We start from the raw sequence: 54,594 nt of genomic DNA, 5'->3' as shown, positions 1-54,594 counted from the left end.
AGGGCAACCGGAAAGGAAAGCTCATGTCCACCGACCAACCCTTTCGCAGCGGCGCGATCGAAGGCCCCCGCCTGCCCAGGCCCGATTTCCCCGCGCAGGAACAGCCCTTCCCCGGCCTGGCCTGCCGCATGGATCCCCTGCCCGACCATGGCGAAACCAGCTATCGCGGCAGCGGCCGCCTGGCGGGCAAGCGGGCGCTGATCACCGGCGGCGACAGCGGCATCGGCGCCGCCGCCGCCATCGCCTATGCCCGCGAGGGGGCCGATGTCGCGATCAACTATCTGCCCGCCGAACAGGAGGATGCCGACAAGGTCATCGCCCTGATCAAGGCCGAGGGCCGCAAGGCCATCGCCATCCCCGGCGACCTGCGGGACGAGGGTTTCTGCAAGTCTCTGGTCGAAAAGGCCGTCCAGGGGTTGGGCGGGCTCGACATCCTGGTCAACAATGCGGGCCGCCAGCAGTTCTGCGAAAAGCTGGAGGATCTGACGACCGAGGCTTTCGACGCGACCATGAAGACGAATGTCTATGCGCCGTTCTGGGTCACCCGTGCCGCCCTGCCGCATCTGAAACCGGGCGCGTCGATCATCATCACCTCCTCGGTGCAGGCCTTCTCGCCCTCCGACATCCTGTTCGACTATGCGCAGTCCAAGGCCGCGAATGTGGCCTTCGCGCAATCCCTGGCCAAGCAGCTTGCCGGGCGCGGCATCCGCGTGAACGCCGTCTGCCCCGGCCCCTACTGGACCGCGCTGCAGATCTCGGGCGGGCAGCCGACCGAAAAGGCGGAGGAGCATGGCAAGAAGCAGCCGCTGGGCCGCCCCGGCCAGCCGGTCGAGCTTGCGCCAATCTATGTGCTGCTGGCGTCTGACGAGGCGAGCTATATCACCGGGGAATATTTCGGATCGGTCGGCGGCGCGGGGCTGTAGGCGGAGGAAAAAGATTCTTGCCTCCGGCGGGGATATTTTAACGAAGCTGAAAGGGTTTCGAGTCCATCTTCAAGGTACGGTACAGGCGGGGACGCCGATGACCGTCGAAGGTGAAAGCCCGCTGTCTCGCCGCATCATGCCGGCTTGGCAGCGGGCCGCTCTTCATCTTCGCTTCAAATATCCTGGGGAGGCCGTCACTTGTGACGGACGGGGCGAAGCCCCTGAACGAAAAGGCGTCGAAGGGCGCCAGCCCTTCGTCAGTTGAACCTGTTGTCGCGCGGGAAGCCGCGCGGGGCCATGCGTCCGGCGCTGGACCGCTTGCCCAGCCATTCGGTCAGGTCGGGCTCGGTCCGGGTGCGCCCGCCGCTTTCCTGCCAGCGCAGACCGTCCGCCAGGGTGATGAAGGCCGCGTCCGACAGCGTGTCGCCCGCTACCAGCCCGCCGCCGCTGCCGTATTTCTGCAGCTTGACGCCCTTGCCGCGCGCCATCTCGGGCAGTTCGGACAGGGGGAAGACCAGCATCTTGCGGTTCGTGCCGACCACCGCGACATGATCGCCGCTGACCGGACGGCAGAGCAGCGCCTCGCCGTTCAGCACCTGCTTGCCGGTCTTGGTCTGCGCCAGGATGTCGCCCGCCGCCACGATGAAGCCGTCCCCTGCCTTCGAGGCGACCAGGTATTTCCGGTCCGCCTGCCAGGGGAACATGGCGATCACCTCGGCTTCGTTCGGCAGGTCGATCATCAGGCGCAAGGGCTCTCCCATGCCGCGCCCGCCGGGCAGGTTGTTGGCGGACAGGGTGTAGAAGCGGCCGTTGCTGGCAAAGATCATCAGCTTGTCGGTGGTTTCCGCATGGACGGCAAGGCCGGGGCCGTCGCCGTCCTTGAACTTGACCTCGGCGTCCAGCGGCTGATGGCCCTTCATGCTGCGGATCCAGCCCATCTTCGACAGGATCACGGTCAGCGGCTCGCGCTCGATCATCGATTCCAGGTCGATAGGCGCGATCTCCTGCGCCTCGGCGATCTGGGTGCGGCGCTGGCCCTCGGGGCGCGATTTGCCGAAGAGGTTGCGCACCTCCTTCAACTGGTTGCCGATCTGCGCCCATTGCGCGCGCTCGTCGGCCAGCATTCTCTCCAGCCCCTGGCGTTCCTCCAGCAGGGCATCGCGTTCGGCGCGAAGCTCGATCTCCTCCAGCTTGCGCAGGGCGCGTAGGCGCATGTTCAGGATCGCCTCGACCTGGACCTCGGTCAGGGCGAATTCGGCCATCATCAGGGCCTTCGGCTCATCCTCGTGGCGGATGATCTCGATCACACGGTCGAGGTTCAGATAGGCGATCAGATAGCCTTCCAGCACCTCCAGCCGGGCGGCGATCTTGTCCAGCCGGTAATTCGCGCGCCGCACCAGCACCTCGCGGCGGTGGTCCAGGAAGGCGCGCAGCACCTCCTTGAGCGAGCAGACCTTGGGCACGCGCCCGTCGATCAGCACGTTCATGTTCATGCTGAAGCGAACCTCAAGGTCGCTGACCCGGAACAGCGCGGCCATCAGCTGTTCGGGATCGACCGTGCGGGCCTTGGGCTCCAGCACGATGCGGATGTCCTCGGCGGATTCGTCGCGGACATCGGCCAGGATCGGGATGCGCTTGGTCTGGATCAGTTCGGCCAAGCGTTCGATCAGCTTGGATTTCTGGACCTGGTAGGGGATCTCGGTCACGACGATCTGCCACAACCCCCGGCCCAGATCCTCCTGCATCCAGCGGGCGCGCACGCGGAAGGCGCCCCGGCCCGTGCGGTAGATTTCGGCAATCGTGTCGCGGTTCTCGATGATGACGCCGCCGGTCGGGAAGTCCGGCCCCTGCAGGATATTCGCCAGCGTGTCGTCGCGCGCGTCCGGCGTCTTGATCAGGTGCAGGCAGGCGTCGATGACTTCGTGCAGGTTGTGCGGCGGGATGTTCGTGGCCATGCCGACCGCGATGCCCGACGCGCCATTCGCCAGCAGGTTCGGGAAGGCCGAGGGCAGCACCACGGGTTCCTGCAGGGTGCCGTCATAGTTCGGGCGGAAATCGACCGCATCCTCGGCCAACCCGTCCATCAGGCTTTCGGATGCCGCGGCCAGCCGCGCCTCGGTGTACCGGGCCGCAGCCGGGTTGTCGCCGTCGATATTGCCGAAGTTCCCCTGCCCGTCCACCAGCGGATAGCGCATGGCGAAATCCTGGGCCAGCCGCGCCATGGCGTCATAGATCGCGGCGTCGCCATGGGGGTGATAGTTGCCCATCACGTCGCCGGTGATCTTGGCCGACTTGCGGAAGGCCCCGTTCGGCGCCAGCCGCAATTCGCGCATCGCATAGAGGATGCGGCGGTGGACCGGCTTCAGCCCGTCGCGCGCATCGGGCAGCGCCCGGTGCATGATCGTGGAGAGCGCATAGGTCAGATACCGCTCGCCGATGGCGCGGCTGAGGGGTTCGGACTGGGTGTTGTCGTCGGGCTCGGCGGGGGGATCGGTGGGAAGGCTGGACATGCGGCATCAGATAGGGCGCGGCGTGCGCCTGGTCCAGCGTGAATTCGCGGAACGCCCGCGTGGTTCTTGGCGTTGCGGGGCAACATGGGTTAACAAGTTCCCCCAAGGGACGGGCGAGGGATATCGTGATGATCAGACTGGGCGCGCTGATGCTGGCGACCCTGGCGGGGCTGTTCCTGGTCCTGTCGGTCTGGGGCGACGGCAACCTGCGCGCCGAGCGCCGCCCCGCGCCCCCGCCGAAGCCCGCCGCGCAGGAGGAAGGCACGGTACCCCCTCCCGCCATTCCACAGCCCCAAGCCGCCCCCGCCGTGGTCCGGGCCGAAGCCCAGACGCCCCAGCAGGTGCAGCGCTTTCCGGGGCCGGTGCTGCAACCCTCGCCCGAACATGCGGGCAAAACCCCTGCCGCCGCGCCCCTGCCGGAGGGGCCGGTCCTGTATGTCACCGGCGACCGGGTGAACATGCGGGCCGGGCCCTCGACCGGCGACCGCGTCGTCACAGCATTGGGACGCGGCGCGGCGGTCCAGCCGGTGGGCCCGACGGATGCCGACTGGGTGAACATCCGCGACGGCAATGGCCGCACGGGCTATGTCGCGGGCCGCTTCCTGTCGGCGTCGGCGCCTTGATGGGACGCGTCCTGATCACCGGCTGTTCGTCCGGCATCGGCCTTGATGCCGCGCGGCGGATGCAGGCGCTTGGCTGGCAGGTGGTCGCCACCTGCCGCAAGGACGCCGACATCGCCGCCCGCCGGGCCGAGGGAATGGAGTGCCGCCATCTGGAACTGTCCGACGAGGTCAGCGTGGCCCGGCTGGCGGATCGGGTGCTGGCGGGCGGGCGGCTGGACGCGCTTGTCAACAACGCGGCCTTCGCCCTGCCCGGCGCGGTCGAGGACATGCCGCGCGGCGCGCTCCGCGCGATCTTCGAGGCCAACCTGTTCGGCACCCATGACCTGACCGTTCGCCTGATCCCGCATTTCCGGGAACGCGGCGGGCGGATCGTCAATATCAGCTCGGTCCTGGGGCTGATCGGCATCCGCTGGCGCGGCCCCTATGTCGCGACCAAGTTCGCGCTGGAGGGGCTGACCGACGTGCTGCGGCTGGAAATGGCGGGCACCCCCGTCAAGGTCATCCTGATCGAGCCCGGCCCTATCGCCAGCCGCATCCGCGCCAACGCGATCCCGCATTTCGAACGGTGGGTGGACTGGCGGAACAGCGCGCGGGCCGAGGAATACCGGGCCAGCCTGCTGAAGCGGCTTTACGAGCCTGCGGCGAAGAAGGACCGCTTCGAGCTGCCGCCATCCGCCGTCAGCGACCGGATCGTCCATGCGCTGACGGCGGCAAGGCCCCGGCCCCGCTATTACGTCACGACCCCCACATGGATGTCCGGCACGGCGCGGCGCATCCTGCCCACGCGCGCACTGGACTGGTTCGCCCGCCAGGGCTAGGGTCCGGCAGCGAAAGGCGGTGGCTATGATGGACGGACCTCTGTTCTATGTGATCGCGCTGGCGATGCTGGCGGTGCTGGCCATCCTGGCGACGGGCGTCGGCGGCTTTGCCAGGGGCGGCGACTGGAACCGCAGGCACGGCAACCGGATGATGCGCTGGCGGATCATCGCGCAGGCCGTGGCCGTCGCGCTGATCATGCTGTTCGTCTGGCTGGGGGGGCGCTGATGGTCGTCCTGAACCGCATCTATACCCGCACCGGCGACAAGGGCGACACCGCCCTGTCGGATGGCAGCCGCGTCGCCAAGCACGACCCTCGGGTCGAGGCCTATGGCACGGTGGACGAATTGAACGCGACCCTGGGCCTTTGCCGCCTGCACGCGTCGGGCGAAATGGCCGACCGGATCGCGGTGATCCAGAACGACCTGTTCGACCTGGGCGCCGACCTGGCCCGCCCGAACATGGCCGCCGATGATGCGGCAGGCTATCCGGTCCTGCGCATGATCGACGCGCAGGTCACGCGCCTGGAGCAGGAGATCGACGCGATGAACGCGGATCTGAACCCCCTGCGCAGCTTCATCCTGCCGGGCGGATCCGTCCTGGCCGCGCATCTGCACCTGTCGCGCACCGTCGCGCGCCGGGCGGAACGCCGCGCGACCGATCTTGCCACCGGCGGCGACGTGAACGGGGCGGCGGTCCGCTATCTCAACCGCCTGTCGGACTGGCTGTTCGTCGCAGCCCGTGTCGCCAACAACGGTGGGGCCGACGACATCCTGTGGGTTCCGGGGGCCGGCCGCTAGGGATGGCCCGGTCGCGCGCCCGATGCTGGCGCAAACGCAGCGTCGGGGGACGCTTTTGTATTGTGCATGGCGCTGGCCTGCCGGTAACACTGCCCCCGACACATGGATAAGGGGGAGCATAGCCCATGAAGATCCTGGTGCCCGTGAAGCGGGTGATTGACTACAACGTGAAGGCCCGGGTGCGTGCGGATGGCAGCGGTGTCGATCTGGCGAATGTGAAGATGTCGATGAACCCCTTTGACGAGATCGCGGTGGAGGAGGCGATCCGTCTGAAGGAGAAGGGCGCGGCCGAGGAGGTCGTGGTGGTATCCATCGGCGTGCGTCAGGCGCAGGAGACGCTGAGGACGGCGCTGGCGATGGGGGCTGACCGGGCGATCCTGGTGGTGGCGGCCGAGGACGTGTCCACCGACATCGAGCCCTTGGCGGTGGCCAAGATCCTGAAAGCCGTGGTCGATGCGGAGCAGCCCCGGCTGGTGATCGCGGGCAAGCAGGCCATCGACAACGACATGAACGCGACCGGCCAGATGCTGGCGGCGCTCTTGGGCTGGGGCCAGGCGACCTTCGCCTCCAAGCTGGAGATCGCGGGCGACGCGGCCAAGGTCACGCGCGAGGTGGATGGCGGGTTGCAGACCATCGAGGTGCGCTTGCCGGCGATCGTCACCGCTGATCTGCGGCTGAACGAGCCGCGCTATGCAAGCCTGCCCAACATCATGAAGGCCAAGAAGAAGCCGCTCGAGGAGAAGACGGCGGCTGATTACGGCGTGGACGTGTCTCCGCGCCTGGAGGTGGTCTCGACCCGCGAGCCCGAGGGGCGTCAGGCGGGCATCAAGGTCGGCTCGGTGGACGAGCTGGTGGGCAAGCTCAAGGAAGCGGGGGTGATCTGATGGCGGTTCTTCTTCTGGGGGAAGTGACGAACGGGGTGCTGAACCGCGACGCCACCGCCAAGGCGGTCGGCGCGGTGGCCTCGCTGGGCGAGGTGACGGTGCTCTGCGCGGGCGCCCATGCCCGCGATGCGGCGGCGGAGGCCGCGACCATCGTCGGCGTGGCGAAGGTCTTGGTGGCCGAGGATGCGCGTTACGGCCACCGCCTGGCCGAGCCGACGGCGGCGCTGCTGGCGTCGCTTGCGGCTGACTACGAGCACATCGCGGCCCCCGCCACCACGGATGCCAAGAACGTCATGCCGCGGGTGGCGGCGCTGCTCGACGTGATGGTGATCCCCGAGGTGTCGAAGGTGGTGGACGCATCCAACTTCGAGCGTCCGGTCTATGCCGGCAACGCCATCCAGACGGTGCGCTCGCGGGATACGAAGAAGGTGCTGACCATCCGCACCGCCAGCTTCGAGGCGGCGGGCGCGGGCAACGGCGCGCCCGTGTCGGACGCCACGCTGGCCGCCGATCCCGGCCTGTCGTCCTGGGTGGGCGACGAGGTCGCGGCCTCGGACCGGCCCGAGCTCACCTCGGCGGGACGCGTGGTCTCGGGCGGGCGCGGCGTGGGCTCCAAGGAGCAGTTCGCGATCATCGAGGCGCTCGCCGACAAGCTCGGCGCCGCCGTTGGCGCAAGCCGCGCGGCCGTGGACAGCGGCTACGCGCCGAACGACTGGCAGGTGGGCCAGACCGGCAAGGTGGTCGCCCCCGAGCTTTATGTCGCGGTGGGCATCTCGGGCGCCATCCAGCACCTCGCCGGCATGAAGGACTCAAAGGTCATCGTCGCCATCAACAAGGACGAGGAAGCCCCCATCTTCCAGATCGCCGACTACGGACTGGTCGGAGACCTGTTCACCGTGGTGCCGGAACTGACCGACAAGCTCTGAGCCGGGCCTGGCCCAGATCCACGGCCTGCAACCGCCCCCATACGGGGGCGGTTTTGCATTGCAGCACCGCCGCCCCCGCCCTATCGTCCCGCCAACAGACAGAGAGGCAGCGATGGCGGTTCAAACGGTTGGGATCATTGGCGCAGGACAGATGGGCAACGGCATCGCCCATGTCTTTGCCTTGGCCGGATACGATGTCCTGCTGACCGACATCAGCCAGGACGCCCTGGACAAGGCGCTGGCGCTGATCGACCGGAACCTGGAACGCCAGGTCAGCCGCGAGAAGATCACCGCCGAGGACAAGAAATCCGCCATGGGCCGGATCCGCACCACCCTGCGGCTGGCCGACCTGGGCCAGACCGACCTGGTGATCGAGGCCGCGACCGAGCGCGAAACCGTCAAGCAGGCGATCTTCGAGGATCTGGTGCCGCACCTGAAGCCGCACACGATCCTGACCTCGAACACATCGTCGATCTCGATCACGCGGCTGGCCTCGCGCACCGACCGCCCCGAGAAGTTCATGGGCTTCCATTTCATGAACCCCGTGCCGGTCATGCAGCTGGTCGAACTGATCCGCGGCATCGCCACCGACCAGGCGACCTATGACACGCTGCACGAGGTCGTGGAACGCCTGGGCAAGACCTCGGCCAGTGCCGAGGATTTCCCGGCCTTCATCGTCAACCGCATCCTGATGCCGATGATCAACGAGGCGGTCTATACGCTGTACGAGGGCGTGGGCAACGTGAAGTCCATCGACCAGTCCATGAAGCTGGGCGCCAACTGGCCGATGGGCCCGCTGGAGCTTGCCGATTTCATCGGCCTGGACACCTGTCTGGCGATCATGAACGTGCTGCATGACGGGTTGGCCGACACGAAATACCGCCCCTGCCCGCTGCTGACGAAATATGTCGAGGCAGGCTGGCTGGGCCGCAAGACCGGCCGGGGCTTTTACGACTATCGCGAAGAGGTGCCGGTTCCGACACGCTAACGGCTGGGGCAGGTCGCTTTCAGGCGCGACCGCGACGGAAATCCGTCGTTGATTCAGCCGACAACCAGTAACCCACAGGAGGTTCACCATGAAGGCCCTGACCATGACGGCCGCGATGCTGCTGGCGGCAACGGCCCTGCCCGCTCTCGCGGATGACGCGGGCACCTGCGGCACGGTGCGATACTCCGATCCGGGCTGGAGCGACATCACGGCGACCAATGGCGTGGCGGCGGTCGTGCTGGAGGCGCTTGGCTATACGCCCGACATCGCGACCCTTTCGGTGCCGGTCGGATACGAGGCGCTGAAGAACGGCCAGACCGACGTCTTCCTGGGCAACTGGATGCCCGCGCAGCAGAAGTTCCGCGATGACCTGGACGCTGCGGGCACCATCGACGTGTTGGTGCAGAACCTGGAAGGCGCCAAGTTCACGCTGGCCGTCAACAAGGCGGGCGCGGAGGCGGGCGTCAAGGATTTCGCGGATCTGGACGCGCAGAAGGATGCCTTCGGCGGCAAGATCTATGGGATCGAGCCGGGCGCGCCCGCAAACCAGTCGATCCAGGCGATGATCGACGCGGATGAGTTCGGCCTGGGCGACTGGGAACTGGTCGAATCCGGCGAACAGGCGATGCTGGCGCAGGTCAGCCGCAGCGGCGACACGCCCGTGGTCTTCCTGGCCTGGGCGCCCCATCCGATGAACGAGGCCATCGACATCACCTATCTGTCGGGCGGCGACAAGCAGTTCGGGCCGAACTATGGCGGCGCGACCGTTCACACGCTGGCACGCAAGGAATGGGTCGCGGCCTGCCCGAACGCGGCCAAGCTGTTCAGCCAGATGGTCTTCGACGTGCCGATGGAGAACGTGCTGATGGGCAAGATCCTGGATGACGGCATGGATGGCAAGGCAGCCGCGAAGGAATGGCTGGCTGAAAACCCCGATGCCGCCGCCAAATGGCTGGACGGCGTGACCACGCTGGACGGCAAGCCGGGCGCGGACGCGCTGAAGGCAGCGGTGGCCGGATAAGACCTTGCAGCCGAACATCCTGATCCTGATGGCCGACCAACTGTCGGGGGTGCTTTTCCCCGACGGCCCGGCCCCCTTCCTGCACGCCCCGAACCTGCGTCGCCTGGCCGAACGGTCCACGCGCTTCGCCAACACCTATACCGGCAGCCCGCTTTGCGCGCCCGCGCGCGCGAGCTTCATGTCGGGGCAGTTGCCGCGCCGCACGCGCGTCTATGACAACGCGGCGGAATTCGCGTCCGACATCCCGACCTATGCCCATCACCTGCGCCGGGCGGGATACCAGACCTGCCTGTCGGGCAAGATGCATTTCGTGGGCCCCGACCAGCTTCACGGCTTCGAGGAGCGGCTGACCACCGACATCTATCCCGCCGATTTCGGCTGGACGCCCGATTACCGGCGCCCTGGCGAGCGGATCGACTGGTGGTATCACAACCTGGGCAGCGTGACCGGCGCGGGCGTGGCCGAGATCACCAACCAGTACGAATATGACGACGAGGTCGCCTATCACGCCTGCCGCAAGCTTTACGACCTGTCGCGCGGCAAGGACGACCGGCCCTGGTGCCTGACGGTCAGCTTCACGCATCCGCACGACCCCTTCGTCGCACGACGCAAGTACTGGGATCTGTATGAAGGCATCCCGGAGCTGGAGCCGCCCGCGGCCATTCCCTATGGCGACATGGATCCGCATTCGCGGCGGCTGATGGATGCCTGCGACTGGCGGGCCTTCGACATCACCGACGATCATGTCCGCCGCGCCCGGCAGGGCTATTTCGCCAACATCACCTATGTGGACGAGAAGATCGGCGAGATCCTAGACGTGCTGGAGCGTACCCGGCAGGAGGCGATCATCCTGTTCCTGTCCGACCATGGCGAGATGCTGGGCGAACGCGGCATGTGGTTCAAGATGAGCTTCTTCGAGGGCTCGGCCCGCGTGCCGCTGATGATTGCCGCGCCCGGTATGGAACCGGGGCGCGTGGATCAGCCGGTCAGCACCATCGACGTGCTGCCGACGCTCTGCGACTTGGCGGGGCTGCCGATGGACGGGATCGCGCCCTGGACGGATGGCAAGTCGCTGGCAGCGGGCGAGGCGCGCGGCCCGGTGCCCATGGAATACGCGGCCGAGGGCAGCGTGGCGCCGATGGTCGCGGTCCGCGACGGCCGGTGGAAATATGTCGCCTGCAATGCCGACCCGGACATGCTGTTCGACCTGGAGGCCGATCCCGGCGAAAGGGTGAACCTGGCTGGCGATCCCGATCATGCGGTGACGCTGGGCCATCTGCGCGCGCTGGCGATGCGGCAATGGGATCTGGACGCCTATGACGCCGAGGTGCGCCAGTCGCAGGCCCGGCGCTGGATCGTCTATGAAGCCCTGCGCAACGGGGCCTATTACCCTTGGGACCACCAGCCGCTGCAACTGGCCTCGGAACGCTACATGCGCAACCACATGGACCTGAACGTGCTGGAGGAAAACCAGCGCTTTCCACGGGGCGAATAAGGAAAGGGCCGGTCATGCCGGCCCTTTTTCGTCACGCGCCCGGATAGGCGTCGGGTTTTTCGTTGCGGCTTTGCATGAACTGGTCGAACTCGGCCTTGTCCTTGGCCTCGCGCAGCTTCTGCAGGAAGTCCACGAATTCGCGATGCTCGTCCTCCAGCCGCTTCAGCGTTTCCTCGCGATAGGCGTCGAAGGCGCTGTTTCCGGTGCTGGGGGCGTAATAGCGGGCGTGGCGATGGTGCCGGTGGCTGCAACTGAACATGCGCTTGCTCCAGATCATGTAGGCCAGAAGGGCGAGGCCAAGGGGCCAGAAGACGACAAAGCCAAGGACCATCGCGGCGATCCAGGCCAGCTTGCCGCGTTCGTCCAGCCAGTCGCGGGCGCGGATCAGCGGGCCTTGGACGCGCGAGGCCATCGGATAGGCGGGCATTCGATAGGATGCGCTGTGCATCTGAAGGGAACCTCCATGTTAATGTTAATCACATTAACATAGATGGGGGATGCCGGTCGGCCGTCAAGCGGGTGGTCAAAAATTATTCGCCGATCAGGCCAAGCCCGCGCAGATAGATGATCGCCCCGCTTTCCAGCATCTCGGCCGGGCCGACCGGGCTGCGGGTGCCGGGCCTGCCGCGAGAGAACAGCTCGACCACGCCATGGCTCAGCGCCCAGATGTGGTTGGCGACCATGCGGGCGGGCGGGCGGTGGTCGGGGGGAAGGCGGAGGGCCATGATCTCGGCCGCCTCGATCAGCACCCGTTGCGCGCGTTCGGACGCTGCCGACAGGTCGGCATTGCCCGCGATGGACAGGCCGGATTCGAACATCGCCATGTAATGGCCGGGCCGTTCGGCGGCGAAATCCAGATAAGCCTGGCCCATCCGCATGAAGGCCGTCAGCGGACGCGGCTGGCCGCCGTCGAAGGCGCGTTCAAGGCGTTCGGCGAAATCCTCGAAGCCCTGCCGGGCGACCTCCTCCAGCAGGTCGTCGCGGCCCTTGAAATGGCGATAGGGGGCGGCGGGGGACACGCCCGCCCGGCGCGCGGCCTCGGTCAGGGTGAAAGCCAAGGGGCCGGTTTCCTGGATCAGCGCGGCGGTCGCATCCACCAGGGCCTGGCGCAGGTTGCCGTGGTGATAGGTCTTGCGGCCGGGCACCTACATGCCTTCGCCGAAATAATCCCCCACCAACGCCTCCAGCGCATCGGCCAGGGCGGCGGCCTCGGGCCCGGTGGTCGTCACGGTGATCTGGCTGCCGCGCGGCGCGGTCAGCATCAGAAGGCCCATGATGGAATCGCCCGACACGGACATGCCGTCCTTTTCGACCTGCACCTGCGCGTCGAAGCGTTCCACCAGATCGACGAACTTGGCGCTGGCACGGGCATGGAGGCCCTTTTCGTTGATGATGGCCAGGCGCCGCGTGATGGGCCCCGTCATCAGAAGCGCGATCCCGTGTTCAGCGCCGCTTCGATCGGGACATTGTAGGAGTTGATGTATTTCCGCCCGGCTTCCTTGGCGAAGGCCACGGCATCGGGCACCGGCAGATGACGCGACTTGGCCAGCTTGACCAGCATGGGCAGGTTCGCCCCGTAAAGGATGGACCGGTTGCGCATCGCGCAGGCCGGCAGCGACAGATTCGAGGGCGATCCCCCGAACAGGTCGGTCACCACCACCACCCCGTTGCCGTCATCCACCGAATTGGCCGCAGCCTGGATTTCGGCCATCTTGGCAGCGCGGTCGTGATCGTCCTCGATCGCGACGGCTGCAATGCCGCTTTGCGGACCCACCACATGCTCGACCGCCAAAAGATACTCTCGGGCCAGGCCGCCATGCGCCACGATCACGATTCCAATCAACGCGTTCCACCACGTTCAACAGCGCGCAACCGGCCCCCATCCGGGCTGACGCTGCCGGCGTCCCCCGCGGATGACGGCGCCGGACTGCGACGCTCGAGTTCCCTGTGCCTTATTGACACCGGCCAGCCTGCCTTCGCAAGCGCAAGACCCACCTTTTCAGCCAAAGTGACGGAACGATGTTGTCCGCCGGTGCAGCCGAAACCGACCGCGAGATGGGATTTCCCCTCCTCGACATAGGCCGGAAGCAGAAAAAGAATCATGTCGCACACGCGATCCAGGAAATCCGCGAAGCGCGAATCACCCGCCACATGGTCCTGGACCGCCGCGTCGCGTCCGGTCAGGGGACGCAGGGACGGCTCCCAATGCGGATTGGTCAGAAAGCGGCAGTCGAACATCATGTCGATGCCGCGCGGCACGCCCCGCTTGTAGCTGAAGGAATGCAGCGAGACGCTGAGCCTGCCGTTCGGGCGAATGTCGAACCACCGCGTCAGTTCGGCCTTGAGGTCATGGGGCGACAGTTCGGACGTATCGACCAGCACGTCCGCCCGCGCGCGGATCGGCGACAGCAGGTCCAGTTCCGCCGTGACACCGGCGGCAGGGGCGCTGTCGGGCGCCAGGGGATGGCGGCGGCGGGTTTCGTTGTACCGCCGCTCCAGCACCTCGGGGGCGCAGTCCAGGAACAGCACCTCGGGGGCATAGCGGGGGTCGCGGGTCAGCTTGTCGATCAACTCGATCACGTTGCTGGCGGAAAAGTCGCGGTTGCGCACGTCCAGGCCCAGCGCCAGCGGCACGGGGCGCGCGGGGCCGTCCAGAAGGCGGGGGATCAGCGACAAGGGCAGGTTGTCGATCGCCTCGAAGCCCAGATCCTCCAGCACGTCGATGGCGGTGGACCGCCCGGCGCCGGAAGGGCCGGTGACCAGAACCAGCCGCTGGACCCCTTCGTCGGGGGCGGTGTCAACGGCTCCTGCCATGGTGGGATCGTCGGCCAAATCGACCATCTTTCCTGCCTGTAAGGGGCTTCGCAGCCCTTGTCACGCGACCCGGCCGCCCAGCAAAAGCTGCCGCAGCGCAGCATAAAGATGCGGTCGATAGGGCCCCGTGACAAGAGGCAAGGCCACCCCCAGCACATCATGGCTGCGCGACTGTGGCAGGCGGTCCCCAGATCCGCCCCCCAGATCGACGACCTGCGTCAGCCTGACCGGGCCGGAGGGGTCCGCCGACAGGATACCGATGCCCCGCGCCTCGATCCGGCCCAGCAGCGCGGGCGGGCAACTGGCGATGATCGCGTCCCCCTCCCGGCGCAGGTCGGTGCGGTCATCCGCCACCAGCAAGGCCCCCGCCGCCATCAGTTGAAGCGCCAGGGACGACTTGCCCGAACCGGAGGGCCCCAGGATCAGCAGCCCGGCATCCCGCAGCGCAATCGTGGTGGCATGAAGCTGCATTGCGAATCACCTTTCTTCCGAATTGCCGGCCATTCTTGCCGATGCGGGGGTCAGGAAAGGACAGCCAAGGCGACCTGATGGCGATAACATTTGCTGTTTCCGCTAACTGTTCGCGCCATCTTCTTTTTTGCCCTTCGGGCCATGCTATAGCCGCCGCATACTGCTTCACGAAAGTGTCGCAGCCAATCGATTGAGGAGTATCGAGACCATGGCCAGCCGCGTAAACCCGAACTGCAAGCTTGAGGATCAGGGAATCGAGGGCCTCGGCCGGGTTTACTACAACCTGCTGGAACCGGCCCTGATGACCGAGGCTGTCGCGCGCGGCGAGGGCAAGCTGGGCTTGGGCGGCACCTTCCTGGTCTCCACCGGCGCGCATACCGGCCGGTCTCCCAAGGACAAGTTCGTTGTCCGCACCCCCGAGGTCGAGGATACGATCTGGTGGGACAACAACAAGCCGATGTCGTCTGATGCCTTCGACCGCCTTCATGCCGACATGCTGGCCCACATGAAGGGCCGCGATTACTTCGTGCAGGATCTGTTCGGCGGCGCCGATGCCGACAACCGCCTGGACGTGCGCGTCGTGACCGAACTGGCCTGGCACGGGCTGTTCATCCGCCACCTGCTGCGCCGCCCCGATGCCGCGGAACTGGAAGGCTTCACCCCCGACTTCACCATCATCAACTGCCCTAGCTTCAAGGCCGACCCGGAACGCCATGGCTGCCGTTCTGAGACCGTGATCGCGCTGAACTTCCAGAAGAAGCTGATCCTGATCGCCAACACCGCCTATGCAGGCGAGAACAAGAAGTCGGTCTTCACGCTGCTGAACTATCTGCTGCCGGAAAAGGGCATCATGCCGATGCACTGTTCCGCCAACCACGCCATCGGCAACCCGGATGACAGCGCCGTCTTCTTCGGCCTGTCGGGCACCGGCAAGACCACGCTGTCGGCCGATCCCTCGCGCGTGCTGATCGGCGATGACGAACACGGCTGGTCGGACAAGGGCATCTTCAACTTCGAGGGCGGCTGCTACGCCAAGACCATCAACCTGTCGCCCAAGGCCGAGCCCGAGATCCATGCCACCTGTTCCCGCTTCGGCACGGTGATAGAGAACATGGTCTTCGACCCCGACACGCTGGAACTGGATTTCGAGGACAACTCGATCACCGACAACATGCGCTGCGCCTATCCGCTGGAGGCGATCTCGAACGCTTCGGAAACCAGCTTGGGCGGGCATCCTAGGAACGTGATCATGCTGACCTGCGACGCCTATGGCGTGCTGCCGCCGATCGCGCGGCTGACGCCCGCGCAGGCCATGTATCACTTCCTGTCGGGCTTCACGTCCAAGACGCCGGGGACCGAGGTCGGCGTGGTGGAACCCGTACCGACCTTCTCGACCTGCTTCGGCGCGCCCTTCATGCCGCGCCGCCCCGAGGTCTATGGCAAGCTGTTGCAGGACAAGATCGCCCAGCATGGCGCAAGCTGCTGGCTGGTCAACACCGGCTGGACCGGCGGGGCCTTCGGGACCGGCAAGCGGATGCCCATCGCCGCGACTCGCGCCCTGCTGTCGGCGGCGCTCGACGGCAGCCTGAACGACGTGCAGTTCCGCAAGGATCCGAACTTCGGCTTCGAGGTTCCGGTCTCGGTGCCCGGCGTGGATGCCAAGCTGCTGGATCCGCGCCAGACCTGGGCGGATGGCGCCGCTTATGACAGGCAGGCCGCCAAGCTGGTGCAGATGTTCAGCGACAACTTCGCGCAATATCTGGAAGCCATCGACGACGAAGTGCGCGCGGCGGCCATCGGCTGAACCAAGCCGCGATGAACGAAAAAGGCCGCGCGGTCTGCGCGGCCTTTTTCATTCGTAGGGTGCGTGCTTGCACGCACCGTTTGCGCAAGGCCGTGGTGCGTGCAAGCACGCACTCTACGGGATCAGCCGATCCGGCCGCCGCCCTGCCTGGTGATCGCCACGACCGCCGGGCGCACCGGCATCGCGTCGTCGAAGTCCGGCCAGCGGGTGGACAGATCCTCGTAATAGGACGGGCGGCCATGGCCTACCCAGTCGTCGCCACCGTCGCCCGGATGCTGCACGGCCACGAAGAAGGTGGTCATGTCCTCGGTGATGCAGGGGCCGCACATCTCGCCTCCGACCGGCACGCGATAGAACAGGCGAGAGGTGCCGCGGGCCGCGCCCTCGGTATCCACCGCCCACAGCCCGTCCGTCCGGCCCGTGTCCGACATCGAGTTGCCGTCGGTCGAGACCCACAGCCGCCCGTCCGCATCGACCGCCGCATTGTCCGGCATCCCGAACCAGCCGTTCACCGTGGTCTCGGTCGAGAAGGTGGCGCCCACCTCGGCGATGGAGGGATCGCCGCATTTCACCAGGATTTCCCAGGTGCCGGTGGTGGCGGTGAAATCACCGTCCTGCTCGATGATCTCGATGATATGACCGAAGGCGTTTTCCACGCGCGGGTTGGCGGCGTTGGCTTCCTCGCGCTTGGTGTTGTTGGTGAGCATGACATAGGCGCGGCCCGTGACCGGGTTCGGCTGGATGTCCTCGGGGCGGTCCATCGGCGTCGCTTCCAGCAGGTCGGCGGCGCGGCGGGTCTCGATCAGCACATCGGCCTGGGTTTCAAAGCCGTTCTCGGCAGTCAGCGGGCCTTCGCCCTGGACCAGCGGCAGCCATTCGACCCGGCCATCGTCGTGGAAGCCCGCGACATAAAGCGTGCCTTCGTCCAGCAGGTTCATGTTCGCGGCGCGGTCATCGGGGTTGTACTTGCCCGCCGTCACGAACTTGTAGACGTAATCGAAACGCTCGTCGTCGCCCAGGTAGAAGACCACGCGGCCGTCCTTGGCGACCACGCTTTCCGCACCCTCATGCTTGAAGCGGCCAAGCGCGGTGCGCTTCCGGGGGGTCGAGTTCGGATCCATCACGTCCACCTCGACGATCCAGCCGAAGCGGTTGGCCTCGTTCGGGTCCTTCGAGACATCGAAACGCTCGTGGAACCTGCCCCAGGCATAGGTCGCCTCGGGGATGCCAAGGCGTTCATAATTCGCAGCCTCGGCATGGCCTTCCGGCAGGGTGCCCATGAAATAGCCGTGGATGTTTTCCTCGGCCATGATGTAGGTGCCCCAGGGGGTCACGCCGCCCGCGCAATTGTTGATGGTGCCGAAAACCTTGCGCCCCGACGGATCGGCCACGGTCTGCAGGCGCGCATGGCCCGCGGCCGGGCCGGTCACTTCCATCTCGGTCTTGGCGGTGATGCGGCGGTTCAGCGCGCCGTCCAGCACCGGCTGCCATTTTCCGTCCACCTTGCGGATCTCGATGATCGTGCCGCCATGGGCCGCCATCTCGATGTTCACGCGGGTCTCGTCGGCATCAGACACCTCGATCTCGCCGTCCTTGATGGTGACGATGCCGGGGAACATCAGGTGTTCGTTGGTGTATTCGTGGTTCACGACCAGCAGGCCCCGGTCGTCCGCGCCGTCCAGCGGGATGAAGCCCACGAAGTCGTTGTTGTATCCGAACTGGCGTTCCTGCGCGGCTTCGGACTGGCTCAATGGATCGAAGTCCGGCGCGTCGGCAAAGACCTTGTCGCCCCAACGCAGCAGCACGTCGGCATCATAGCCTTCGGCCACATGATGGTCGGCATCCACGCCCGCGGTGACTTCGGGGAAGTTGAAGGCCGAGCCCGAGGCGGCCTGCGCATCCGTGGCCGAGAGCAGCGCAAGCGGGCTGACCGTGGCCGAGATCGCCGTCACCGCCATCGACCCCTTCAGGAAACCGCGGCGCGAGAAGCGGGCCGCGATGATCTCGCCCATGGTGCGGCTGTTCGTCGGGTTCAGGCCGGGCCCGTCGGCCTCCTCCAGCTTGCTGGTGCGAAAGATGTTTCGGGTCTGCTGGTCACGCATCGCGCTCTCCTGGCTGGTCGTTGGGGCCTTTGTCGGGCCGGTCGGGCAGCGATTAGAGAGGCGTTGCGACAGGGATGCGTCAGGATTGTGAAGGTTTGGCAAAACGCCCGCCAGGCGGCGGGCGTTCGGTCGGCACCGTGGATGCGCTTCAGCGCACGATTCCCCTCAGACGCCAAGGCACCAGCGCATCACGGCCTTCTGGGCGTGAAGGCGGTTCTCGGCCTCGTCCCAGATCACCGAATGGGGGCCGTCCATCACGGCGCTTGTCACCTCGTCCTCGCGATGGGCGGGCAGGCAGTGCATGAACAGGCTATCCGGCTTGGCCTTCGCCATGAGCGATTCATTCACCTGATAGCCGCGCAACTGGTTGTGGCGGCGCTCCTTCGCCGACTGGGGATCGTGCATCGACACCCAGGTATCGGCGATGACCAGGTCGGCGCCCTCGACCGCCTGGACAGGGTCGCGCACGATCTCGGCCCGGACGCCCTGGGCGCGGGCGAAGTCCAGCGCCTCGCGTTCGGGGTCGAGCGGCGGCGGGCCCGAGAAGGTGAAGTCATAGCCGAACTGACCCGCGCCATGGATCACGCTGGCGCAGACATTGTTGCCGTCGCCGACCCAGACCACCTTGCGGCCCGCGATGGGGCCGCGATGTTCCTCGAAGGTCATCACGTCGGCCATGATCTGGCAGGGATGGGTGCGGTTCGTCAGGCCGTTGATGACCGGGACGGTGGCATGTTCCGCCATCTCCAGCAGCGTCGCTTCCTCGAAGGTGCGGATCATGATGAGATCGACATAGCGCGACAGCACGCGGGCGGTATCGGCAATCGTCTCGCCATGCCCCAGTTGCATCTCGGATCCCGACAGCACCATGGTCTGGCCGCCCATCTGGCGCACGCCCACGTCGAAGCTGACGCGGGTGCGGGTGGATGGCTTTTCGAAGATCAGCGCGACCATGCGGCCCGCCAGGGGCTGTTCGTCATCGGGCGTGCCCTTGGGGCGGCCATTGCGGGCGGTCTTCATGGCAAGGGCCTGGTCGATGATCGACCGCAGGTCCGCCTTGCCGGTGGTATGGATGTCCAGAAAATGCTTCATCTTTGTGGCTTTCGCGATTTGGGCAAGGAAGCCCGCTTGGCGTGTCCGGGTCAAGAGGGGGCGCCGCCCCCACGCGCGTGCCGCGCGTTCCCCCGGGATATTTGAACACAGAAGATGAAAGCTATTGTCGGCGCGTCAGAAGGCGGCAGGGATGGTCCCCGCCGCCGGTGCCATGCAGGGGCGCGTGGTCAGCCAAGGCTTGCCGCCGCCTTGTCCAGCCGGGTAACGGCCTCGGCGATCTCGTCGTCAGAGATGTTCAGCGGCGGCAGCAGGCGCAGGGTGTTGTCGGCGGCGGGCACGGTCAGCAGGTGCTGCGCGTATCCGGCCTTGACGACATCGGTTGGCGCCACCTTGCATTTCAGGCCCAGCATCAGGCCTTGTCCCCGCACGGCTTCGAAGACACTGGGATGGGCGGCGACAAGCCCTTCCAGCTTTTGCCGGAACAGCGCGGCCTTGCGGTTCACCTCGGCCAGGAAGGCGTCGGTGGCGACGATTTCCATCACCCGCGCGCCCACGGCGCAGGCCAAGGGATTGCCGCCATAGGTCGAGCCATGCGTGCCTGCGACCATGCCTGCGGCGGCCGCCTCGGTCGCCAGGACCGCGCCCAGGGGGAAGCCGCCGCCGATGCCCTTGGCGACCATCATGATGTCGGGCACAATCCCCGCATATTCATGGGCGAACAGCCGGCCGGTCCGGCCCATGCCGCATTGCACCTCATCCAGGACCAGCAGCGCGCCGTGCCGGTCGCAAAGGGCGCGGATTTCCTGAAGGTCGGCGTCGGGCAGCGGGCGGATGCCCCCCTCGCCCTGCACAGGCTCCAGCATGACGGCCGCCGTCTTGTCGTTGATGGCAGCCTTCAGCGCCGCCATGTCGCCCCAAGGCAGCGCGCGGAAGCCCGGCATCAGCGGGCCGAAGCCCTTGGTCATCTTTTCCGACCCCGAAGCGGCGATGGCGCCGGTGGACCGGCCATGGAAGGCGCCCTCGAAGGTGAGGATCTCGGTCCGGTCCTCGCCCTTTTCATACCAGTATTTGCGGACCATCTTGATCGCCAGTTCGGCGGCCTCGGTCCCGGAATTGGTGATGAAGGCGGTGTCGGCGAAGGTATGTTCCACCAGCAGGTCGGCCAGCCGTTCCTGCTGCGGGATCTGGTAGAGGTTCGAGACATGCCAGATCTTGCCCGCCTGTTCCGTCAGCGCGGCCACCAAGTCCGGGTTGGCATGGCCCAGCACGTTCACCGCGATTCCCGAGCCCAGGTCCAGATATCGGCTGCCGTCCGTGGCGATGGCCCAGGATCCCTCGCCCTTTTCAAAGGCGATGGGCGCGCGGTTATAGGTCGGCAGGACGTGCGAAATCATAGGGGACTCCCCGATTGGCAGGACGGATTGTGGAAGGCAGGCGGGATCGGACGGTGACGAAACGTCAACGTCGGGGACGGGCGGTGATGGCGGTCCGAACGATCATGGTTCCGGCCATATCGCCGATTCGGCCCCCGCGCAATCACGCTTTCATCCGATAGCCGCTTTTCAGCCAGCGCCATGCCAGCCACAGCACAAGCGCCACGACTGCCACGCAGACCAGCAGCCCCCGCCAGACCGGCGCGTCGCTGACGCCGGTGACGCCGTATCGCGCGCCGTCGATCAGGTAGAAGACGGGGTTCCAGTGCGACAGGGTGCGGAAGGGCTCGGGCAGGGCCTGGACGGAATAGAAGGTGCCCGACAGGAAGGACAGCGGCGTGATGATGAAGTTGCTGATCGCCGCCATCTGGTCGAACTTCTGCGCCAGGATCCCCGCAAGGATCCCCAGGCCCCCCAGCAGCAGCGCGGCCAGCAGGACGAAGGTCAGCGCCCAGGCCGGATGGGCGATGCCCTGCCCCGTGACCAGCACCATGCCGGTGCCGATCACCGCGCCCACAAGCCCGGCGCGGGCGACCGATCCCGCCAGATAGCCCGCCAGCAACTCGCCCGCTGACAGCGGCGGCATCAGCGTATCCACGATATTGCCCTGCACCTTGGCCGAGGTGATCGAGCTTGAGGTATTGGCAAAGGCGTTCTGGATCACCGTCATCATCAGAATTCCCGGCCCCAGGAAGACCAGATAGGGCAGGCCCATCACCTGCCCCCGCCCCTGCCCCATGGCCAGCGCGAAGATCAGCACGAACAGCGCCGCCGTCATCAGCGGCGCAAAGACCGTCTGCTGCCAGACGGCCATGAAGCGCATCACCTCGCGCCGGGCCAGGGTCTGCAGGCCCAGCCAGTTGACGCGGCCAAAGCGGCGCACGCCCATGCCGTGGTATTCGGCGGCCTGTCGATCGGGGAAGCTTGGCTGTTCCATCCGGCGGTCCTTGAATTTCTGGCGCTAGGCGGCTAAATCTCGGCATCCCGTTTCTGACGGGGGCAATCGCAGGTTTCAAGATGGGGCGGCGCGGATGCACGCCCGGAAAGGCAGCCATGTCCTGGACGGATGAACGCGTCGAGACGCTGAAGCGCATGTGGGCCGAAGGCCAGTCGGCCAGCGCCATCGCCAAGGAACTGGGCGGCGTGACCCGCAACGCAGTCATCGGCAAGGTCCACCGCCTGGGGCTGTCCAACCGCAGCGACGAGCCGGAACCCGTCCCCGCGCCTGCCCCCGAACCCGCCATCGGATCAGGGGCGGAAAAGAAGATCGACCGCAAGCCCGCAGCCGAACCTGTCCGCCCCGAACCCCAGCCCGCCGTCGCCGCCGCGCCGGCCGACCCCGCCCCGGAAGAACCCGTGAGCCAGCCCGTCTTTACCCCCGTCCCGCGCCGCCCCATCGTTCCCGCAGGCCAGCCCCTGCCCCCGCAGCCTTCCGCCAACGAGATCAGCCCGGAAACCCTGGCCTCGGTCCGCGAAGTGGAAAAGCGCGCCCGCAAGCTGACGCTGATGGAATTGACCGAGCGCACCTGCAAATGGCCGATCGGCGACCCCGCGACCGAGAAGTTCTGGTTCTGCGGCCTGCCCAGCCAGCCCGGCAAGCCCTATTGCGAGGCCCATGTCAGCGTGGCCTTCCAGCCGATGAGCTCGCGCCGCGACCGGCGGCGCTAAGCGTCAGGCCACCCGTCCCTCGACCCAGGCGCGCAGGATCGCCTGGGCGATGGCGCCCTTGCGCGCGGGCAGGATGCGGTCGTGCTGCCCGTCCAGGGCCGCGGCGACCTCGGCCTTGCTGGCCCACAGGGCGTCTTCCAACTCACCCGGATCAATGGCGATGGCGCGCGTTTCGGCCCGCGCCACGCAGCCGATCATCAGCGAAGCCGGGAACGGCCATGGCTGCGAAGCGAGATAGCGGACCTCGCCCACCTTCACCGAAGCTTCCTCGAAGACCTCGCGGCGTACGGCCTCCTCGATGGTTTCGCCCGGTTCCATGAATCCGGCCAGCAGCGAATACATCCGTTCGTCCCAGCCGGGCTGGCGGCCCAGCAGCACATGGTCGCCATCCAGCACCAGCATGATGACCACGGGATCGGTGCGCGGGAAATGCTGCCGCCCGCAGGCCGGGCAGTCGAAGCGCCATCCCGCATGGGCGACGCTGTTGCGCGCCCCGCAGTTCGCGCAGAAGCCATGGCTGCGGCGCCATTCGAAGATGCCCTTGGCCGAGGCGGCAATGGCGGCGTCGCGGTGGTCCAACTGGGACAGGACGGCGCGCAGGTCGCTGAAGGTTCGGGTTCCGGGCAGGCCGAACAAGGCCGCGGCATCGCCGTCCGGCCGGATCGAATCCGCAAGCTCGACGGCGAAATGGGCGGTGCCATCGCTGTCCAGGCCCAGGAACAGCATTGTCGCGACCGCGCCGCTGACCATCGGGTCGCTTGCCGCCAGCCAGACCAGCCTTGGTCCCGCATCCGCCGCATCGAACAGCGGCTTGCCGTGCCAGAAGGGCAGCACCCGCGTCGCGGGATCGGCCAGATGGCGCGCGAGGGCAGCCCCATCGCTGCGCAGCCGGTCGGCGCGGTCCAGACAGCTTCCCGCGAAGGTGATTTCGGATTCGTCGATCATGGCCGCGACGCTGCACCGTCCGGCAGTGAACGGCAAGCCCCGGCACTTTCCATCGCGCCCCATCGCGGCTACAAACCGCCCGACCCAAAGGACGCATCCCATGGCCCGCCATCTCATCACCTCTGCCCTGCCCTATATCAACGGCATCAAGCATCTGGGGAACCTTGTCGGCTCCCAGCTTCCCGCCGACCTTTACGCCCGCTTCCTGCGCGCGCGGGGGCACGAGGTGATGTTCATCTGCGCCACCGACGAACACGGCACGCCGGCGGAACTGGCCGCTGCCAAGACGGGGGAACCCGTGGCCGACTACTGCGCGCGGATGCATGGCGAACAGGCGGCCCTGGCGCGGGGGTTCGGCCTGTCCTTCGACCATTACGGCCGGTCGTCCAGCGACCGCAACCGCGTGCTGACCCAGCATTTCGCGGGCAGGCTGGCCGACAACGGCTATATCGCCGAGGTCAGCGAAAAGCAGGTCTATTCCGTGGACGACGGCCGCTTCCTGCCCGACCGCTATATCGAGGGCACCTGCCCCAACTGCGGCTATGACAAGGCGCGCGGCGACCAGTGCGAGAACTGCACCAAGCTGCTTGACCCGACCGACCTGATCGACCCGCGCAGCGCGATTTCCGGCAGCACCAACCTGGAGGTGCGGGAAACCAAGCACCTTTACCTGCGCCAGTCCGCGCTGAAGGACCAGATCAGCGACTGGATCGACAGCAAGACCGACTGGCCGATCCTGACCACGTCCATCGCGAAGAAATGGCTGAAGGACGGCGAAGGCCTGCAGGACCGGGGCATCACCCGCGACGTGCATTGGGGCGTGCCGGTCAAGCGCGGCGACCAGCCCTGGCCGGGGATGGAGGGCAAGGTCTTCTATGTCTGGTTCGACGCCCCCATCGAATACATCGCCGCGACCGCCGAATGGGCCGATGCCAACGGCAAGGCGGATGCCGACTGGCGCCGCTGGTGGCGCCGCGACGAAGGGGCCGAGGACGTGACCTATACGCAGTTCATGGGCAAGGACAACGTCCCCTTCCACACCCTGTCCTTCCCGGCCACCCTGATCGGCTCGGGCGAGCCCTGGCGGATGGTCGATTACATCAAGTCCTTCAACTATCTGACCTATGACGGCGGGCAGTTCAGCACCAGCCAGGGTCGCGGCGTCTTCATGGACCATGCGCTGGAAATCCTGCCCGCCGATTACTGGCGCTGGTGGCTGCTGTCCCACGCGCCCGAATCCGGCGACAGCGAGTTCACCTGGGAGAATTTCCAGCAATCCGTGAACAAGGATCTGGCCGATGTGCTGGGCAACTTCGTCAGCCGGATCACCAAGTTCTGCCGGTCGAAATTCGGCGAAACCGTTCCCGAAGGCGGCAGGCACGGCCCCGAGGAAACCGCGCTGATCGAGGCCCTGACCACCCGCATCCGCGCCTATGAGGGCTTCATGGCCGCGACGGAGATCCGCAAGTCCGCGTCCGAGCTGCGCGCCATCTGGGTCTTGGGCAACGAATACCTGCAATCCGCCGCCCCCTGGTCCACCTTCAAGACCGATCCCGAAAAGGCCGCGATGCAGGTCCGGTTGGGCCTGAACCTGATCCGGCTTTATGCCGTCCTGTCGGCGCCCTTCATCCCCTTCGCGGCCAAGGCCATGCTGGAGGCGATGGGCACCACCGACGACAGCTGGCCCGACGACGTGGCGGCGGCGCTGACCGCCCTGCCCGCCGGCCATGCCTTCACCGTGCCGGATGTGCTGTTCGCCAAGATCACCGACGAACAGCGCACCGAATGGGAGGAACGCTTCAAGGGCGTACGTCAGTAACGCCGGGCGGTGGACATTCGCGGACGGGCCGCCTTTAGTTGGCGACACATCCGTCAAGCGAAAGGCCTCCCATGACCCACTGCATCCTCCTGGGCGCGCCCATCGACGAAGGCCAGAAACGCCCCGGCTGCCTGATGGGCCCCGCCGCCTATCGCGTCGCGGGACTGGCGCAGACGCTGGTCGCGCTCAACCACTCGGTCGAGGATCGCGGCGACGTGGTGCCCGGCCCCGCGCCCGCCGCGACCTGCACCAACCCCGCCGTCCATCACCTGCCCGAGATGATCGCCTGGTCCGACGCCCTGCGCCAGGCCGTGGCCGATGCCTTGCCGGACGGGTTGCCGATCATCATGGGCGGCGACCATGCCCTGGCGCTTGGCACGGTGGCGGGGGCTGCGGTCCATGCGGAACGGCAGAGGTGCCCGCTGTTCGTGCTGTGGCTGGACGCGCATAGCGACATCCACACGGTCGAGACCACGACCTCGGGCAACCTGCACGGCACGCCGATCGCCTATGCGCTGGGGCTGCCGGGCTTCGATCCCTTCCCGCCCTTCCCCCATCCGGTGCCCGGCCGGAACATCTGCATGTTCGGCATCCGCAGCGTCGATCCGGCGGAACATGCCGCGATGCAGGCCATCGACATCACCGTGAACGACATGCGCGTCCTGGACGAACAGGGTATCGTCGCCCCCCTGCGCGCCTTCCTGGAGCGGGTGCGGGCGGCGGACGGGATGCTGCATGTCTCGCTGGACGTGGACTTCCTGGACCCCTCGATCGCGCCCGCCGTCGGCACCACCGTTCCCGGCGGCACCACCTTCCGCGAGGCGCATCTGGTGATGGAGCTGCTGCACGAATCGGGGCTGGTCACGTCGCTGGACCTGGTGGAACTGAACCCGTTCCTGGACGACCGGGGCCGCACGGCCAAGCTGATGGTCGATCTGGTCGGCAGCCTGATGGGCCGCAAGGTCTTCGACCGCCCCACCCGCAGCTTCTAGGAGCGCAACGCCTGACACCCTTGCCAATCCCCGTCCCGCCCATTAGCGACACAGGGGCGCGGGCGTGGCGGAATGGTAGACGCATGGGACTTAAACTCCCTGGAGCTTCGCTCGTGCGGGTTCAAGTCCCGCCGCCCGCACCATCTTTGCGATCTGGAAATGCAGACGGCCAGCCCCGGGGGACTGGCCGTTTCTGGATCAACCTGGTGCCGGTGAAGGGACTCGAACCCCCGACCCCATCATTACGAATGACGTGCTCTACCAGCTGAGCTACACCGGCATCTGGTTGTGCCGCGCCGGATAGCAGCTTCCGCGCCGGGGGAAAAGGGGGCGCGGCATTTTTTTGCGCCCCCCTTCGTTCAGGGCCGGGTCTTGCCCTCGGTCCAGTCCGCGTCTTCGGGCGGCAGGACGTCGGGCCGGACCGGAACCGGCTCCTTCCCGTCAGGGGAAGCGGGCTCATCGGGAAGGATCAGGGGCTGCGCGGGAACATCCGCCGGAACCGGCGCAGGCTCGGGCGTGGTGATCGTCCGGGCAGGCTCGAAGGTGACATAATCGCTTTCGCGCGGCACCATGCCGGGGGCGACATCCGCGACCTCGATCCGGCGGGCCTTGGGCGGAACCACGGGCGTTTCCGGTGCGGTATCCTGCACCGGCGCTTCCGCGACCGTTTCCATGTCAGGCTCCGGGGCCACGGGCTCTTGCTTCGGGGCGCCGACCAGCAGGGGCAGCATCTCGGCGCCCCTGGTGGCGGTCGCGACCGAGCGGACGCTCTCGGGCTCGCGCCAGGTCAGCGTGTCGAAGCCGCCGCAACTGTCGCAGACCGGCGCCCAGTCGGACATCACGTTGTGGCACTTGTCGCAGACCCATTGCGGCCCGCGCGACGCGGTCAGCGCCCGCGCCAGATAGCCGCGCACGACGCTGTCATCGGCACCTTCGCCGCGTTCCACGGCGGCCATGATCGACAGGGTGCGCACGGTCGGATGCTTTTCGGCCAGATCGCCCAGCACGCGGCGGGCGCCGGGGAAATCCTCGGCGGCCAGCAGCAGTTCGGCGCGCAGCAGGCGCGATTCCTCGTCGTTCGGATTCTTGGCGATCAGGCGGTCGAAGCGGGCCAGCCGGGCGGCGGGCGTCTCGTCCGGCACGATCTCGGCGTAAGCCGCGGCCACATCGGGATGCGGACGCACCGACCAAGTCTTTTCCAGCACGCGCGAGGCGTTGCGGTAGTCCTTTTGCGCGACATAGCTGCGCGCGGCCAGCACCGCCGCCGGGATCAGGTCGGGCGAGGCCTTGTTGGCCGAAATCGCGGCCTCGCGCGCGCTGATCGAATTGCCTTCGGCCAGAACTTCGCTGGCTTCCTGCAGGGCCAGGACCGCGTCGCGGCGGATGTGCACGTCCTTGGGCAACTCGCCCTGCTTGCGCTTGTCCTTCAGCAACTGCCGCGCACCCTTCCAATCACGCTCCCGCATCTCCAGATCCAGCAGCGTGTCCTGCAAATCGCGGTGCTTGGGCTTCAGGGCATAGGCCTTCTGCGCCAGCAGCAGCGCGGTCGCGGTGTCGCCTTCGTCGATCTTCTGGCGCATCAGCCCGCGGATGCCGACGAAACGGGTGCGGTCATCCTCCAGCAGCGTGCGATAGACCTGGCCCGCGCGGGCCTTGTCGCCCGCAACCTCGGCCGCCTGGGCGGACAGAAGGTTGGTGATATGGGGCATGTTCAGGTATTTCTCGGCCTTCGCGGCCTTGTCCTGCGCCAGCTTGCCTTCGCCGGATGCGACCGCCAGCATCCCCTCGCCCAGGGCGGCATAGCCCTTGCGCTCGCGGGATCGGGCGAAATAGCGGTCGATGGCGGTCTCGTCCCCCGCCAGGAAGCGGATGAAGGCCAGGGCGAGGCCCAACGCCTTGAAGGCCAGCCAGGCCAGTACCATCAAAACCAGCAGCGCGACGATCGCCTTGACCGGGGTCAGGGCGTATTCGGTGCCCCCGTATTCGATGCGCAGCATCTGCCCGGTTTCGGACAGGTGGACCGCGCCTAGCGAAATGACCAGGACGACGGCGAAGAAGAATAGGATTTTCAGCAGGGACAGCAACATGCCCGGACCTCAGTTTGCAGGGGCGGACAGGTCGGACAAGGCCGCCTGCGCGTCGCGATAGGCCGTGGCCCCGTTCAGCCAGTCGGCCATGGCGGGGGTCGCCCTGGCTTCGTCCGGCAGGGCCCCGATCTCGGCCAGGGCATCCGCGATGCGGCCCCGTTCGACCGCCTCATTGGCGCGGGACAGGATCGCGTCGGGATCCGTGCCCTCCCGTGCCTCGACCGAACGGGCGCCGGTCTGGGCGCGGATGAAGTTGGTGAACAGGCTGCCGTTGCCCGCCGCGCTTTCCTCGCGCAGGGAGGTGCGCAGGGCGGCGCGCGCGGCTTCGGGGAAGCTGGCCTGCAGGCTGTCGAGGCTGGGCACTTCGCGGGTCAGCGCCTCGGGCGTCTCGATCCCCGCGCCTTCCAGGGTCTGGCGCGCCTCGTCCGGGGTGATGCCGCGATCCAGCGCGGACTGGAGCGCCGCGATGGCGGCCACGGCCTCGGCCCGACGGGTGGTCTGGGCGGCGGCTTCCTGCAACTGTTGCGCCTCGGCCTGGGCGGCGTTGATCTGCGCCTGCGCGGCCTGGGCTGCGGTCTGGATCTGCTGTTCCAGCGTGCCCGCCTGATCGGCCAGGGTCTGCACGCGGGCGGCCAGGTCCGGGTCGATCTGCGGACGCGCGGTCAGTTCCTGGATTTGCGCGGCCTGCTGTTCGATCTGCTGGCGCAGCGCCGCCATATCCTCGGTCGAAGGACCCGGAGGAGTGTCCTCTGCCGGGGCGGCTTGGAGCTGCGCCGCAAGCTCGGCTCGCAGCGCGTCGATTTGTTCCGCCGTCGCGGCCTCGGCGGCGCTGACGGCCTCGGCGCGGAGGGCGGCAACATCGACCTGCGGCGCCTCAGCGGGTTGGGTTGCGGGTTGCGGGGGCAGCCAGCCTGCGGGCAGGTGCGGCAGCGCCCAGATCGTCGCCGCCGACCCCAGGCCAGCCGCCACGACGCCGCCCAGGAACACGGGCCAGAAGCCGGTCTTCTGCACCGTCACGTTTTGCGCGGGCGCGGGCGTTGCGGCAGGGGCCGAGGCCGGGGTATCGCGCAGCGCCATCTGCGCCGGGGCATCCTTCGACGCGTCCCCCGGCCTGGCGGGAGGTTTCCGGTCGGCGGCCGGATGCTGCCCGGCGCCGTCGCCCAGCAGGGTCGATTCGATGGGCCTGATCTCTCCGCCGGTCGCAGCGGCTGCCGTGCCTTCGCCCGGCCCGATATCGGCCTGCGCGATCACGCCCGGCTGGGCGGCTTCCTTTTTCGGCATGAGGGGCGTCTGGTCCCGCGAAATGTCTTTTGGGCTAGGGCGTCTGGTCTCGTCTGGCTTTTTCACGTGTTGTCCCCGTCATCGCGGCAGCAGGCCTGGCCGCGCTTGGCCCGCAGCCTAATCAGCCGGGGGCGCCTTCTCAACCCGCCCTGCGCATCATTGTTCCGTTGGGGAAAGGCTGCGGACGGCGGCGGCCATGGCGTGCACGTCGGGCGCGTCGGCGACGCGGCAACGCGCCGCAGGGGCGTCCCAGGCGGCCAGCGCGGCATGGCTGATCGCGACCGGCCACAGCGGCGCCCGCGCCCCCCGCGCGGCTTCCGCCACCAGCCGCGCGCTGCGCGGGGAAAACAGCGGCAGCACGACCGGAGCCTCGCCCGCCAGCAGCGCCTGCGCCGCGTCGTCCAGGGGCAGGGCCTGCTGGTCATAGACGACCACCCCCGGCACCGGCAGTTGCTTTGCCAGATGGCGGCCATGGGGGTGGATCAGCGGCACGCCCGCCGATTCGATCAGCGGCAGCAGGCTTTCGGCGAAACCGTTGCCCGTCCGCACGTCGAACCCCGCGCGGCGCGCCACCGCGCCCGTATGCCCGCCCACGCAGAGCGCCAGCCGTCCCCGTCCCGGCCCGGCTGACGCCACCGCATGGGCCGAGGTGAAAACCAGCCCCGGCGCATCCTGCAGGGGGCGGCTGTCGTGATCCACCGGCACGATCCGCAGGATCGGCGAAATGACCGCCCGCCATTCCGGCAGCATGGCCGCGAAACGCTGCGAATCCCGCAAGGGGCGGGTCAGCAGCAGGACGGGCTGCGTGGCGCTGGACATTGGCATCCCCCGTGGCCGATGCTAGGGCCTTAGGCCTAAGCGCCATTCCCCCGCCCGGCAAGAGCATGGACGACCAGACGATTTTCCTTGGCATCGAAAGCAGTTGCGACGACACCGCCGCCGCCCTGGTGACGGGCGACCGGCAGATCCTGGCATCAATCGTCAGCAGCCAGACCGCGCTTCACGCCGATTTCGGCGGCGTCGTGCCGGAAATCGCCGCCCGCGCCCATGCCGAACGGCTGGATCTGGTGGTCGAGCAGGCCTTGGCGCAGGCGGGCGTCGCGCTGTCCGATGTGACGGCCGTCGCGGTCACGGCGGGGCCGGGGCTGATCGGCGGCGTGATGGCGGGCGTGATGTGCGCCAAGGGCATCGCCGCAGGTGCGGGCCTGCCGCTGGTGGGCGTGAACCACCTGGCGGGGCATGCGCTGACCCCGCGCCTGACGGACGGGATCGGCTTTCCCTATCTGATGCTGCTTGTATCCGGCGGGCATTGCCAGTTCCTGCGCGTGGACGGCGCGCAGGATTTCACCCGCCTGGGCGGCACCATCGACGACGCGCCGGGCGAGGCCTTCGACAAGCTGGCCAAGCTCCTGGCCCTGCCGCAGCCCGGCGGACCATCGGTGGAAGCCGAGGCTGCGAACGGCGATCCCGACCGCTTCGCCCTGCCTCGCCCGCTTCTGGACCGGCCCGGCTGCGACATGTCCTTCTCGGGTCTCAAGACCGCCGCGCTGCGGCTGCGCGACCAGTTGATCGCGGACCAGGGCGGCTTGCGTCAGGGGGACCGCGCCGATCTCTGCGCCGCCTTCCAGCAAGCCGTGGCCGAGGTTCTGGCCGAAAAATCCCGCCGCGCCTTGGCCGCAAGTCCCGCCCCGGTGCTGGCTGTGGCGGGCGGCGTCGCGGCCAACCGCACCATCCGCGCGGCGCTGGAACAGGTGGCGCAGGACGCGGGCGCGCGCTTCCTGGCCCCGCCGCTGGCGCTCTGCACCGACAACGGCGCGATGATCGCCTGGGCGGGGGCCGAACGCTTCGCCCTGGGCCATCGCGACGGCATGGACCTGGCCGCCCGCCCCCGCTGGCCGCTGGACCGCAGCGCCGCCCCGATGCTGGGCGGCGGCAAGAAGGGCGCCAAGGCATGAGCGTCGCGATCCTGGGCGCGGGCGCCTTTGGCACGGCCCTGGCGGTGGCGCTGGCTGCGAATGGACCGGTGACGCTCTGGGCGCGCGACACAAGCTGGGGCCGCGACAACCCGCGCCTGCCGGGGGTGACCCTGCCCGCCGCGATTCGCGTGACCAATGACCTGCCCATGGCGACGGGGGCCGACACGCTGCTGCTGGCCCTGCCCACCCAGGCGCTTGGCGGGTTTCTGGCCGATCACGCGCCCTTGCTGGACGGCAGGCACCTTGTCAGCACCGCCAAGGGCATCGACCTGTCCACCCTTGCCGGGCCTTCGACGCTGCTGGCCAAGGCCTGCCCGCAGGCCACCGTCGCGGTTCTGACCGGCCCGTCCTTCGCCGCCGACATCGCGCGCGGGTTGCCCACCGCCTTGACGCTGGCCTGCGCCGATAGCCATGCGGGACAGGCCCTGCAACATACGCTCTCCACCCCCGTCCTGCGGCTTTACCGGACCACCGACGTGACCGGCGCAGAACTGGGCGGCGCGCTGAAGAACGTCATCGCCATCGCCGCCGGTGTCGTCATCGGCGCGGGCCTGGGCGACAGCGCCCGCGCCGCCATCATCACACGGGGCTTTGCCGAAATGACCCGCCTTGCCACGCATCTTGGCGCACGCCCCGAGACGCTGACCGGCCTGTCGGGCCTGGGCGACCTGACGCTGACCTGCACATCCGCGCAGTCGCGCAACTTCCGCTATGGCCAGGCGCTTGGGGCCCGCCAGCCCTTCGACGCCGCCACCACCGTCGAAGGCGCCGCCACCGCCCGCGCCGTCGCGGCCCTTGCCGACCGGATCGGCTGCGACATGCCCATCGCCGCCATGGTCGCCCGCCTTGCCGACAACCGCATGACCGTGGAAGATGCGGCCCTTCAATTGATGACCCGTCCCCTGAAAGAGGAATGAGATGCCCCATTTCGCCCTGATCTGCCGCGACAAACCCGGTGCCCTGGAAACCCGCATGGCCAACCGCGAAGCCCACCTGGCCTATGTCCGCGATACAGGCGTGGTGCTGTTCGGCGGCCCGATGCTGACCGAGGGCGAGATGCGCGGATCGCTTCTGGTGCTGGAAGCCGGCAGCATGGATGCGGCGAAGGCCTGGGCCGCCAGCGATCCCTATGGCCTGGCCGGGTTGTTCGAATCGGTCGAGATCACCGAATGGAAGAAGGTGGTCGGCTGATGGCCTTCTGGCTGTTCAAATCCGAACCCGACGTGTTCAGCTGGGACGACCTGGTCGCCAAGGGCGAGGCGGGCGAGGAATGGGACGGGGTGCGCAACTATCAGGCCCGCAACTTCATGCGCGCCATGAAGGTGGGCGATCTGGGCCTGTTCTATCATTCCAACATCGGCAAGGAGGCCGTGGGAATCGTTCAGGTGATTGCCGAGGCCCATCCCGACAGCACCGCCGGCGATCCGAAATGGGAATGCGTGGACATCAAGGCCGTGAAGCCCCTGCTCCGGTCGCTCTCTCTGGACCAGGCGAAACAGGAACCCGCATTGCAGGACATGGTGCTGGTCAACAATTCGCGCCTGTCGGTGCAGCCGGTCAGCGACGCGGAATGGGCCGCGATCATGGAACTGGCTGGTCTCTGACGGCTCTTTCACCTTTGTCCAAATATCCCACAGGGGGCCCGGGGGACGTGAAGTCCCCCGGCTTGCCGCTTCATCTTGCCGCACCGCCGCGTTAGGCTTGGCGCGGACAACCATCAAGGACACACCCATGACCCAGCGCCTGCACCTTGTCTTCGGGGGCGAGCTGATCGACCCGCAGGGCACGCAGTTCCGCGACACCGACAATATCCACATCGTCGGCATCTTCCCCAACTACCAGACCGCCTATGACGCCTGGAAAGCCGAGGCGCAGCGGACCGTGGACAGCGCCCATACCCGCTATTTCATTGCCCACCTGCACCGCCTGCGCGACGAGGAAGCCGCCGCCAGCCCGACCGAGGAGCTTGGCGTCAAGGGCTGACGGCCCGGCGCTTGATCCCGATGAAGGGCGGATGGGGCATCGGGCGGCTTGGGCTGTGGCTGCAGGACCGCCGCGCGGGGGTGCAGGACAGCGCGCCCGCGCCGCAGATCCCGCAGGGCAACGGGCCGCTGCTGCCGGTCCATGTCTCGCCCGATGCGCGGGTGGCATTCACGCAGGTCCAGCGCCGCCTGATGCGCGCCCGCCCCGACCTGCGGATTCTGGAGGTGCCCGACCTGGGCCTCCAGGCGGCCGAGACGCTGGCAAAGGCGGGTCCGGCGGCCCTGCTGCTGCTGGGGTCGGAGCTGCCGCCCGCCCTGATCGGCACCGCCAGCCGCCGCGGCATCCCCATCATCCTGGCCGAGGCGCGCCTTGCGCCCGAGGATGCGGGCTGGACCCTGCGCGCCTTGGCGCGGCGCGAATTGCTGCGCCCCATGCGGGCGGTGCTGGTCACGGATCCCGCCAGTTACGCCACCGCGCTGCGCATGGGCGCGGACCGCAAGCGCGTCACCATGACCGGTCCGGTGGCCGAGATCCGCGATCCCCTGCCCTGTTCCGAGGCCGAGCGATCTATCATGGCCCAGCTTCTGCGCGGCCGCCACGCCTGGCTGGCCGCATCCGTCCCGCCTGATGAGGAGCAGGCCGTGCTGGCCGCCCATCACGCGGCCCTGGCCCAGTCCCACCGGGCGCTACTGTTCCTGACCCCCCGCGACCCCGGCCGCATCGACCCCTTGGCCGAACAGATCGAGGCCAGCGGCCTGGTGGTGGCCCGCCGGTCGCTGGACGAGGATCCGACCGATGAGGTTCAGGTCATGCTGACCGACGGCCCGACCGAGATGGGGCTGTGGTATCGCCTGGCCCCCGTCACCTATCTGGGCGGCACGCTGGGGGGCGACGACTCTGCTGCCCGCCACCCGTTCGAACCCGCCGCCCTGGGCTCCGCCATCGTGCATGGCCCGCGCACCGACCGCTTTGCCACCGAATGGCAGCAGCTTGGCGGCGCGGGCGCGGCCCGGCAGGTCGCCGATGCCGAGGGTCTGGCAAACGCCATCGCCGAACTCTCGCAACCCGACCTGATCGCCACGCTGGCCAGCAACGCCTGGACCATCAGCACGGGCGGCGCGGACGTGACCATGCGCATCTGCGCACCCGTTCTTGACGCCATCGGAAAGGCCAGGACATGAAACGCGCGCCCGCCTTCTGGTATCAACGCCCGCCCACCCTGGCGGCGCGGCTGCTGACGCCCCTGGGGGCCGCCTATGCCCGCGCCACGGCCCGGCGGCTGGCTGGGGGCGCTCGGGCGCGCGCGGGCGTGCCGGTGATCTGCGTCGGCAACCTCAACGCGGGCGGCACCGGCAAGACGCCCACCGTCATCCACCTGCAGCAGACCCTTCAGGCGCGCGGCATTGCCGCCCATGTCGTCTCGCGCGGTTATGGCGGCAGCGCCGAAGGCCCGCTGCGAGTCGATGAGGCGCGCCACGCCGCCGCGCTGACGGGCGACGAGCCGCTGCTGATGGCGGCCTTTGGCCCCGTCTGGGTCGCCAAGGACCGGCTGGCGGGCGCGGGCGCGGCGGTGGCGGAGGGGGCGCAGGCGATCATCCTGGACGACGGCTTCCAGGATCCGGCGCTGGCCCATGACCTGTCGCTGGTCGTGGTCGATGCCGCCAAGGGCTTCGGCAACGGGCTCTGCATCCCCGCCGGGCCGCTGCGCGAACCCGTGGCGATGGGCCTTGCCCGCGCCGACCTGCTGCTGTCCATCGGCCCGGCCGAGGCGCAGGCCCGTTTCACCGCGCCCGAAGACCCGCCCCATCTGCGCGGCCATCTGGCGCCCCTGCAGATGGGCATGGACTGGCAGGGCCACCGCGTCCTGGCCTTCGCGGGCATCGGCCACCCGGAAAAGTTCTTCGCCACGCTGGCCGGGCTTGGCGCCGACCTGGTCCGGGCCGAGGCGCTGGAGGATCACCAGCCCTTCACCCCCGCCCTGCTGACCCGCCTGGAAACCGAATCGCGGCTGGCAGGCGCGCAGCTTGTCACCACCGAAAAGGACGCGGCCCGCCTGCCCCGGTCCTTCCGGCCCAAGGTGATGACCCTGCCGGTGCGCCTGAGCCTGGAAGACCCGGCGCCGCTGGACAATGCGCTTGACCGGCTGTTTCCGCGCCCCTGATCTTTGCAATCGGGTCCGCAATCCCGATATAGAAACGGGACGGGCCATGGCGGCCCCTGAAGGAAAGAAACAGGCATGTCGCGGAACGCCCTCCAAAGGCTCAGCTTCTATCTGCTGGTTCTTGTGACGCTTTATGCCTCGTTCGGGGCGGGGTAAGGGGCATGGCGAAACGCTTTGGCGGGCGCTTCTCGCCCGGAATGGGGCCGCAGAACGGCAATCTGAACCCGGTCCCTGCGGCGCCGATCCGGCACCGGCTGGCGGGGCGCCCGAAATACGTCACCCTCGCGGCGCTGCCCTTCCTGTTCGGCGCCTTCTTCCAGGATCCCGCCGGGATGGCAGGCAGCCTTGCCGCCTTCGGCGTGATCGCCAGCGCCATGTGGATGACGGGCGAAGGCCTGGCTGCCGAGGCCGCCTACGAGGTCCGCCGCGTTGCCCGCCGCCCGGCCATCCCGCGCAAGCTGTTCGGCAGCGTGCTGACGGGCCTTGGCCTGGGGCTGGGAGCAGCCGAACCCGGCAGCCTGGCGGGCGCGGGGCTGATCGGGGCGACAGGCATTGTGCTGCACTGGCTGGCCTTCGGAGCGGACCCGATGCGCGACAAGGGCATGGCGGGCGTCGATGACTTCCAGGGGGAACGCGCCCGGAAGATGATCGAGGAAGGCGAAGGGCACCTCGTCCAGATCCGCGACGCGATCCGCCGCACCGGCGACCGCTGGCTGGAGGCGCGCGTGGATCGCTTTGCCGCGACGGTCGAGGATCTGTTCGACCGCGTGCGCAGCAATCCCGGCGACCTGTCGGCGGCGCGGCGATACATGGGCGTCTATCTGATGGGCGCGCGCGATGCGACAGCCAAGTTCGCAGATCTGTATCGCCGCACCCAGGATCCGGCGGTACGCCAGTCCTACGAGACCTTCCTGGACGATCTGGAAAAGGATTTCAGTGCCAAGTCGCGCCGCCTGCTGGAGGGCGACAAGTCCGATCTGGACATAGAGATCTCGGTCCTGCGCGACCGCCTGGCGCGCGAAGGCGTGCGCGCCAGCGAACCCGCGCAACTGGAAGCGCCCCGGACCGAGACCGCCCGTTTCCTGGACGGGTTGCTGAACCCCGGCCGGGACAAGGCCCGCTGATCCCCGATGCCGCGCTTTGCGTTGAAGATCGAATATGACGGGCGCCCCTTTGCCGGATGGCAGGCGCAGGCCGACCAGCCGTCGGTCCAGGGCGCGGTCGAAACCGCCCTGGCCCGGCTGGATCCCGGCTTTGCGGCAGGCGCACGGGTCGCGGCGGCAGGGCGCACGGATGCGGGTGTCCATGCCACCGCGCAGGTCGCCCATGCCGACCTGGAGCGCGACTGGGATCCCTTCCGCCTGGCCGAGGCGCTGAACTTCCACCTCAAGCCCGCGCCGGTGGCGGTGCTAGCCGCCGCGCGCGTGGCGGACGATTTCCACGCCCGCTTTTCCGCAACCGAGCGGCGCTATCTGTTCCGCCTGCAGGCCCGCCGCGCGCCTGCCACGCATGACCGGGGGCTGGTCTGGCAGGTGCTGAACCCGCTGGATGCTGACGCGATGCGCCAAGGCGCGGCCCATCTGGTGGGGTTGCACGACTTTACCACCTTCCGCTCCTCGATCTGCCAGTCAGCAAGCCCGGTGAAGACCCTGGACGAGATCCGCATCGAGGAAATCGACATCCCCCATGGCCGCGAATACCGCTTTCACCTGCGGGCGCGGTCCTTCCTGCACAACCAGGTCCGGTCGATCGTGGGCACGCTGGAACGGGTCGGCGCCGGGTCATGGCCGCCGGATCGCGTGGCGCAGGCCCTGGGCGCGCGGGATCGCGCCGAATGCGGGCCGGTCTGCCCGCCGCATGGCCTGTATCTGTGCGGGGCCGGCTATCCGCAGGATCCGTTCGCGGGCTAGGGACGTCCGCGCCTGCGCGGGCGTTCATCCTTGCCCAGCACGATCTTGAGCGTATTCCACATGATCCACAGGTCCAGCCGCAGGTCGCGGTGGCGCTGATAGATCAGGTCGATCTTCAGCTTCGCGGGCAGGCAGCGGCGGTAATAGGCCAGTTCGGTGGCCTCGGCGCTTTTGCAGCGGGCGAGGATCCGGTCCTCGTGGCGGTGATAGATCAGCGTGGCAAGCCCCGTCACGCCGGGGCGGCTTTTCAGCACCTGCGAATAGACGGCCGGAAAGCGTTCCACATATTCGCGCAAGGGGGGGCGGGGCCCCACAAAGCTCATGTCGCCGCGCAGGATGTTGAACAGTTGCGGCAACTCGTCCAGGCGGGTCTTGCGCAGGAAATGGCCCAGCGGCGTGATGCGCCAATGCTTGTGCGCGCCGGTGGCGCCGAAATCCCCTTCCTCCGCCAGCATGGTCCGAAACTTCCACTGCGTGAAGGACCGGCCCGGCGCCCGCATCCGCTCGGCCGCGTAGAAGATCGGGCGGCCCTGCTGGATCAGCACAAGGATCGCCACCACCCCCATGGCGATCGACAGCGGCAGCAGCAGGATCAGCGCAAGCGCGATGTCGAACAAACGCTTGCGGCGGGGAGAGGGCTTGCCGACATGATCGGGATGCATCGCGAACCAGGCCATCTTCGGCGCCGCGAGCCGCGCCGAAGGGGTCTTGTCCCAGTCGTGGTGGATCGTCACAATGCCCGCCCTGCAACAACTCGTTCCCTGTTGCGGGTAGCATATAGACGGAAGTATGAAAACCGCCCCTGCGGCAATCCGCCGAATGACTTGCGCGACCATGGCAAAGGGGCCACTGTCGGGCCGGGCACAGGCAACGCAAAGGCAAGGGATGCGCAAGTTTCTGGTCATGCTGGAGGACAGCCGGGAATGTCTGAACGCGATGCGGTTCGCCGCCATGCGGGCATCGAATTCCGGCGGCGCGGTGACGGTCCTTGCGGTCATCCCCCCGAACGAGATCCAGCACGGCTTCGGCGTGGCCGAGGTGATGCGCGCCGAGGCCTATGAGCGGATCGAGGCGCATTTCGAGGTTTTCGCGAAGTGGATGCGGATGCGCCCCAAGGTCGAGCCCGAACTGGTCGTCCGGGAAGGCGATCCCGCCGAACAGCTGCTGGCCTATCTGAACGAAGACCCCGAGATCGGCATTGTCGCCATCGGCCTGAATTCGGAAAAGTCGGCGCAAAACCCCTTGCTGACCCGGCTGCTGCGGGAAGCCGCCACCCTGCCCTGCCCCATCACCATCGTGCCCGCCGATATTTCCAAGGAAAGGCTGGAAGCCATCACCTGACCGCCCCGGCCCGCTTGACCCGCAGCCCCCGCATCGCCATATCCCCTTCCAAAGGAGTCATGGTCCATGTTCATCCAAACCGAAACCACCCCGAACCCCGCGACGTTGAAGTTCCTTCCGGGCGACATCGTCATGGACAGCGGCACGGCGGACTTTCCCGCCGTCGAAACCGCGGCCGCCTCTCCGCTGGCCAGGCGCATCTTTGCCGTGGGCGGCGTGACCGGCGTCTTCCTGGGCCGCGACTTCGTGACCGTGACCAAGGCCGACGACCAGCCTTGGGACCACCTCAAGCCCTCGATCCTGGGCGCCATCATGGAACATTTCCAGTCCGGTGCCCCCGCCATCGAAGGCAAGGCGGACACCACGGGCCATGCCAGCCATGACGGCCCCGATTCGGACATCGTGGTCCAGATCAAGGAACTGCTGGACACCCGCGTCCGCCCGGCTGTGGCGCAGGACGGCGGCGACATCACCTTCCACGGCTTCGACCGGGGCGTGGTCTATCTGCACATGCAGGGGGCCTGCGCGGGCTGCCCGTCATCGACCCTGACGCTGAAGATGGGGATCGAGAACCTGCTGCGCCACTACATCCCCGAGGTGATCGAGGTCCGGCCGGTTGCCTGATCCCGTCGCCATTGGCTTCGACACATCGGCCGCGCATTGCGCGGCCGCTTTGCTGCGCGGGAACGACGTTCTGGCCCATCTGTCCGAGGAGATGACCAAGGGCCAGGCCGAGCGGCTGTTTCCGCTGCTGGAAAGCCTGCTGGCCGGTGCGGGTCTGGGCTGGCGCGACCTGAACGTGATCGGCGTCGGCATCGGGCCGGGCAACTTCACCGGCATCCGCATCGCGGTCGCCGCCGCGCGCGGGCTGGCGCTGTCGCTGGGCATCCCGGCGGTTGGCGTCAGCGCGACCGAGGCCGCGGCCCTGGACCTGCCCCGCCCCTGCCGCGTCGTGTTGCCGCTGCGCGCCGATCAGGTCGTCTGGCAGGATTTCGGCGGCGAGGAAAGCCGGCCGCACCAGACGATTCAAGGCTCGCTGCCGCCGGGCCCTGCCTTGGCGGAACCGCTGGTTCCGACCGTTGTCGCAATCGCCCGCATCGCCCTGGCCCGCCGCACCACACCCGGCTTGCGCCCCGCGCCGCTTTACCTGCGCCCTGCCGACGCGGCGCCTGCGCGCGATGCGCCGCCGCTGATCCTGCCGTGACCCCCGACCAGCTTGCCGCGCTACACGCGCGCTGCTTCACCCTGCCCCGTCCGTGGAGCGAGGCCGAGTTCGCCGACCTTCTGGCAAGCCCCCATGCTTTCCTGCTGACCGGCCCCCATGGCTTCCTGCTGGGCCGCACCGTTGCGGACGAGGCCGAGCTGCTGACCTTGGCCGTCGCCCCCGAGGCCCGCCGCCAGGGCATCGCACGCGATCTGCTGGCGGAATTTGCCGCCACGTCACGCGGGCGGGGCGCCAGCCGCGCCTTTCTGGAGGTGGCCGCCGACAACGCCCCCGCGCGGGCCTTGTATTGCGCCACGGGCTGGCGGGAGGCCGGGCGCAGGCGGCGTTATTACGCCCCCGATCTGGACGCGATCGTCATGGACCTGCCGCTGGATGGCGGCCAAGAAGGCAGTTGACCGCCTGCGGTCGATGCGCCCTAATCGCCCCATCGACGGGCGGCTTGAATCGCCCGGCACAACAGGATGAGGTTTCGGTATGTCCCTGACGAAAACGCTGCTGGCGGGCGTGGCGCTGACGGCCCTGACGGGCGCTGCCGCCCTGGCGGAGCCGGCGCTGATCTTCGACCTTGGCGGCAAGTTCGACAAGTCCTTCAACGAAGCGGCCTATATGGGCGCGCAACGCTGGGCGGAGGAAACCGGGGGCAGCTACAAGGAACTGGAAATGCAATCCGAGGCGCAGCGCGAACAGGCGCTCCGCCGTCTGGCCGAGACCGGCGCCAATCCCATCGTGATGACCGGCTTCGCCTTCGGCGACGTGCTGAACCAGGTGGCCCCGGATTACCCCGACACCAAGTTCGCGATCATCGACATGGTCGTGGAACAGCCCAACGTCCAGTCCATCGTCTTCACCGAGGAACAGGGCGGTTATCTGGCCGGGATCATGGCCGCCCATGCCTCGAAATCGGGGACGGTGGGCTTTATCGGCGGCATGGACATTCCGCTGATCCACAAGTTCGAATGCGGCTATTCCCAGGGCTTCAAGGCAGCCAAGCCTGACGGAAAGGTGCTGGTCAACTATACGGGCACCACGCCCGCCGCCTGGAACGACCCGGTGAAAGGGGGCGAGCTTGCCAAGGCCCAGATCAGCCAGGGCGCCGACGTGATCTATGCGGCGGCGGGCGGCACGGGCATCGGCGTGCTGCAGGCCGCAGCCGACGGCGGCATCCTGTCGGTCGGCGTGGACAGCAACCAGAACCACCTCCATCCCGGCAAGGTGCTGACCTCGATGGTCAAGCGCGTGGACAACGCCGTCTATAACGCCTTCAAGAACGGCGTGGAGCCGGGCGTCAAGGTCATGGACCTGAAGGCCGAAGGCGTGGACGTGGCCATCGACGACAACAACAAGGCGTTGATCACCCCGGAAATGCAGGCCGCCGTGGATGAGGCGCGGGCCAAGATCGCCAGCGGAGAGATCAAGGTCCACGACTACATGACCGACAACACCTGCCCGGTCCAGTAAATGGGCGTGATGACGCAAAGCGGGGGGCGGCCGGAAACGGCCGCCCCTGCGGCGATTGAACTGCGCGGCATTTCCAAGGCCTTCGGGTCGGTGCAGGCCAACCGCGACATCCACCTGCGGGTTGAACGCGGCACGATCCACGGCATCATCGGCGAAAACGGCGCGGGCAAGTCCACGCTGATGTCGATCCTTTACGGCTTCTACAAGCCCGACGCGGGCGAGATCCTGGTGGGCGGCAAGCCCCTGACCATCACCGACAGCCAGACCGCGATCCGCGCGGGCATCGGCATGGTCTTCCAGCATTTCAAGCTGGTCCCGAACTTCACCGTGCTGGAAAACATCATCCTGGGGGCCGAGGACGGCGCGCTGCTGCGCCCGTCGCTGTCCAAGGCGCGCGGCGTGCTGAAGCGGCTGGCCCAGGAATATGAATTGAACGTCGATCCCGACGAGGTGGTCGAGGATCTGTCGGTCGGCCACCAGCAGCGGGTCGAGATCCTCAAGGCGCTGTATCGCCAGGCCGACATCCTGATCCTGGACGAGCCGACCGGCGTGCTGACCCCCGCCGAGGCCGACCACCTGTTCCGAATCCTGGAGGGGCTCAGGGCCGAGGGCAAGACGATCATCCTGATCACCCACAAGCTGCGCGAGATCATGGAGATCACCGACACCGTATCCGTCATGCGCCGCGGCGAGATGGTGGCGTCGGTCAGGACCGCCGAAACCAGCCCCGAGCAACTGGCCGAGCTGATGGTGGGCCGCAAGGTGCTGCTGAACGTGCAGAAGGCGCCCGCGGCGCCCGGCAGGCCGATCCTGGAAATCCGCAACCTGCGCATGGTCGATGCCGATGGCGTCGAACGCCTGCGCGGCATCGACCTCGACATCCGCGCGGGTGAGATCCTGGGGATCGCGGGCGTGTCCGGCAACGGCCAGACGCAGCTTCTGGAAATCCTGGGCGGATACCCAGAAAAGGGCAGCACCGTGACGGGCGAGGTCCGCGTGAACGGCACCCCCCTGCCGCTATCCGGTTCCACCTGCAACGCCGCCGAACGCCGCCGCCAGAACATCGGCCATATCCCCGAGGACCGGCAGGTCGAAGGCCTCATCATGGATTTTGCCGCCTGGGAAAACGTGGCCTTCGGATACCACGACGCGCCGGAATACGGGCGCGGCCCGATGATGGACCGCGACGCGATCCGCCGCGACGCCGAGGGCAAGATCGCGCGCTTCGACGTGCGCCCGCCAAGCTGCGACCTTGCCGCGCGCAACTTTTCCGGCGGCAACCAGCAGAAGATCGTCGTGGCCCGAGAGATCGAGCGCAACCCCGACCTGCTGCTGATCGGCCAGCCGACGCGCGGCGTGGACATCGGCGCCATCGAGTTCATCCACAAGCGCATCGTGGAGTTGCGCGACGCTGGCAAGGCGATCCTGCTGGTGTCCGTGGAACTCGATGAGATCATGTCGCTCTCGGACCGCATCGCCGTGATGTTCGACGGCCGCATCATGGGCGAGCGCCTGCCCCATGACGCGACCGCCGGCGACCTGGGCCTGCTGATGGCGGGGGTCGATCCCGCCGCGCCCGGTGCCAGCCCCCATCCCCAAGACCCTGCCCTTCGAGAATCCTGAATGACGCCTGCCCGAATTGCCTGCCTGTTTTCCCTTCTTCTTGCTGCAAGCTGCGGCAGCGTCCCCATGCCGCGGATGCCCAAGATGGACATCTGGCCGGGGGGCGAGGCGCCCGACCGCCTTGTCCAGGCCGCCGAGGCCCGTGCCCAGACCCGCGCCCGCAACCCCGACGGCAGCTGGGCCGTGGCCGATCCGATCAAGGGATCGGACTATCACGCCGATTTCGCGGGGAACTGCGTGACGGACGCGCGCGGCATGGCCTGCGCCGACCATGCCCCGATCGAGATGCCCGGCGAGGCCGAGGCCGCCCCCCAGGTCGCGGGCCGCGTCGCCATCGCCTTCGCCACCCTGTCCGACGGCAGCCGCTGCACCGGAGAGGCGCGCCAGGGCAAGACGCGGTCCGAGGAAAACCTGCTGGCCGTTCGCGGCTATCCCGGCGCGAACGGGGCGGTCCCCCGCGCCCGCAGCCTGGCGCGCATGGCGGGCAATGGCGACGCAATCACCTGGGACCGGATCGCCAGCCCACAGGCCTTCCTGGCGCTGTGCCATGGCATGAAAGGCTGACGCATGACCCGGATGCCGAAATGGGCCGATGTGATCCTGACACCGCTGATCTCGCTGGTGCTGGCGATGGCGATTTCGGCGCTGGTGATCCTGGCCATCGGCGAAAGCCCGATGGTGGCGCTGACCACGATGATCGATGGCGCGCTCGGCTCCAGCTATGGCTGGGGCTTCACGCTGTATTATGCCACGAACTTCATCTTCACCGGGCTTGCGGTGATGGTCGCCTATCACGCCAGCCTGTTCAACATCGGCGGCGAGGGGCAGGCCGCCATGGGCGGCCTTGGCGTGGCCCTGGTGCTGTTGTTCCTGCCCCTGCCGCATTGGGCGCTGGCCCTGCCCGCCGCGATGATCGGGGCCGCAGCCTTCGGCGCGGCCTGGGCGCTGATCCCCGCGCTGCTTCAGGCGAAACGCGGCAGCCATATCGTGATCACCACGATCATGTTCAACTTCATCGCCGCCGCCGCGCTGAACTATATCCTGGTAAACCTGCTGCGTCCGACCGGCAGCATGGACCCGGCCTCGGCCCGCTTCCCCGAGGCCACGCACCTGCCCAAGCTGTCGGACATGGCGCTGACCTTCGGCTTAGAATGGGGCAAGAACACGCCCGTCAATATCAGCTTCTTCGTGGCCGTCCTGGCCTGCATCCTGGTCTGGCTGCTGATCTGGCGGTCCCGCCTGGGGTTCGAGATCCGCGCCTTCGGCAAATCCGAACCCGCCGCGCTTTACGCGGGCATCAGCCCGGTCCGCATCACGGTGATCGCCATGCTGATCTCGGGCGGCTTGGCGGGCATGATGGCCATCAACAACGTGATGGGAGAGGCCGAGCGCCTGGTCCTGAACGCGGTCGAGGGTGCGGGCTTCATCGGTATTGCCGTGGCGCTGATGGGCCGCAACCACCCCTTGGGCGTCTTCCTGGCCGCGCTGCTGTTCGGCTTCCTCTACCAGGGCGGGGGCGAGCTGGCGCTCTGGACCTCCATCCCCCGCGAACTGATCATCGTGATCCAGGCGCTGGTGATCCTGTTCACGGGCGCGCTCGACAACATGGTGCGGATGCCGCTGGAACGGTTGTTCCTGGCCCTGCGGAAAAGGGGCGCGTGATGGATCTGAACACTGTCCTGCAAATCTTCGACAGCGCGGTGCGGCTGATGACGCCGCTGCTGCTGGCCTGCCTGGCCGGGCTTTATTCCGAACGCGCGGGCGTCTTCGACATCGGGCTGGAGGGCAAGATGCTGATGGCGGCCTTCACCGCCGCCGCCGTGGCCTATGCCACGGGCAGCGCCTGGCTGGGCCTGATCGCGGGCATCGCCGGATCGCTGGCGCTGTCGCTGATCCACGGCCTTGCCTCGATCACCTTCCGGGGCAACCAGCTGATTTCCGGGGTGGCGATCAACTTCCTGGCTTCTGGCCTGACGGTCCTGCTGGGCCAGAAGATCTTCGCCTTGGGCGGCCGTACCCCCTCGCTTGAAGGCGCCGCCCGCTTCGGCGAGATCGCCCTGCCCCTGGCCGAGACCCTGCGCCCCCTGCCCGTCATCGGCCCCTTTTATGCCGAGGTGATCTCGGGCCATTCGATCCTGGTCTATGCGGCCTTCCTGCTGGTGCCGCTGACATGGTGGGTACTGTATCGCACGCGCTTCGGGCTGCGGCTGCGGGCAGTGGGCGAAAACCCGGCCTCGGTCGATACGGCGGGCGTGTCGGTCACGCGGCTGCGCTATGCGGCGGTCGCGATTGCCGGACTGCTTTGCGGGCTGGCGGGGGCTTACCTTGCAACCGGGTTGTCGGCGGGCTTCGTCAAGGAAATGACCGCCGGGCGCGGCTTCATCGCGCTTGCCGCGCTGATCTTCGCCAAGTGGCGGCCCTGGGGGGCGCTTGGCGCGACCTTCCTGTTCGGGTTGCTGGAGGCCATCGCCAACCGTTACCCCAACCTGGACTTGGGGCTAGTCACCATCCCGTCAATGTTCATGAACGCCCTGCCCTATATCCTGACCGTGATCATCCTGGCCGGTTTCGTCGGCCGCGCCATCCCCCCGCGTGCCGGAGGAGAGCCCTATGTCAAAGAGCGCTGAGCTTGCCCGCCTGATCCGCGACCGCGCGGGCGACGAGGCGCCGGAATACGGGCTGATCCTTGGGTCCGGTCTGGGCCACCTGTCGGGCACCGTCGATGGCGTGGCGATTCCCTATGACGATCTGCCGGGCTTTCCCCATGCGGGCGTGTCGGGCCACGTGCCGCAACTGGTGGTCGGGGACCTGGAAGGCCGCCGCGTCGCGGTATTCGGCGGCCGGTCGCATTACTACGAATCGGGCCGGGCCGATGCCATGCGCCTGCCTTTGGAAACGCTGGCCGCGCTTGGCTGCGAAAAACTGATCCTGACCAATGCCGCAGGCTCGCTGCGCCCCGACATTCCGCCAGGTGGGCTGATGCTGCTGAACGACCACATCGCCTTTGCAGGTACCAACCCCCTGATCGGCGAGAAAACCGACGCCCGCTTCGTCCCCATGACCGACGCCCATGATGCGGACATGCGCGCGGCCCTGTCCACCGCCGCGCTGACCGAAGGCATCGACCTGGCCGAAGGCGTCTACTGCTGGTTTTCCGGCCCCAGCTTCGAGACGCCTGCCGAAATCCGCGCGGCCAGAATCCTTGGCGCGGACGCTGTCGGCATGTCCACCGTGCCCGAGATCATCCTGGCCCGCTTCCTCGGGCTCCGCTGCGCCGCGATCTCGGTCATCACCAACATGGGCGCGGGCCTGTCCGACGAATCGATCAGCCATGACCACACCAAGGCCATGGCCCCCCTGGGCGCCACCAAGCTGGAACGCATCCTGCGCCGCTTCCTGCGCGACGCCTAAAGCTTCTTCTTTGTCCAAATACCCCCGCCGGAGGCTCCTGTCCCCGCCACCCACGCAGGGGCTTCAGGTCAGGCGCACAAGCGCCGCTTCCACCCTGGCCGCCGCCGCATCCAGATCCCGCAGGTCATCCAGCGGAACGACCGCCTTCTCCCGCTCGGCATAACGCAGCCGGTGCTTCAGATAGCGCGGGTCGTAATGGTCGCGCAAAAGCCCCTCGGCCAGACCGCGCCAATCGCCAGCAGCGATGGCGGCCTGCCAGCTTTCGATCCGCTCGGCCGGGTGCAGCGGCGCCAGCGCGGCCACGATCGCCTCGACCCGCGCAGGATCCACCACCATGTCGTCATAGGTGGCGGCGGTATAGCCTGCGCGCGCCTCGACCGGCACCTCCAGCCGCAGCCGGGGCGCGGCGCAGATCGCCTGCCACATGGCCTTCGGCACGGTTATCGCGCCGATGCGGCTGCTTTCCGCCTCGACCAGGACGGGGCGCGAGGAATCCAGCCCCTCCAGGGCAACCGCCAGCCGCCCCTCGAACAGCTTCTGGCTTGGCTGGCCATCGGGACGCCCGCCGAACAGGCTGCCGCGATGATTGGCCAGCCCCTCCAGGTCGATCACCTGCCAGCCACGCATGGCCAGCCGCGACAGGATCGCGGTCTTGGCGCTGCCGGTATTGCCGTCCAGAACGATCACCGGGACGGGCACGGGCTGGTTCTGCACCCGCTCCACGACAAGCGCCCGCCAGGCCTTGTAGCCGCCGTCTATCCGGTCCACCCGCCAGCCGATCTGCGACAGGATCGTGGAAAAGCTGCCCGATCGCTGCCCGCCCCGCCAGCAATAAACCAGCGCGCGCCAGCTTCCGTCCCGATCCGCCAGCGGCCCGGCGATATGGCGCGCGGCATTGGCCGCAACCAGGGCGCCGCCCAGCTTGCGGGCGTCAAAGGGGGACACCTGCTTGTAGATGGTGCCGACCCGCGCCCGTTCGGCATCGTCCAGCACGGGCAGGTTGATCGCGCCGGGCAGGTGATCCTCGGCATATTCCGCCGGAGACCTTACGTCGATGATGTCGTCGAACCCCGCAAACGCGGGATCCGACAGGCGCGTCAGCGTCAGGGTCACATCAGTAGACGTAGACCGGCGCCCCGATGGGCACCTGATCGTAAAGCGCCATCACCGCCTCGTTGCGCATGCGCAGGCAGCCATTCGATACCGCGCGGCCGATGGATCCGGGTTCCGTCGTGCCATGGATGCGGATCGCGGTGTCCTGGCCCTTGTCGTTGTAGAGATAGAGCGCCCGCGCCCCCAGGGGGTTCTGCGGACCGCCCGGCATCCCGTCGGCCCATTTGGCGTATTGCTGCGGCTTGCGCTTGATCATGTCGGGCGTGGGGGTCCAGGACGGCCATTCGACCTTGCGGCCCACGGTCGCGCGGCCCTTCCAGACCAGCTCCGCCGTGCCCACGGCCACGCCGTAACGGACCGCCCGGCCGGGCGCGATCACGTGATACAGGAAGAAGTCCTTGCTGACCACGACGATGCTGCCGACCTCGAAATCCTCGCGGATCGCGACCTCGGTCGGGGCATAAGGGTCGCGCGCTGCTTCCTGCGAGAAGGCCAGCGAGGGGGCGAAATAGGCGGCGGCCATCAGCGGCACGGCCAGCGACATCAGCTCACGGCGGTTCATGGTGATCCTGTGGGTCTCGTGTTCTTCTGCTCTGCCCTGCCCATAGCAAGGGAGGGGCCATTCATGCAACTCACGACGGCGTTTCGTGTTCACTTTGCTCTTGAACCTTGGCTGGCGGGGGCACATCTGCTGTTCATGGACCCTGCCCTGCGCCCCTGTTGCCATGCAAGACGCCCCCTGCGGCGGCCCGCGCATCTGTGCCGGGGCCGGGGGGATCGTGCCTGCCGCTGCCATCAGGACGCGCGCCCCGGCCTGGTCCGTCCCCGCCGCGCGCTGCGGACCGATCCCCGCGCGCTGATCGCCGCGCAGTTTCCCCGGCAGGCGCCGACACGGCCGCAAGCGCCGCCCCGTTTCCTGAATCCGTCCTGCACCCTTCGCATGATTTCAGGAAACAACCATGACCGCCACCACACTTGAGCTGCCCATACCGGGCATAAGCTGCGCCGCCTGCGCGGGCCGCGTCGAACGCGCGCTGACCGCCCTGCCCGGCCTGACCGACATCGCCGTCAACCCGATCACCAGGCGCGCCAGCCTGCGCGCCGATGGCACCGCGCTGATCGACATCGACGCCGCCCTGACGCAGGCCGGCTATCCGCCCGACCTGACCACCACCCGCCTGGACATCCAGGGGATGAGCTGCGCGTCCTGTTCGGGACGGATCCAGCGCGTCCTGTCCGCCCGTCCCGACGTGGCCGAGGCGCAGGTGAACCTGGTCGCGGGCACCGCCCAGGTGCGCCATGCCCCCAGCCTGCCGCCCGCCGATCTGGCCGGGATCGTGACCAAACTGGGCTATCCCGCCGCCGTCCACCAGGACGCCGCCGCCCCCGTCGTCAGGGAGGATGAGGCCGCGACCCTGAAGCGCGCCTTCCTGACCGCGCTTGCCCTGACCCTGCCGGTCTTCGTGGCGGAGATGGGCGGGCATCTGGTTCCCGCCTTTCACCATTGGCTGCATGGGCTGATCGGCTCAACGCCGCTGTTGTGGATGCAGATGATCCTGACCGCGCTTGTCCTGGCCGGGCCGGGGCGGCGCTTCTTCGCGACCGGCATCCCTGCCCTGCTGCGCGGCGGACCCGAGATGAACAGCCTTGTCGCGCTCGGCGCCGGGGCAGCGTTCCTGTATTCGGCGGTCGTGGTGCTGGCACCCGGCCTGATCCCCGAAACCTCGCGCCATGTCTATTTCGAGGCCGCGGCGGTCATCGTCACCCTGATCCTGATGGGCCGCTGGCTTGAGGCCCGCGCCAAGGGCCAGGCGGGCGCCGCGATCCGCGCGCTGATCGAGCTTGCGCCCGACCGCGCCACCGTTCTGAAGGGCGGCAAGCCTACCCAGGTCGCGGTGGCCGACCTGCGGCCCGGCGATCTGGTGCTGCTGGCGCCGGGCGAACGGGTCGCGGTCGATGGCACCGTGGCCGAGGGCGAGGGCCATATCGACGAATCCATGCTGACGGGCGAACCGATCCCGGCCCCCAAGGCCCCCGGCGATCCGGTGACCGGCGGCACGGTGAACGGCACCGCCGCGCTGACCTATCGCGTGACCGCCACTGGGGCGGACACCACCCTGTCGCGCATCGTCCGCATGGTCGAAGGCGCGCAGAACGCCCGGCTTCCGGTCCAGGCCCTGGTGGACCGCATCACCCGCATCTTCGTGCCGGTGGTGATGGGGCTGGCGGCGGTGACCTTCCTGCTGTGGCTGGTCTTCGGCCCGGATCTGGCCCATGCGGTCGTGGCGGGCGTCGCGGTCCTTATCATCGCCTGCCCCTGCGCCATGGGTCTGGCGGTGCCCGTATCCATCATGGTCGGCACCGGGCGGGGCGCGCAACTGGGCGTGCTGTTCCGCCGGGGCGAGGCCCTGCAGCGCCTGTCGAACGCGCGCCTGATCGGCTTTGACAAGACCGGCACGCTGACGCGCGGGCGGCCTGAACTGGTCGCAGTCCACACGGACGGCATCGCCGAAGACGAAGCCTTGCGCCTTGCCGCCGGGGCCGAGGCACGGTCCGAACACCCGCTGGGCGCGGCCATCGTCGCCGGGGCCGTGGCGCGCGGGCTGGACCTGCCGCCGGCGCAGGACGTGAAGGCCAGCGCCGGGCGCGGGTTGTCGGGCGTGGTCGAAGGCCGCCGCCTGCTGATCGGCAACCTTGCCGCGCTGACCGAAAACGGCATCGCCCCCACCCCCCTCCTGCGCGATGCGGCGGAGAAAGAGGCGACCCAGGGCGCGACCCCGGTTCACATGGCCGTCGATGGCCGCCATGTCGCCAGCTTCGCCCTGGCCGACAGGGCCCGCCCCGAGGCGCAGGACACCATTGCCACCCTGCACCGCATGGGCCTGCAAACCGCGATGCTGTCGGGCGACATTCCCGCGACCGCGCAGGCGGTGGGCGCGCGCCTGGGGATCGACGACGTGCAGGGGGGCCTGATGCCGGGCGACAAGCTGGCGGCGATCGGCCGGATGGGCGCGGGGTCGGTCTTCGTGGGCGACGGCATCAACGACGCCCCGGCGCTGGCTGCGGCGGAAACCGGCATCGCCATCGGGTCCGGGACCAGTATCGCCATCGAATCGGCCGATCTGGTGCTGATGTCGGGCGATCTGGGGGGTGTGCCCCGCGCGATCCGGCTGTCGCGGGCGGTGATGCGCAACATCCGCCAGAACCTGTTCTGGGCCTTCGCCTATAACACCGCGCTGATCCCGGTTGCCATGGGCGTGCTGGTGCCCTTCGGCGGGCCGCAGTTGTCGCCCATGCTGGGGGCGGGGGCGATGGCGCTGTCCTCGGTCTGCGTGGTGGGCAATGCCCTGCGCCTGAGGGCGGTGCGATGATCGGGCGGCGGGGCGTTCTGGCGGGGGCGGCGATGGCCCTTGCCGCTGCGGCCCCGCCGCGTCCGCGCGTGCTGGCCTTCGGCGACAGCCTGTTCGCGGGATACGGCCTTGCGCCGGGCCAGGGCATGGTGCCGCAACTGCAAGCCTGGCTGGACCGCGACGGCACGCCCGCCACGGTGATCGCGGCGGCGCTGTCGGGCGACACGACCTATGGCGGGCGGGCGCGCATCGGGTTCTCGTTGCGCCGCCACCGTCCCGATGCGGTGATTGTCGAGCTTGGCGGCAATGACATGCTGCTGGGCTGGTCCGCCGCGCGGGCCGAGGCGAATCTGGACGCAATCCTGGCGCAAGCGGGTCAGGGCGGGCGCCCGCTGCTGCTGGTCGGGCTGAACCCGGTCCCAGGCGAGGCGGCATGGCGGCAGGCCTGGCGAGACATCTGGCCGCGCTTGGCCGAACGCCACGGCGCGGTGCTGCTGCCCAGCCTTTACGCGCCGATCGCCGCGCGGCCCAGGTCGGAACACCGCAACTATCTGCTGGCGGATGGCGTCCATCCGAACGCGGCGGGCATCAGGCTGATGGCCGCAGCACTCGGTCCGAAAGTCAGGCAGATGCTGGGTTAAGGCGGATCGGTAGTCATCCCTGCGCGGCCTTGGGTCTGGCGAAGGCCATCGCCTTCGCCACGTGGCTCCATAGCCGCCAATGCCGCCGGGCCCCCAAAGGCCCGGCCAGCGCCCGCCCCGCCACCGGCGGGCGCTTCACGCCCACCGGGTCGGGCGCCGGCCTACCGGGGTCGCGGGATGGCATCGTTTCTGGCGGAACCCGATCACGCGGACGGGGGAAACGCAGTGCGTTTCCTGGTCCCGCCCGTTCACGGAAACGGACTGCACCGCTCCTCTCGCTGCCGAATCCCGATCCGTCCTAGTGGCCCTGATGGTCCCCATGGCCGCCGGTCGCGTCCTCGGCGCGGTCGTTGTCCAGCGCGGCCTCGACCTGCTGCGTCCCGCAATCCCCGAAATCCAGCGTCAGGGCGATCTTGTCGCCATCGGCCAAGGGCTTGGTCAGCCCCATCAGCATCACATGGTCCCCACCCCGCGCCAGGGCATGTTCGCCCCCCGCCGGAATGTCGATGCCGCCTTCGATCTTCTGCATCTTCATCACGCCGTTGTCTTCGACATTGGTATGCAGGTCCACCATGTCAGCCGCGTCCGAGGCAGCGCCGGTCAGGCGGCAGTCGGCCGCGCCGTGATTTTCCACCACCATGAAGGCGGCTGCCGTCTTGGGATTGGTGCTGCGGACATAGGCATCGCGGATCGCCAGCCCCTCCTGTGCCAGGGCCATGGCGGGCGTCACGACCGCCAGGGCGGCCAGGGTCATGCGGATCATCGTCTTGTCCTTCTTCTGCGGCGGCCTCGCGCCGTGGCGCGACCATCACCGAAGGCCGCGCGGAAGGCAACAGACATGCAAAAGCCCCGTCGAGCGAACGACGGGGCATATTGCCGCAGTCACGGGCCGGATCAGGCCTGGGGCGCTTCGGCCTTGGCGATCTCGCGCTTGATCTTCAGCGCGCGGTCCGACAGTTCGCTGTCCTTGGCTTTCGCCAGAAAGGCATCCAGGCCGCCACGGTGATCGACCGAACGCAGCGCCGCGGCCGAGATGCGCAGCGAATAGCCGCGGTTCAGTTTTTCCGACAGCAGCGTGACCTCGTTCAGGTTCGGCAGGAACCGGCGACGGGTCTTGTTGTTGGCGTGGCTGACATTATTGCCGGACATCGGGCCTTTGCCGGTCAGTTCGCAGACGCGCGACATGGTATTGATCCTTCGTCTTTGCTATGCGGGCGGTCCCGGCGGGGGTTCCGTCCCAAAGTGAAAGGGCGCCGCGAGGCAGCGCCCGGAAATCCGTTTGCGCGTCCCTAATGGAAGCCGAAGGCGCCGTCAACCCGAATCAGGCATAGGCGCGCTCGATCCCGATCAGCTTTTCCTTGCGCCACAGCCCGCCCGCATAGCCGGTCAGGGTGCCATCCGCGCCGATGACGCGGTGGCAGGGCACGACCAGGGCGATGCGGTTCGTGGCATTGGCGCGGGCCACGGCACGGACAGCCAGGGGCCGCCCGAGGGTTGCGGCAAGCTGGGCATAGCTGCGCGTCTGGCCGGCGGGAATGTCCTGCAAGGCGCGCCAGACCTGCTGCTGGAAGGGCGTGCCGTGCAGGGCCACGGGCACATCCAGGCGCGGCGCCTGGCCCGCGAAATAGGCGGCAAGCTGCGCTTCGGCCAGGTCATGGACGGGCGTGCGGCCCAGGCCGACCCGCCCGCCCACATGCGCCGACAGGCGCCGCAGCCCTTCGGGCAGGGCCTTGCGGTCGATGAACTCCAGCAGGTGCAGCGCCTGGTCATCGGCAATGGCGATCATGCCGCCCAGGGGCGTGTCGATCCAGTCGGCCAGCAGGTCGGACCCCTGCCGCATCTCGTGCGGCGCATGGCCGAACAGCCGTGCGAAGGCCGCCCGGAAGCCCGAGGCCGAATCGAATCCCGCCTCCAGTTGCGCGTCAATCATCGGCGATCCTTTCGTCAGGCTGGCCATGCCGCCCCGCAGCCGCGCGGCGCGGGCCATCGCCAGAAAGCTTTGCCCGAAATGCCGCTTGAAGGCGCGGCGCACGGTCGAGGGGTCATGCCCAAGCGCCAGCAGGTCGGCTTCGGACCAGCGGTGGTCGGGGCGTTCCTCCAGCCGGGCCAGCAGGTCGCGGACCAGCGGGTCGCCATCCGCCGTGGCGCCCAGCGGATGGCAGCGGCGGCAGGGGCGAAAGCCCGCCGCCTGCGCGGCGTCAGAGGATGCGAACCAGCGGCAGTTCTGCGGCAGCGGCTTGCGGGCCGGGCAGGTCAGGCGGCAGAAGATGCCCGTGGTGGTGACGCCCACCAGGGCGCGGCCTTCCCAGGCGGGGTCGCGCGCCACAAGGGCGGCATAAAGCGTGTCGTCGTCAGGCAGATCCAGCATGTCAGCCCCCTTGTCCATGCCCTGAACCCTAGCCGATTCGCAGCCGCCATGGGCCGCAAAATCGGGCGTTTATTTTTCCTGCGCCAGCCAGCCCAGCATGTCCCGCGCGGCCTCGGCCGGGGCGGCGGCGCCACCCGCCACGGCATCGCCCAGCCGGGCCAGGCGGTCGCGCGCGGCAGGCGTGTCCAGCCGCGCCAGAAGGCCTGCGCGCACATCCGCCAGGAACCATTGCCGCACCTGTTCCGCCCGGTTGGCCGCGAAATGGCCCTGGTCGCGCCGCCACTGGGTCAGCGCCTGCATCTCCTCCCAGGCCTTGGCCAGCCCGTCGCCGGTCGCGGCAGAGACCGGCAACGCCTTGGGAAAGCCCTGCGGATCCTGCGGGCGCTTGCGCAGCAGCCGCAGCGCGCCCGCGTAATCAGCCACCGTGCGCCGTGCGGTGCCCAGCAACTCGCCATCGGCCTTGTTGACCAGGATCAGGTCGGCCATTTCCATGATGCCGCGCTTGACGCCCTGCAATTCGTCGCCGCCCGCAGGGGCCAGCAGCAGGACGAACAGGTCGCACATCTCGGCCACCAGCGT

General features: G+C 68.1%; 56 protein-coding genes, 2 tRNA genes and 1 pseudogene. 36 read left to right on the top strand and 23 right to left on the bottom strand.

Annotated elements, in window-relative coordinates:
• The first annotated feature begins 23 nt into the window (after positions 1-23).
• Positions 24-923 carry an SDR family oxidoreductase gene (locus AAIL68_RS12170; RefSeq protein ID WP_347140043.1) on the top strand — a complete coding sequence of 300 codons (900 nt, stop codon included), beginning with the start codon at positions 24-26 and terminating at the stop codon, positions 921-923.
• A gap of 257 nt (positions 924-1,180) precedes the next feature.
• Here the strand turns inward: AAIL68_RS12170 and parC are convergent, their stop codons facing one another.
• Positions 1,181-3,433, bottom strand: coding sequence for a DNA topoisomerase IV subunit A (parC, locus tag AAIL68_RS12165; protein ID WP_347140042.1), 2,253 nt, complete (start codon positions 3,431-3,433; stop codon positions 1,181-1,183).
• A 128-nt stretch (positions 3,434-3,561) separates the two neighbouring features.
• On the opposite strand from parC, the gene AAIL68_RS12160 reads away from it, so the two are divergent.
• From AAIL68_RS12160 to betC, 9 genes are all read left to right on the top strand, one after another.
• Positions 3,562-4,056 carry an SH3 domain-containing protein gene (locus AAIL68_RS12160; RefSeq protein WP_347140041.1) on the top strand — a complete coding sequence of 165 codons (495 nt, stop codon included), beginning with the start codon at positions 3,562-3,564 and terminating at the stop codon, positions 4,054-4,056.
• The gene (locus AAIL68_RS12155; RefSeq protein ID WP_347140040.1) at positions 4,056-4,874 is read left to right on the top strand and encodes an SDR family NAD(P)-dependent oxidoreductase; all 819 of its coding nucleotides are present in this window, start codon (positions 4,056-4,058) and stop codon (positions 4,872-4,874) included. The genes AAIL68_RS12160 and AAIL68_RS12155 overlap by 1 nt, the downstream gene beginning before the upstream one ends.
• A gap of 25 nt (positions 4,875-4,899) precedes the next feature.
• Entirely contained in the window at positions 4,900-5,100 is a 201-nt protein-coding gene (locus AAIL68_RS12150; protein ID WP_347140039.1) for a twin transmembrane helix small protein, read from the top strand.
• The gene (locus AAIL68_RS12145; RefSeq protein WP_347140038.1) at positions 5,100-5,672 is read left to right on the top strand and encodes a cob(I)yrinic acid a,c-diamide adenosyltransferase; all 573 of its coding nucleotides are present in this window, start codon (positions 5,100-5,102) and stop codon (positions 5,670-5,672) included. Before AAIL68_RS12150 ends, AAIL68_RS12145 begins: the two co-directional genes overlap by 1 nt.
• A 125-nt stretch (positions 5,673-5,797) precedes the next feature.
• Positions 5,798-6,556: an electron transfer flavoprotein subunit beta/FixA family protein gene (locus tag AAIL68_RS12140; RefSeq protein WP_347140037.1), complete on the top strand. Its 759-nt coding sequence runs from the start codon at positions 5,798-5,800 to the stop codon at positions 6,554-6,556.
• Positions 6,556-7,482, top strand: coding sequence for an FAD-binding protein (locus tag AAIL68_RS12135; RefSeq protein WP_347140036.1), 927 nt, complete (start codon positions 6,556-6,558; stop codon positions 7,480-7,482). Before AAIL68_RS12140 ends, AAIL68_RS12135 begins: the two co-directional genes overlap by 1 nt.
• Positions 7,483-7,594: 112 nt before the next feature.
• Positions 7,595-8,470, top strand: a complete 876-nt coding sequence (locus AAIL68_RS12130; protein ID WP_347140035.1) for a 3-hydroxybutyryl-CoA dehydrogenase — start codon at positions 7,595-7,597, stop codon at positions 8,468-8,470.
• Positions 8,471-8,558: 88 nt separating this feature from the next.
• Positions 8,559-9,491 (top strand): choline ABC transporter substrate-binding protein, encoded by a 933-nt coding sequence (choX, locus tag AAIL68_RS12125; protein ID WP_347140034.1) that lies wholly within the window; start codon positions 8,559-8,561, stop codon positions 9,489-9,491.
• Positions 9,492-9,495: 4 nt separating this feature from the next.
• On the top strand, positions 9,496-10,986 hold the full coding sequence (gene betC / locus AAIL68_RS12120; protein WP_347140033.1) for a choline-sulfatase: 1,491 nt from the start codon (positions 9,496-9,498) through the stop codon (positions 10,984-10,986).
• 31 nt (positions 10,987-11,017) lie between these two features.
• Here betC and AAIL68_RS12115 read toward each other — a convergent pair whose 3' ends face one another.
• The 6 genes from AAIL68_RS12115 to AAIL68_RS12090 form a co-directional block, all read right to left on the bottom strand.
• Complete coding sequence (locus AAIL68_RS12115) at positions 11,018-11,413, bottom strand: DUF2852 domain-containing protein (RefSeq protein WP_347140050.1); 396 nt, start codon at positions 11,411-11,413, stop codon at positions 11,018-11,020.
• Between the two features lie 103 nt (positions 11,414-11,516).
• Positions 11,517-12,131 (bottom strand): TetR/AcrR family transcriptional regulator, encoded by a 615-nt coding sequence (locus tag AAIL68_RS12110; RefSeq protein ID WP_347140032.1) that lies wholly within the window; start codon positions 12,129-12,131, stop codon positions 11,517-11,519.
• On the bottom strand, positions 12,132-12,410 hold the full coding sequence (locus tag AAIL68_RS12105) for an HPr family phosphocarrier protein (protein WP_347140031.1): 279 nt from the start codon (positions 12,408-12,410) through the stop codon (positions 12,132-12,134).
• Complete coding sequence (locus AAIL68_RS12100) at positions 12,410-12,829, bottom strand: PTS fructose transporter subunit IIA (protein WP_347140030.1); 420 nt, start codon at positions 12,827-12,829, stop codon at positions 12,410-12,412. Before AAIL68_RS12100 ends, AAIL68_RS12105 begins: the two co-directional genes overlap by 1 nt.
• A complete protein-coding gene (rapZ, locus tag AAIL68_RS12095) occupies positions 12,826-13,800 on the bottom strand; it encodes an RNase adapter RapZ (RefSeq protein WP_347140049.1) in 975 nt (324 codons plus the stop codon). The genes AAIL68_RS12100 and rapZ overlap by 4 nt, the downstream gene beginning before the upstream one ends.
• A gap of 60 nt (positions 13,801-13,860) precedes the next feature.
• A complete protein-coding gene (locus tag AAIL68_RS12090; protein ID WP_347140029.1) occupies positions 13,861-14,271 on the bottom strand; it encodes an HPr kinase/phosphatase C-terminal domain-containing protein in 411 nt (136 codons plus the stop codon).
• A 208-nt stretch (positions 14,272-14,479) separates the two neighbouring features.
• Between AAIL68_RS12090 and AAIL68_RS12085 the strand changes: the two genes are divergently transcribed.
• Positions 14,480-16,075 (top strand): phosphoenolpyruvate carboxykinase, encoded by a 1,596-nt coding sequence (locus AAIL68_RS12085; protein WP_347140028.1) that lies wholly within the window; start codon positions 14,480-14,482, stop codon positions 16,073-16,075.
• Between the two features lie 122 nt (positions 16,076-16,197).
• Here the strand turns inward: AAIL68_RS12085 and AAIL68_RS12080 are convergent, their stop codons facing one another.
• The 4 genes from AAIL68_RS12080 to AAIL68_RS12065 all read right to left on the bottom strand — a co-directional run bounded on the left by AAIL68_RS12080 (position 16,198) and on the right by AAIL68_RS12065 (position 21,600).
• Positions 16,198-18,177 (bottom strand): PhoX family phosphatase, encoded by a 1,980-nt coding sequence (locus tag AAIL68_RS12080; protein WP_347140027.1) that lies wholly within the window; start codon positions 18,175-18,177, stop codon positions 16,198-16,200.
• A 165-nt stretch (positions 18,178-18,342) separates the two neighbouring features.
• Positions 18,343-19,269, bottom strand: coding sequence for an ornithine carbamoyltransferase (gene argF / locus AAIL68_RS12075; protein ID WP_347140026.1), 927 nt, complete (start codon positions 19,267-19,269; stop codon positions 18,343-18,345).
• A gap of 188 nt (positions 19,270-19,457) precedes the next feature.
• Entirely contained in the window at positions 19,458-20,624 is a 1,167-nt protein-coding gene (locus AAIL68_RS12070) for an aspartate aminotransferase family protein (protein ID WP_347140025.1), read from the bottom strand.
• A 142-nt stretch (positions 20,625-20,766) separates the two neighbouring features.
• Positions 20,767-21,600 carry an ABC transporter permease gene (locus AAIL68_RS12065; protein WP_347140024.1) on the bottom strand — a complete coding sequence of 278 codons (834 nt, stop codon included), beginning with the start codon at positions 21,598-21,600 and terminating at the stop codon, positions 20,767-20,769.
• Between the two features lie 116 nt (positions 21,601-21,716).
• Here AAIL68_RS12065 and AAIL68_RS12060 point away from each other — a divergent pair, with 116 nt between their 5' ends.
• The gene (locus AAIL68_RS12060) at positions 21,717-22,331 is read left to right on the top strand and encodes a GcrA family cell cycle regulator (protein WP_347140023.1); all 615 of its coding nucleotides are present in this window, start codon (positions 21,717-21,719) and stop codon (positions 22,329-22,331) included.
• A gap of 3 nt (positions 22,332-22,334) precedes the next feature.
• Here AAIL68_RS12060 and nudC read toward each other — a convergent pair whose 3' ends face one another.
• Positions 22,335-23,276: an NAD(+) diphosphatase gene (nudC, locus tag AAIL68_RS12055; RefSeq protein ID WP_347140022.1), complete on the bottom strand. Its 942-nt coding sequence runs from the start codon at positions 23,274-23,276 to the stop codon at positions 22,335-22,337.
• 100 nt (positions 23,277-23,376) lie between these two features.
• Between nudC and metG the strand changes: the two genes are divergently transcribed.
• From metG to AAIL68_RS12040, 3 genes are all read left to right on the top strand, one after another.
• Positions 23,377-25,095: a methionine--tRNA ligase gene (gene metG, locus AAIL68_RS12050; protein WP_347140021.1), complete on the top strand. Its 1,719-nt coding sequence runs from the start codon at positions 23,377-23,379 to the stop codon at positions 25,093-25,095.
• A 71-nt stretch (positions 25,096-25,166) separates the two neighbouring features.
• Entirely contained in the window at positions 25,167-26,087 is a 921-nt protein-coding gene (gene rocF, locus AAIL68_RS12045) for an arginase (RefSeq protein WP_347140020.1), read from the top strand.
• Between the two features lie 58 nt (positions 26,088-26,145).
• Positions 26,146-26,230, top strand: a tRNA-Leu gene (locus AAIL68_RS12040).
• A gap of 61 nt (positions 26,231-26,291) precedes the next feature.
• On the opposite strand, the gene AAIL68_RS12035 is transcribed toward AAIL68_RS12040, so the two are convergent.
• The 4 genes from AAIL68_RS12035 to AAIL68_RS12020 all read right to left on the bottom strand — a co-directional run bounded on the left by AAIL68_RS12035 (position 26,292) and on the right by AAIL68_RS12020 (position 30,274).
• A tRNA-Thr gene (locus AAIL68_RS12035) sits at positions 26,292-26,367 on the bottom strand.
• A 79-nt stretch (positions 26,368-26,446) separates the two neighbouring features.
• The gene (locus AAIL68_RS12030) at positions 26,447-28,174 is read right to left on the bottom strand and encodes a heme biosynthesis HemY N-terminal domain-containing protein (protein ID WP_347140019.1); all 1,728 of its coding nucleotides are present in this window, start codon (positions 28,172-28,174) and stop codon (positions 26,447-26,449) included.
• Between the two features lie 9 nt (positions 28,175-28,183).
• Entirely contained in the window at positions 28,184-29,455 is a 1,272-nt protein-coding gene (locus AAIL68_RS12025; RefSeq protein ID WP_347140018.1) for a hypothetical protein, read from the bottom strand.
• A 156-nt stretch (positions 29,456-29,611) separates the two neighbouring features.
• A complete protein-coding gene (locus tag AAIL68_RS12020) occupies positions 29,612-30,274 on the bottom strand; it encodes a uroporphyrinogen-III synthase (RefSeq protein WP_347140017.1) in 663 nt (220 codons plus the stop codon).
• A 65-nt stretch (positions 30,275-30,339) separates the two neighbouring features.
• On the opposite strand from AAIL68_RS12020, the gene tsaD reads away from it, so the two are divergent.
• The 9 genes from tsaD (at position 30,340) to truA (ending at position 37,485) form a co-directional block, all read left to right on the top strand.
• Positions 30,340-31,410, top strand: a complete 1,071-nt coding sequence (gene tsaD / locus AAIL68_RS12015) for a tRNA (adenosine(37)-N6)-threonylcarbamoyltransferase complex transferase subunit TsaD (RefSeq protein WP_347140016.1) — start codon at positions 30,340-30,342, stop codon at positions 31,408-31,410.
• The gene (locus tag AAIL68_RS12010) at positions 31,407-32,348 is read left to right on the top strand and encodes an NAD(P)H-dependent glycerol-3-phosphate dehydrogenase (RefSeq protein WP_347140015.1); all 942 of its coding nucleotides are present in this window, start codon (positions 31,407-31,409) and stop codon (positions 32,346-32,348) included. Before tsaD ends, AAIL68_RS12010 begins: the two co-directional genes overlap by 4 nt.
• Position 32,349: 1 nt before the next feature.
• Positions 32,350-32,622: a YciI family protein gene (locus AAIL68_RS12005; RefSeq protein WP_347140014.1), complete on the top strand. Its 273-nt coding sequence runs from the start codon at positions 32,350-32,352 to the stop codon at positions 32,620-32,622.
• A complete protein-coding gene (locus AAIL68_RS12000; RefSeq protein ID WP_347140048.1) occupies positions 32,622-33,035 on the top strand; it encodes an EVE domain-containing protein in 414 nt (137 codons plus the stop codon). Before AAIL68_RS12005 ends, AAIL68_RS12000 begins: the two co-directional genes overlap by 1 nt.
• Before the next feature lie 127 nt (positions 33,036-33,162).
• The gene (locus AAIL68_RS11995; protein WP_347140013.1) at positions 33,163-33,414 is read left to right on the top strand and encodes a DUF4170 domain-containing protein; all 252 of its coding nucleotides are present in this window, start codon (positions 33,163-33,165) and stop codon (positions 33,412-33,414) included.
• A gap of 20 nt (positions 33,415-33,434) precedes the next feature.
• Positions 33,435-34,595, top strand: a complete 1,161-nt coding sequence (locus AAIL68_RS11990) for a glycosyltransferase N-terminal domain-containing protein (RefSeq protein ID WP_347140012.1) — start codon at positions 33,435-33,437, stop codon at positions 34,593-34,595.
• Positions 34,592-35,575, top strand: coding sequence for a tetraacyldisaccharide 4'-kinase (gene lpxK, locus AAIL68_RS11985; protein ID WP_347140011.1), 984 nt, complete (start codon positions 34,592-34,594; stop codon positions 35,573-35,575). The genes AAIL68_RS11990 and lpxK overlap by 4 nt, the downstream gene beginning before the upstream one ends.
• 161 nt (positions 35,576-35,736) lie before the next feature.
• Positions 35,737-36,699: a 5-bromo-4-chloroindolyl phosphate hydrolysis family protein gene (locus tag AAIL68_RS11980; protein WP_347140010.1), complete on the top strand. Its 963-nt coding sequence runs from the start codon at positions 35,737-35,739 to the stop codon at positions 36,697-36,699.
• Between the two features lie 6 nt (positions 36,700-36,705).
• Entirely contained in the window at positions 36,706-37,485 is a 780-nt protein-coding gene (truA, locus tag AAIL68_RS11975; RefSeq protein ID WP_347140009.1) for a tRNA pseudouridine(38-40) synthase TruA, read from the top strand.
• On the opposite strand, the gene AAIL68_RS11970 is transcribed toward truA, so the two are convergent.
• Complete coding sequence (locus tag AAIL68_RS11970; protein WP_347140008.1) at positions 37,482-38,219, bottom strand: sugar transferase; 738 nt, start codon at positions 38,217-38,219, stop codon at positions 37,482-37,484. The genes truA and AAIL68_RS11970 overlap by 4 nt on opposite strands.
• 151 nt (positions 38,220-38,370) lie before the next feature.
• Between AAIL68_RS11970 and AAIL68_RS11965 the strand changes: the two genes are divergently transcribed.
• The 10 genes from AAIL68_RS11965 to AAIL68_RS11920 all read left to right on the top strand — a co-directional run bounded on the left by AAIL68_RS11965 (position 38,371) and on the right by AAIL68_RS11920 (position 46,543).
• Positions 38,371-38,826, top strand: coding sequence for a universal stress protein (locus AAIL68_RS11965; protein ID WP_347140007.1), 456 nt, complete (start codon positions 38,371-38,373; stop codon positions 38,824-38,826).
• Between the two features lie 66 nt (positions 38,827-38,892).
• Entirely contained in the window at positions 38,893-39,450 is a 558-nt protein-coding gene (locus AAIL68_RS11960; RefSeq protein WP_347140006.1) for a NifU family protein, read from the top strand.
• Positions 39,443-40,030: a tRNA (adenosine(37)-N6)-threonylcarbamoyltransferase complex dimerization subunit type 1 TsaB gene (gene tsaB / locus AAIL68_RS11955; RefSeq protein WP_347140005.1), complete on the top strand. Its 588-nt coding sequence runs from the start codon at positions 39,443-39,445 to the stop codon at positions 40,028-40,030. The genes AAIL68_RS11960 and tsaB overlap by 8 nt, the downstream gene beginning before the upstream one ends.
• Positions 40,027-40,446, top strand: a complete 420-nt coding sequence (gene rimI, locus AAIL68_RS11950; protein ID WP_347140004.1) for a ribosomal protein S18-alanine N-acetyltransferase — start codon at positions 40,027-40,029, stop codon at positions 40,444-40,446. The genes tsaB and rimI overlap by 4 nt, the downstream gene beginning before the upstream one ends.
• 79 nt (positions 40,447-40,525) lie before the next feature.
• Positions 40,526-41,509: a BMP family ABC transporter substrate-binding protein gene (locus AAIL68_RS11945; protein WP_347140003.1), complete on the top strand. Its 984-nt coding sequence runs from the start codon at positions 40,526-40,528 to the stop codon at positions 41,507-41,509.
• A gap of 9 nt (positions 41,510-41,518) precedes the next feature.
• Positions 41,519-43,132 (top strand): ABC transporter ATP-binding protein, encoded by a 1,614-nt coding sequence (locus AAIL68_RS11940; RefSeq protein WP_347140047.1) that lies wholly within the window; start codon positions 41,519-41,521, stop codon positions 43,130-43,132.
• Positions 43,133-43,207: 75 nt separating this feature from the next.
• Positions 43,208-43,696 carry a hypothetical protein gene (locus tag AAIL68_RS11935; RefSeq protein ID WP_347140002.1) on the top strand — a complete coding sequence of 163 codons (489 nt, stop codon included), beginning with the start codon at positions 43,208-43,210 and terminating at the stop codon, positions 43,694-43,696.
• Positions 43,697-43,699: 3 nt separating this feature from the next.
• Positions 43,700-44,794: an ABC transporter permease gene (locus AAIL68_RS11930; protein WP_347140001.1), complete on the top strand. Its 1,095-nt coding sequence runs from the start codon at positions 43,700-43,702 to the stop codon at positions 44,792-44,794.
• The gene (locus AAIL68_RS11925; protein WP_347140000.1) at positions 44,794-45,759 is read left to right on the top strand and encodes an ABC transporter permease; all 966 of its coding nucleotides are present in this window, start codon (positions 44,794-44,796) and stop codon (positions 45,757-45,759) included. The genes AAIL68_RS11930 and AAIL68_RS11925 overlap by 1 nt, the downstream gene beginning before the upstream one ends.
• A complete protein-coding gene (locus AAIL68_RS11920; RefSeq protein WP_347139999.1) occupies positions 45,743-46,543 on the top strand; it encodes a purine-nucleoside phosphorylase in 801 nt (266 codons plus the stop codon). Before AAIL68_RS11925 ends, AAIL68_RS11920 begins: the two co-directional genes overlap by 17 nt.
• Before the next feature lie 63 nt (positions 46,544-46,606).
• On the opposite strand, the gene mnmH is transcribed toward AAIL68_RS11920, so the two are convergent.
• On the bottom strand, positions 46,607-47,656 hold the full coding sequence (gene mnmH, locus AAIL68_RS11915; RefSeq protein ID WP_347139998.1) for a tRNA 2-selenouridine(34) synthase MnmH: 1,050 nt from the start codon (positions 47,654-47,656) through the stop codon (positions 46,607-46,609).
• Position 47,657: 1 nt separating this feature from the next.
• A complete protein-coding gene (locus tag AAIL68_RS11910; protein ID WP_347139997.1) occupies positions 47,658-48,218 on the bottom strand; it encodes a L,D-transpeptidase in 561 nt (186 codons plus the stop codon).
• 397 nt (positions 48,219-48,615) lie between these two features.
• Between AAIL68_RS11910 and AAIL68_RS11905 the strand changes: the two genes are divergently transcribed.
• Together AAIL68_RS11905 and AAIL68_RS11900 are read left to right on the top strand one after the other, a co-directional pair.
• On the top strand, positions 48,616-51,027 hold the full coding sequence (locus tag AAIL68_RS11905; RefSeq protein WP_347139996.1) for a heavy metal translocating P-type ATPase: 2,412 nt from the start codon (positions 48,616-48,618) through the stop codon (positions 51,025-51,027).
• Positions 51,024-51,647 carry an arylesterase gene (locus tag AAIL68_RS11900; protein WP_347139995.1) on the top strand — a complete coding sequence of 208 codons (624 nt, stop codon included), beginning with the start codon at positions 51,024-51,026 and terminating at the stop codon, positions 51,645-51,647. The genes AAIL68_RS11905 and AAIL68_RS11900 overlap by 4 nt, the downstream gene beginning before the upstream one ends.
• Before the next feature lie 298 nt (positions 51,648-51,945).
• Here AAIL68_RS11900 and AAIL68_RS11895 read toward each other — a convergent pair whose 3' ends face one another.
• From AAIL68_RS11895 to AAIL68_RS11880, 4 genes and pseudogenes are all read right to left on the bottom strand, one after another.
• Positions 51,946-52,410: a copper chaperone PCu(A)C gene (locus tag AAIL68_RS11895; protein ID WP_347139994.1), complete on the bottom strand. Its 465-nt coding sequence runs from the start codon at positions 52,408-52,410 to the stop codon at positions 51,946-51,948.
• 131 nt (positions 52,411-52,541) lie between these two features.
• On the bottom strand, positions 52,542-52,832 hold the full coding sequence (rpmB, locus tag AAIL68_RS11890; protein ID WP_347139993.1) for a 50S ribosomal protein L28: 291 nt from the start codon (positions 52,830-52,832) through the stop codon (positions 52,542-52,544).
• Between the two features lie 136 nt (positions 52,833-52,968).
• On the bottom strand, positions 52,969-54,015 hold the full coding sequence (locus tag AAIL68_RS11885; RefSeq protein ID WP_347139992.1) for a trifunctional transcriptional activator/DNA repair protein Ada/methylated-DNA--[protein]-cysteine S-methyltransferase: 1,047 nt from the start codon (positions 54,013-54,015) through the stop codon (positions 52,969-52,971).
• A gap of 69 nt (positions 54,016-54,084) precedes the next feature.
• Positions 54,085-54,594, bottom strand: a pseudogene (locus AAIL68_RS11880) (methylmalonyl Co-A mutase-associated GTPase MeaB); the annotation flags it as partial.

It is taken from the genome of Paracoccus sp. SSK6 (assembly GCF_039770665.1).
Taxonomy (GTDB): Bacteria; Pseudomonadota; Alphaproteobacteria; order Rhodobacterales; family Rhodobacteraceae; genus Paracoccus.
The sequence above is the reverse complement of the archived record's forward strand: the minus strand, read 5'-3'. Positions and strand labels throughout refer to the sequence as shown.

What these genes read in the sequence shown, in the direction of transcription:
- AAIL68_RS12170 (WP_347140043.1), top strand. Translation starts at nt 24, where the DNA reads ATGTCCACCGACCAACCCTTTCGCAGCGGCGCGATCGAAGGCCCCCGC.
- parC (WP_347140042.1), bottom strand. Translation starts at nt 3,433, where the DNA reads ATGTCCAGCCTTCCCACCGATCCCCCCGCCGAGCCCGACGACAACACC.
- AAIL68_RS12160 (WP_347140041.1), top strand. Translation starts at nt 3,562, where the DNA reads ATGATCAGACTGGGCGCGCTGATGCTGGCGACCCTGGCGGGGCTGTTC.
- AAIL68_RS12155 (WP_347140040.1), top strand. Translation starts at nt 4,056, where the DNA reads ATGGGACGCGTCCTGATCACCGGCTGTTCGTCCGGCATCGGCCTTGAT.
- AAIL68_RS12150 (WP_347140039.1), top strand. Translation starts at nt 4,900, where the DNA reads ATGATGGACGGACCTCTGTTCTATGTGATCGCGCTGGCGATGCTGGCG.
- AAIL68_RS12145 (WP_347140038.1), top strand. Translation starts at nt 5,100, where the DNA reads ATGGTCGTCCTGAACCGCATCTATACCCGCACCGGCGACAAGGGCGAC.
- AAIL68_RS12140 (WP_347140037.1), top strand. Translation starts at nt 5,798, where the DNA reads ATGAAGATCCTGGTGCCCGTGAAGCGGGTGATTGACTACAACGTGAAG.
- AAIL68_RS12135 (WP_347140036.1), top strand. Translation starts at nt 6,556, where the DNA reads ATGGCGGTTCTTCTTCTGGGGGAAGTGACGAACGGGGTGCTGAACCGC.
- AAIL68_RS12130 (WP_347140035.1), top strand. Translation starts at nt 7,595, where the DNA reads ATGGCGGTTCAAACGGTTGGGATCATTGGCGCAGGACAGATGGGCAAC.
- choX (WP_347140034.1), top strand. Translation starts at nt 8,559, where the DNA reads ATGAAGGCCCTGACCATGACGGCCGCGATGCTGCTGGCGGCAACGGCC.
- AAIL68_RS12115 (WP_347140050.1), bottom strand. Translation starts at nt 11,413, where the DNA reads ATGCCCGCCTATCCGATGGCCTCGCGCGTCCAAGGCCCGCTGATCCGC.
- AAIL68_RS12105 (WP_347140031.1), bottom strand. Translation starts at nt 12,410, where the DNA reads ATGACGGGGCCCATCACGCGGCGCCTGGCCATCATCAACGAAAAGGGC.
- rapZ (WP_347140049.1), bottom strand. Translation starts at nt 13,800, where the DNA reads ATGGCAGGAGCCGTTGACACCGCCCCCGACGAAGGGGTCCAGCGGCTG.
- AAIL68_RS12090 (WP_347140029.1), bottom strand. Translation starts at nt 14,271, where the DNA reads ATGCAGCTTCATGCCACCACGATTGCGCTGCGGGATGCCGGGCTGCTG.
- AAIL68_RS12085 (WP_347140028.1), top strand. Translation starts at nt 14,480, where the DNA reads ATGGCCAGCCGCGTAAACCCGAACTGCAAGCTTGAGGATCAGGGAATC.
- AAIL68_RS12080 (WP_347140027.1), bottom strand. Translation starts at nt 18,177, where the DNA reads ATGCGTGACCAGCAGACCCGAAACATCTTTCGCACCAGCAAGCTGGAG.
- argF (WP_347140026.1), bottom strand. Translation starts at nt 19,269, where the DNA reads ATGAAGCATTTTCTGGACATCCATACCACCGGCAAGGCGGACCTGCGG.
- AAIL68_RS12070 (WP_347140025.1), bottom strand. Translation starts at nt 20,624, where the DNA reads ATGATTTCGCACGTCCTGCCGACCTATAACCGCGCGCCCATCGCCTTT.
- AAIL68_RS12065 (WP_347140024.1), bottom strand. Translation starts at nt 21,600, where the DNA reads ATGGAACAGCCAAGCTTCCCCGATCGACAGGCCGCCGAATACCACGGC.
- AAIL68_RS12060 (WP_347140023.1), top strand. Translation starts at nt 21,717, where the DNA reads ATGTCCTGGACGGATGAACGCGTCGAGACGCTGAAGCGCATGTGGGCC.
- nudC (WP_347140022.1), bottom strand. Translation starts at nt 23,276, where the DNA reads ATGATCGACGAATCCGAAATCACCTTCGCGGGAAGCTGTCTGGACCGC.
- metG (WP_347140021.1), top strand. Translation starts at nt 23,377, where the DNA reads ATGGCCCGCCATCTCATCACCTCTGCCCTGCCCTATATCAACGGCATC.
- rocF (WP_347140020.1), top strand. Translation starts at nt 25,167, where the DNA reads ATGACCCACTGCATCCTCCTGGGCGCGCCCATCGACGAAGGCCAGAAA.
- AAIL68_RS12030 (WP_347140019.1), bottom strand. Translation starts at nt 28,174, where the DNA reads ATGTTGCTGTCCCTGCTGAAAATCCTATTCTTCTTCGCCGTCGTCCTG.
- AAIL68_RS12025 (WP_347140018.1), bottom strand. Translation starts at nt 29,455, where the DNA reads ATGCCGAAAAAGGAAGCCGCCCAGCCGGGCGTGATCGCGCAGGCCGAT.
- AAIL68_RS12020 (WP_347140017.1), bottom strand. Translation starts at nt 30,274, where the DNA reads ATGTCCAGCGCCACGCAGCCCGTCCTGCTGCTGACCCGCCCCTTGCGG.
- tsaD (WP_347140016.1), top strand. Translation starts at nt 30,340, where the DNA reads ATGGACGACCAGACGATTTTCCTTGGCATCGAAAGCAGTTGCGACGAC.
- AAIL68_RS12010 (WP_347140015.1), top strand. Translation starts at nt 31,407, where the DNA reads ATGAGCGTCGCGATCCTGGGCGCGGGCGCCTTTGGCACGGCCCTGGCG.
- AAIL68_RS12005 (WP_347140014.1), top strand. Translation starts at nt 32,350, where the DNA reads ATGCCCCATTTCGCCCTGATCTGCCGCGACAAACCCGGTGCCCTGGAA.
- AAIL68_RS12000 (WP_347140048.1), top strand. Translation starts at nt 32,622, where the DNA reads ATGGCCTTCTGGCTGTTCAAATCCGAACCCGACGTGTTCAGCTGGGAC.
- AAIL68_RS11995 (WP_347140013.1), top strand. Translation starts at nt 33,163, where the DNA reads ATGACCCAGCGCCTGCACCTTGTCTTCGGGGGCGAGCTGATCGACCCG.
- AAIL68_RS11990 (WP_347140012.1), top strand. Translation starts at nt 33,435, where the DNA reads ATGAAGGGCGGATGGGGCATCGGGCGGCTTGGGCTGTGGCTGCAGGAC.
- lpxK (WP_347140011.1), top strand. Translation starts at nt 34,592, where the DNA reads ATGAAACGCGCGCCCGCCTTCTGGTATCAACGCCCGCCCACCCTGGCG.
- AAIL68_RS11980 (WP_347140010.1), top strand. Translation starts at nt 35,737, where the DNA reads ATGGCGAAACGCTTTGGCGGGCGCTTCTCGCCCGGAATGGGGCCGCAG.
- truA (WP_347140009.1), top strand. Translation starts at nt 36,706, where the DNA reads ATGCCGCGCTTTGCGTTGAAGATCGAATATGACGGGCGCCCCTTTGCC.
- AAIL68_RS11965 (WP_347140007.1), top strand. Translation starts at nt 38,371, where the DNA reads ATGCGCAAGTTTCTGGTCATGCTGGAGGACAGCCGGGAATGTCTGAAC.
- AAIL68_RS11960 (WP_347140006.1), top strand. Translation starts at nt 38,893, where the DNA reads ATGTTCATCCAAACCGAAACCACCCCGAACCCCGCGACGTTGAAGTTC.
- AAIL68_RS11945 (WP_347140003.1), top strand. Translation starts at nt 40,526, where the DNA reads ATGTCCCTGACGAAAACGCTGCTGGCGGGCGTGGCGCTGACGGCCCTG.
- AAIL68_RS11940 (WP_347140047.1), top strand. Translation starts at nt 41,519, where the DNA reads ATGACGCAAAGCGGGGGGCGGCCGGAAACGGCCGCCCCTGCGGCGATT.
- AAIL68_RS11935 (WP_347140002.1), top strand. Translation starts at nt 43,208, where the DNA reads ATGCCCAAGATGGACATCTGGCCGGGGGGCGAGGCGCCCGACCGCCTT.
- AAIL68_RS11930 (WP_347140001.1), top strand. Translation starts at nt 43,700, where the DNA reads ATGACCCGGATGCCGAAATGGGCCGATGTGATCCTGACACCGCTGATC.
- AAIL68_RS11925 (WP_347140000.1), top strand. Translation starts at nt 44,794, where the DNA reads ATGGATCTGAACACTGTCCTGCAAATCTTCGACAGCGCGGTGCGGCTG.
- AAIL68_RS11920 (WP_347139999.1), top strand. Translation starts at nt 45,743, where the DNA reads ATGTCAAAGAGCGCTGAGCTTGCCCGCCTGATCCGCGACCGCGCGGGC.
- AAIL68_RS11910 (WP_347139997.1), bottom strand. Translation starts at nt 48,218, where the DNA reads ATGAACCGCCGTGAGCTGATGTCGCTGGCCGTGCCGCTGATGGCCGCC.
- AAIL68_RS11905 (WP_347139996.1), top strand. Translation starts at nt 48,616, where the DNA reads ATGACCGCCACCACACTTGAGCTGCCCATACCGGGCATAAGCTGCGCC.
- AAIL68_RS11900 (WP_347139995.1), top strand. Translation starts at nt 51,024, where the DNA reads ATGATCGGGCGGCGGGGCGTTCTGGCGGGGGCGGCGATGGCCCTTGCC.
- AAIL68_RS11895 (WP_347139994.1), bottom strand. Translation starts at nt 52,410, where the DNA reads ATGATCCGCATGACCCTGGCCGCCCTGGCGGTCGTGACGCCCGCCATG.
- rpmB (WP_347139993.1), bottom strand. Translation starts at nt 52,832, where the DNA reads ATGTCGCGCGTCTGCGAACTGACCGGCAAAGGCCCGATGTCCGGCAAT.
- AAIL68_RS11885 (WP_347139992.1), bottom strand. Translation starts at nt 54,015, where the DNA reads ATGCTGGATCTGCCTGACGACGACACGCTTTATGCCGCCCTTGTGGCG.